Source organism: Thioalkalivibrio sp. ALE25, assembly GCF_000377285.1.
GTDB lineage: Bacteria > Pseudomonadota > Gammaproteobacteria > Ectothiorhodospirales > Ectothiorhodospiraceae > Thioalkalivibrio.
Map to the genome: position 1 here is coordinate 1 of NZ_KB897933.1, position 55,030 is coordinate 55,030.

At 68.8% G+C, this 55,030-nt stretch carries 56 protein-coding genes and 1 pseudogene (1 of these 57 cut by a window edge); 41 read left to right on the plus strand and 16 right to left on the minus strand.

Annotation, left to right across the window (positions count from 1 at the left end; all coding sequences use genetic code 11):
- Positions 1 to 332: 332 nt before the first annotated feature.
- Positions 333 to 1,178, minus strand: coding sequence for an SDR family oxidoreductase (locus C996_RS0108935; protein ID WP_018867112.1), 846 nt, complete (start codon positions 1,176 to 1,178; stop codon positions 333 to 335).
- Between the two features lie 131 nt (positions 1,179 to 1,309).
- Between C996_RS0108935 and C996_RS0108940 the strand changes: the two genes are divergently transcribed.
- Positions 1,310 to 1,717 (plus strand): YchJ family protein, encoded by a 408-nt coding sequence (locus C996_RS0108940; protein WP_369771501.1) that lies wholly within the window; start codon positions 1,310 to 1,312, stop codon positions 1,715 to 1,717.
- Positions 1,714 to 2,325 (plus strand): DNA-J related domain-containing protein, encoded by a 612-nt coding sequence (locus C996_RS0108945; protein ID WP_018867114.1) that lies wholly within the window; start codon positions 1,714 to 1,716, stop codon positions 2,323 to 2,325. Before C996_RS0108940 ends, C996_RS0108945 begins: the two co-directional genes overlap by 4 nt.
- Positions 2,326 to 2,343: 18 nt before the next feature.
- Here the strand turns inward: C996_RS0108945 and C996_RS0108950 are convergent, their stop codons facing one another.
- The 3 genes from C996_RS0108950 to queG all read right to left on the minus strand — a co-directional run bounded on the left by C996_RS0108950 (position 2,344) and on the right by queG (position 6,981).
- Entirely contained in the window at positions 2,344 to 3,135 is a 792-nt protein-coding gene (locus tag C996_RS0108950) for a ferredoxin--NADP reductase (protein ID WP_018867115.1), read from the minus strand.
- Between the two features lie 104 nt (positions 3,136 to 3,239).
- Entirely contained in the window at positions 3,240 to 5,672 is a 2,433-nt protein-coding gene (locus C996_RS0108955; protein WP_018867116.1) for an EAL domain-containing protein, read from the minus strand.
- A gap of 121 nt (positions 5,673 to 5,793) precedes the next feature.
- A complete protein-coding gene (queG, locus tag C996_RS0108960) occupies positions 5,794 to 6,981 on the minus strand; it encodes a tRNA epoxyqueuosine(34) reductase QueG (RefSeq protein WP_196799355.1) in 1,188 nt (395 codons plus the stop codon).
- On the opposite strand from queG, the gene C996_RS0108965 reads away from it, so the two are divergent.
- The 8 genes from C996_RS0108965 to C996_RS0109000 all read left to right on the plus strand — a co-directional run bounded on the left by C996_RS0108965 (position 6,981) and on the right by C996_RS0109000 (position 17,257).
- Complete coding sequence (locus C996_RS0108965; RefSeq protein ID WP_018867118.1) at positions 6,981 to 8,468, plus strand: bifunctional ADP-dependent NAD(P)H-hydrate dehydratase/NAD(P)H-hydrate epimerase; 1,488 nt, start codon at positions 6,981 to 6,983, stop codon at positions 8,466 to 8,468. The two genes, queG and C996_RS0108965, sit on opposite strands and share 1 nt — an antisense overlap.
- A complete protein-coding gene (gene tsaE / locus C996_RS0108970) occupies positions 8,465 to 8,947 on the plus strand; it encodes a tRNA (adenosine(37)-N6)-threonylcarbamoyltransferase complex ATPase subunit type 1 TsaE (protein ID WP_018867119.1) in 483 nt (160 codons plus the stop codon). Before C996_RS0108965 ends, tsaE begins: the two co-directional genes overlap by 4 nt.
- A 214-nt stretch (positions 8,948 to 9,161) precedes the next feature.
- Entirely contained in the window at positions 9,162 to 10,469 is a 1,308-nt protein-coding gene (locus C996_RS0108975) for an N-acetylmuramoyl-L-alanine amidase (RefSeq protein WP_051074658.1), read from the plus strand.
- A 399-nt stretch (positions 10,470 to 10,868) separates the two neighbouring features.
- Positions 10,869 to 12,761, plus strand: a complete 1,893-nt coding sequence (gene mutL / locus C996_RS0108980; RefSeq protein ID WP_018867121.1) for a DNA mismatch repair endonuclease MutL — start codon at positions 10,869 to 10,871, stop codon at positions 12,759 to 12,761.
- Positions 12,761 to 13,729, plus strand: a complete 969-nt coding sequence (gene miaA, locus C996_RS0108985) for a tRNA (adenosine(37)-N6)-dimethylallyltransferase MiaA (protein ID WP_018867122.1) — start codon at positions 12,761 to 12,763, stop codon at positions 13,727 to 13,729. Before mutL ends, miaA begins: the two co-directional genes overlap by 1 nt.
- Positions 13,730 to 13,856: 127 nt before the next feature.
- Complete coding sequence (gene hfq, locus C996_RS0108990) at positions 13,857 to 14,111, plus strand: RNA chaperone Hfq (protein ID WP_026279267.1); 255 nt, start codon at positions 13,857 to 13,859, stop codon at positions 14,109 to 14,111.
- 18 nt (positions 14,112 to 14,129) lie between these two features.
- On the plus strand, positions 14,130 to 15,461 hold the full coding sequence (hflX, locus tag C996_RS0108995) for a ribosome rescue GTPase HflX (RefSeq protein WP_018867124.1): 1,332 nt from the start codon (positions 14,130 to 14,132) through the stop codon (positions 15,459 to 15,461).
- A gap of 371 nt (positions 15,462 to 15,832) precedes the next feature.
- Positions 15,833 to 17,257, plus strand: a complete 1,425-nt coding sequence (locus C996_RS0109000) for a rhodanese-like domain-containing protein (RefSeq protein ID WP_018867125.1) — start codon at positions 15,833 to 15,835, stop codon at positions 17,255 to 17,257.
- Positions 17,258 to 17,349: 92 nt separating this feature from the next.
- Here the strand turns inward: C996_RS0109000 and C996_RS0109005 are convergent, their stop codons facing one another.
- Positions 17,350 to 18,930, minus strand: a complete 1,581-nt coding sequence (locus tag C996_RS0109005) for a LysM peptidoglycan-binding domain-containing protein (protein WP_026279268.1) — start codon at positions 18,928 to 18,930, stop codon at positions 17,350 to 17,352.
- Here C996_RS0109005 and C996_RS0109010 point away from each other — a divergent pair.
- The 3 genes from C996_RS0109010 to dnaQ are packed head-to-tail and all read left to right on the plus strand — an operon-like array spanning position 18,929 to position 20,866.
- Positions 18,929 to 19,690, plus strand: a complete 762-nt coding sequence (locus C996_RS0109010) for a hypothetical protein (RefSeq protein WP_028485091.1) — start codon at positions 18,929 to 18,931, stop codon at positions 19,688 to 19,690. The two genes, C996_RS0109005 and C996_RS0109010, sit on opposite strands and share 2 nt — an antisense overlap.
- Positions 19,683 to 20,144, plus strand: coding sequence for a ribonuclease HI (gene rnhA, locus C996_RS0109015; protein ID WP_018867128.1), 462 nt, complete (start codon positions 19,683 to 19,685; stop codon positions 20,142 to 20,144). The genes C996_RS0109010 and rnhA overlap by 8 nt, the downstream gene beginning before the upstream one ends.
- A gap of 11 nt (positions 20,145 to 20,155) precedes the next feature.
- On the plus strand, positions 20,156 to 20,866 hold the full coding sequence (gene dnaQ, locus C996_RS0109020; protein ID WP_018867129.1) for a DNA polymerase III subunit epsilon: 711 nt from the start codon (positions 20,156 to 20,158) through the stop codon (positions 20,864 to 20,866).
- Between the two features lie 267 nt (positions 20,867 to 21,133).
- On the opposite strand, the gene C996_RS14795 is transcribed toward dnaQ, so the two are convergent.
- A complete protein-coding gene (locus tag C996_RS14795; protein ID WP_081618711.1) occupies positions 21,134 to 21,319 on the minus strand; it encodes a hypothetical protein in 186 nt (61 codons plus the stop codon).
- 515 nt (positions 21,320 to 21,834) lie between these two features.
- Positions 21,835 to 22,314 (minus strand): SsrA-binding protein SmpB, encoded by a 480-nt coding sequence (gene smpB, locus C996_RS0109025; protein WP_018879902.1) that lies wholly within the window; start codon positions 22,312 to 22,314, stop codon positions 21,835 to 21,837.
- A 197-nt stretch (positions 22,315 to 22,511) separates the two neighbouring features.
- On the opposite strand from smpB, the gene C996_RS0109030 reads away from it, so the two are divergent.
- Genes C996_RS0109030 through C996_RS0109040 form a run of 3 tightly spaced genes read left to right on the plus strand, consistent with a single transcriptional unit; the run spans position 22,512 to position 24,692 of the window.
- The gene (locus C996_RS0109030; protein WP_017940349.1) at positions 22,512 to 23,870 is read left to right on the plus strand and encodes a sodium-dependent transporter; all 1,359 of its coding nucleotides are present in this window, start codon (positions 22,512 to 22,514) and stop codon (positions 23,868 to 23,870) included.
- The gene (locus tag C996_RS0109035; protein ID WP_017940350.1) at positions 23,870 to 24,310 is read left to right on the plus strand and encodes a type II toxin-antitoxin system RatA family toxin; all 441 of its coding nucleotides are present in this window, start codon (positions 23,870 to 23,872) and stop codon (positions 24,308 to 24,310) included. The genes C996_RS0109030 and C996_RS0109035 overlap by 1 nt, the downstream gene beginning before the upstream one ends.
- Positions 24,311 to 24,338: 28 nt before the next feature.
- Complete coding sequence (locus C996_RS0109040; RefSeq protein WP_051074742.1) at positions 24,339 to 24,692, plus strand: RnfH family protein; 354 nt, start codon at positions 24,339 to 24,341, stop codon at positions 24,690 to 24,692.
- Positions 24,693 to 24,737: 45 nt separating this feature from the next.
- On the opposite strand, the gene C996_RS0109045 is transcribed toward C996_RS0109040, so the two are convergent.
- Positions 24,738 to 25,100 carry an outer membrane protein assembly factor BamE gene (locus tag C996_RS0109045; RefSeq protein ID WP_018867132.1) on the minus strand — a complete coding sequence of 121 codons (363 nt, stop codon included), beginning with the start codon at positions 25,098 to 25,100 and terminating at the stop codon, positions 24,738 to 24,740.
- Between the two features lie 98 nt (positions 25,101 to 25,198).
- Between C996_RS0109045 and fur the strand changes: the two genes are divergently transcribed.
- Entirely contained in the window at positions 25,199 to 25,624 is a 426-nt protein-coding gene (gene fur / locus C996_RS0109050) for a ferric iron uptake transcriptional regulator (RefSeq protein WP_017940353.1), read from the plus strand.
- 538 nt (positions 25,625 to 26,162) lie between these two features.
- Positions 26,163 to 26,371, plus strand: a pseudogene (locus tag C996_RS14870) (hypothetical protein).
- 291 nt (positions 26,372 to 26,662) lie between these two features.
- Here the strand turns inward: C996_RS14870 and C996_RS0109055 are convergent.
- Positions 26,663 to 27,352, minus strand: coding sequence for a glutathione S-transferase family protein (locus tag C996_RS0109055; RefSeq protein ID WP_018867133.1), 690 nt, complete (start codon positions 27,350 to 27,352; stop codon positions 26,663 to 26,665).
- Positions 27,353 to 27,467: 115 nt separating this feature from the next.
- Between C996_RS0109055 and C996_RS0109060 the strand changes: the two genes are divergently transcribed.
- The 12 genes from C996_RS0109060 to C996_RS0109115 all read left to right on the plus strand — a co-directional run bounded on the left by C996_RS0109060 (position 27,468) and on the right by C996_RS0109115 (position 37,967).
- The gene (locus tag C996_RS0109060; protein ID WP_017940403.1) at positions 27,468 to 27,908 is read left to right on the plus strand and encodes an RNA-binding S4 domain-containing protein; all 441 of its coding nucleotides are present in this window, start codon (positions 27,468 to 27,470) and stop codon (positions 27,906 to 27,908) included.
- Positions 27,905 to 28,372 (plus strand): NUDIX hydrolase, encoded by a 468-nt coding sequence (locus tag C996_RS0109065; RefSeq protein ID WP_017940404.1) that lies wholly within the window; start codon positions 27,905 to 27,907, stop codon positions 28,370 to 28,372. Before C996_RS0109060 ends, C996_RS0109065 begins: the two co-directional genes overlap by 4 nt.
- A 52-nt stretch (positions 28,373 to 28,424) precedes the next feature.
- Entirely contained in the window at positions 28,425 to 29,852 is a 1,428-nt protein-coding gene (gene pcnB / locus C996_RS0109070; protein ID WP_018867134.1) for a polynucleotide adenylyltransferase PcnB, read from the plus strand.
- On the plus strand, positions 29,849 to 30,391 hold the full coding sequence (folK, locus tag C996_RS0109075; protein WP_018867135.1) for a 2-amino-4-hydroxy-6-hydroxymethyldihydropteridine diphosphokinase: 543 nt from the start codon (positions 29,849 to 29,851) through the stop codon (positions 30,389 to 30,391). Before pcnB ends, folK begins: the two co-directional genes overlap by 4 nt.
- On the plus strand, positions 30,388 to 31,038 hold the full coding sequence (locus C996_RS0109080) for a deoxynucleoside kinase (protein WP_018867136.1): 651 nt from the start codon (positions 30,388 to 30,390) through the stop codon (positions 31,036 to 31,038). Before folK ends, C996_RS0109080 begins: the two co-directional genes overlap by 4 nt.
- Before the next feature lie 35 nt (positions 31,039 to 31,073).
- Positions 31,074 to 31,868, plus strand: a complete 795-nt coding sequence (gene panB, locus C996_RS0109085; RefSeq protein WP_018881638.1) for a 3-methyl-2-oxobutanoate hydroxymethyltransferase — start codon at positions 31,074 to 31,076, stop codon at positions 31,866 to 31,868.
- A 15-nt stretch (positions 31,869 to 31,883) separates the two neighbouring features.
- Complete coding sequence (gene panC / locus C996_RS0109090) at positions 31,884 to 32,762, plus strand: pantoate--beta-alanine ligase (protein WP_018867138.1); 879 nt, start codon at positions 31,884 to 31,886, stop codon at positions 32,760 to 32,762.
- Between the two features lie 266 nt (positions 32,763 to 33,028).
- Positions 33,029 to 33,409, plus strand: coding sequence for an aspartate 1-decarboxylase (gene panD, locus C996_RS0109095; protein WP_026279269.1), 381 nt, complete (start codon positions 33,029 to 33,031; stop codon positions 33,407 to 33,409).
- A 70-nt stretch (positions 33,410 to 33,479) separates the two neighbouring features.
- Positions 33,480 to 34,640, plus strand: a complete 1,161-nt coding sequence (gene sucC, locus C996_RS0109100) for an ADP-forming succinate--CoA ligase subunit beta (protein WP_018867140.1) — start codon at positions 33,480 to 33,482, stop codon at positions 34,638 to 34,640.
- A complete protein-coding gene (sucD, locus tag C996_RS0109105; protein WP_018867141.1) occupies positions 34,637 to 35,506 on the plus strand; it encodes a succinate--CoA ligase subunit alpha in 870 nt (289 codons plus the stop codon). Before sucC ends, sucD begins: the two co-directional genes overlap by 4 nt.
- 7 nt (positions 35,507 to 35,513) lie before the next feature.
- A complete protein-coding gene (locus C996_RS0109110; RefSeq protein WP_018867142.1) occupies positions 35,514 to 37,208 on the plus strand; it encodes an NAD+ synthase in 1,695 nt (564 codons plus the stop codon).
- Between the two features lie 420 nt (positions 37,209 to 37,628).
- Positions 37,629 to 37,967, plus strand: a complete 339-nt coding sequence (locus tag C996_RS0109115) for a P-II family nitrogen regulator (RefSeq protein WP_017940393.1) — start codon at positions 37,629 to 37,631, stop codon at positions 37,965 to 37,967.
- Between the two features lie 251 nt (positions 37,968 to 38,218).
- On the opposite strand, the gene C996_RS0109120 is transcribed toward C996_RS0109115, so the two are convergent.
- Positions 38,219 to 39,061 (minus strand): outer membrane protein assembly factor BamD, encoded by an 843-nt coding sequence (locus tag C996_RS0109120; protein ID WP_018867143.1) that lies wholly within the window; start codon positions 39,059 to 39,061, stop codon positions 38,219 to 38,221.
- 79 nt (positions 39,062 to 39,140) lie between these two features.
- Between C996_RS0109120 and rluD the strand changes: the two genes are divergently transcribed.
- The 9 genes from rluD to C996_RS0109165 all read left to right on the plus strand — a co-directional run bounded on the left by rluD (position 39,141) and on the right by C996_RS0109165 (position 49,145).
- On the plus strand, positions 39,141 to 40,100 hold the full coding sequence (gene rluD, locus C996_RS0109125) for a 23S rRNA pseudouridine(1911/1915/1917) synthase RluD (protein WP_018867144.1): 960 nt from the start codon (positions 39,141 to 39,143) through the stop codon (positions 40,098 to 40,100).
- The gene (gene pgeF / locus C996_RS0109130; RefSeq protein WP_018867145.1) at positions 40,093 to 40,875 is read left to right on the plus strand and encodes a peptidoglycan editing factor PgeF; all 783 of its coding nucleotides are present in this window, start codon (positions 40,093 to 40,095) and stop codon (positions 40,873 to 40,875) included. Before rluD ends, pgeF begins: the two co-directional genes overlap by 8 nt.
- Before the next feature lie 189 nt (positions 40,876 to 41,064).
- Entirely contained in the window at positions 41,065 to 43,647 is a 2,583-nt protein-coding gene (gene clpB, locus C996_RS0109135; RefSeq protein WP_017940397.1) for an ATP-dependent chaperone ClpB, read from the plus strand.
- 121 nt (positions 43,648 to 43,768) lie between these two features.
- On the plus strand, positions 43,769 to 43,957 hold the full coding sequence (locus C996_RS0109140) for a 5-carboxymethyl-2-hydroxymuconate Delta-isomerase (RefSeq protein WP_018867146.1): 189 nt from the start codon (positions 43,769 to 43,771) through the stop codon (positions 43,955 to 43,957).
- The gene (locus C996_RS14595; RefSeq protein WP_018867147.1) at positions 43,958 to 44,134 is read left to right on the plus strand and encodes a hypothetical protein; all 177 of its coding nucleotides are present in this window, start codon (positions 43,958 to 43,960) and stop codon (positions 44,132 to 44,134) included.
- Between the two features lie 69 nt (positions 44,135 to 44,203).
- Positions 44,204 to 45,514, plus strand: a complete 1,311-nt coding sequence (locus tag C996_RS0109150; protein ID WP_018867148.1) for a triacylglycerol lipase — start codon at positions 44,204 to 44,206, stop codon at positions 45,512 to 45,514.
- A gap of 105 nt (positions 45,515 to 45,619) precedes the next feature.
- A complete protein-coding gene (locus C996_RS0109155) occupies positions 45,620 to 46,771 on the plus strand; it encodes a putative zinc-binding metallopeptidase (protein WP_018867149.1) in 1,152 nt (383 codons plus the stop codon).
- A 57-nt stretch (positions 46,772 to 46,828) separates the two neighbouring features.
- A complete protein-coding gene (locus C996_RS0109160; RefSeq protein ID WP_018867150.1) occupies positions 46,829 to 48,487 on the plus strand; it encodes a BCCT family transporter in 1,659 nt (552 codons plus the stop codon).
- 373 nt (positions 48,488 to 48,860) lie between these two features.
- The gene (locus tag C996_RS0109165; RefSeq protein WP_018867151.1) at positions 48,861 to 49,145 is read left to right on the plus strand and encodes a hypothetical protein; all 285 of its coding nucleotides are present in this window, start codon (positions 48,861 to 48,863) and stop codon (positions 49,143 to 49,145) included.
- Between the two features lie 23 nt (positions 49,146 to 49,168).
- Here the strand turns inward: C996_RS0109165 and C996_RS0109170 are convergent, their stop codons facing one another.
- The 6 genes from C996_RS0109170 to C996_RS0109195 all read right to left on the minus strand — a co-directional run bounded on the left by C996_RS0109170 (position 49,169) and on the right by C996_RS0109195 (position 52,621).
- A complete protein-coding gene (locus tag C996_RS0109170) occupies positions 49,169 to 49,747 on the minus strand; it encodes a hypothetical protein (RefSeq protein ID WP_018867152.1) in 579 nt (192 codons plus the stop codon).
- A 99-nt stretch (positions 49,748 to 49,846) separates the two neighbouring features.
- Complete coding sequence (locus C996_RS0109175; RefSeq protein WP_018867153.1) at positions 49,847 to 50,839, minus strand: NAD(P)H-dependent glycerol-3-phosphate dehydrogenase; 993 nt, start codon at positions 50,837 to 50,839, stop codon at positions 49,847 to 49,849.
- A gap of 68 nt (positions 50,840 to 50,907) precedes the next feature.
- A complete protein-coding gene (gene secB, locus C996_RS0109180) occupies positions 50,908 to 51,432 on the minus strand; it encodes a protein-export chaperone SecB (protein WP_018867154.1) in 525 nt (174 codons plus the stop codon).
- Between the two features lie 106 nt (positions 51,433 to 51,538).
- Entirely contained in the window at positions 51,539 to 51,829 is a 291-nt protein-coding gene (gene grxC / locus C996_RS0109185; RefSeq protein WP_018867155.1) for a glutaredoxin 3, read from the minus strand.
- Positions 51,829 to 52,257 (minus strand): rhodanese-like domain-containing protein, encoded by a 429-nt coding sequence (locus C996_RS0109190; protein WP_018867156.1) that lies wholly within the window; start codon positions 52,255 to 52,257, stop codon positions 51,829 to 51,831. The genes grxC and C996_RS0109190 overlap by 1 nt, the downstream gene beginning before the upstream one ends.
- 28 nt (positions 52,258 to 52,285) lie before the next feature.
- Entirely contained in the window at positions 52,286 to 52,621 is a 336-nt protein-coding gene (locus tag C996_RS0109195) for a helix-turn-helix transcriptional regulator (RefSeq protein ID WP_018867157.1), read from the minus strand.
- 73 nt (positions 52,622 to 52,694) lie between these two features.
- Between C996_RS0109195 and C996_RS0109200 the strand changes: the two genes are divergently transcribed.
- The gene (locus tag C996_RS0109200) at positions 52,695 to 53,876 is read left to right on the plus strand and encodes a murein hydrolase activator EnvC (protein WP_026279271.1); all 1,182 of its coding nucleotides are present in this window, start codon (positions 52,695 to 52,697) and stop codon (positions 53,874 to 53,876) included.
- Positions 53,877 to 53,996: 120 nt separating this feature from the next.
- Positions 53,997 to 55,030, plus strand: the 5' portion of a protein-coding gene (locus C996_RS0109205; RefSeq protein ID WP_018867159.1) for a S41 family peptidase. It continues 244 nt past the right edge of the window; 1,034 of the gene's 1,278 nt are visible here — the first part of the coding sequence; the start codon lies at positions 53,997 to 53,999; the stop codon falls past the right edge of the window.

The window sequence follows — 55,030 nt, forward strand, 5'->3', positions numbered from 1 at the left end:
GTTTTCGCGGGATCAGAGGCGCTGGATGTCTGAGCGAAGCGCAGCGTAGCGAGTTCAGCGCCGCCCGCGAAAAGCCTCGGAGCGAGGGAAACCCCGGCCCGCACAGCGGGCCGGGGTCGCGGCAGTCGGGCGTGTTTCTTGGGTACTTCTTTGCACGAGCAAAGAAGTACCTCGCGGCGCGCTGGCGAGTCAGCGCACGGCAGTACGTGGACCGAAGCCACCGTAAACACCAGAGGACGAACCAGGCCTAGCCACAACAGGGCAGGCGGCCAGACGAAGCACTAAACATCAAGGGACGACGGGGCTCAGCCTGCAAGGCGTGAGGGCTTGGCTCAGGTGGTGGCGATCTGGTCGAGCAGGGCGCGATAGCCGGTGCGGTAGTCGGGATAGCGCAGGCGATACCCGCTGGCATGCAGCCGTTCGTTGCGGCAGCGCTTGCCGCAGACCTCGCCGGCCGGCATCGGCGGCGTCCCCGGCGGATCGAGCTCCATCTCCTGCGCCAGCCAGCCGAGCAGCTCGTGGCGAAGGGCCGGTTCGTCATCGACGCCCAGATAAAGCGGCTCGGGGTTGTCCAGATGAAACAGGTGGGTCAGCAGGCCCACGCAGTCCTCACGGTGGATGCGGTTGGTCCAGACCGGTGCTTCGTGCTGGCCACGCACGCCCTCGCGAACCTTGCGCAGGTGGTACTCGCGCCCCGGACCATAGATGCCGCCAAAGCGCACGACCACGCCGGCCAACGGACTGTCGGCCAGCAACTGCTCGGCCTCCAGCAGGCAGCGCCCGGAGAAGCGGGTGGGCTCGGCCGGGGTGGTTTCGTCCACCCAGCGCCCGTCGTCGGCGCCAAAGACCGAGGTGCTGGAGACGAACACGACGCGGCGCGGTTGCTGGCGGGCCTGCTCCAGCGCGGTCAGGGTGTTGCGCAGGCCGTCGATATAGGCGCGGCGGTACGCGGCCTCGGTGAACTCGCCCGGGGTGGCGATGAAATAGACGGTGTCCAGCGCCGGGGGCAGCGGCGGCAGCGCGTCCGCGCGGGCGAAGTCGCCGGCCAGCGGCTGGATCGGTTCCGGGATGCGCTCCGGCTGGCGGCGCAGGCCCCAGACCGTGTGGCCGGCCGCGGCGAGCTGTTCTCCGACGCCGCAGCCGAGATCGCCGCAGCCCATGATCAGGATGTTGGCCATGAATCAGCGTTCCCTTGGGTGCTTTCGCAACCTAACGTTTCCACAGGTGAAAGACCAGCCCCAATGTGAGGGTTCGACCCCGGGCGATGGCTCGGGCATGCTGGCGGGGACTTCGATGAGGGGGGTATCGCTTGGGCAAGGCCAGCCGCAGGAAGGGGGGTACATGCGCCTGTGGGTCCGGGCGGGACCGGCCGGCCTGCTGCGGGGCGTTTCTGGACGGTGCGGCCGCGGCCCCAACGGCGGAGGCGCTGATGCGTTCGCGCTATGCCGCCTTCGTGGAGGGGCGCGAGGACTATCTTCTGGCCACCTGGGCCCCGGAGACGCGACCGGAATCCCTGATGCTGGAGCCGGACCAGCGCTGGCTGGGGCTGACGATCCGCGCGACCGGGGCCGGGGGGCCGGAGGACCGGGAGGGCTGGGTCGAGTTCGTTGCCCGCTCGCGGGTGCGTGGCCAGGGGGTGCGCCTGCACGAACGCAGCCGCTTTCGCCGCGAGGATGGGCGCTGGGTGTATGTCGACGGCGAGTTTCCGGGCGCATGATCGAGGCGGATGAGACGACCGGGGCGCCGGTGGCGGCGGCGCTGCTGGAACCGGTACTGGAGTGCCTGCGGGCGCGGCCGTCCGGGCTGACCGAGCATGCCCTGATCGCGCAGTTGCGCGACGCGGGGGTGGCACCTTTTGCCGCCGCGCGGCTGCGCGAACCGTTGAGCCTGTTCCAGACCCACTTCCTGCTGTTTCACTGCCTGTACCGGCTGCGCGACGGGCTGCTGCCGCAAGGCGAGTGGGTGCGCATCCACTGTCTGGATATCGGGATCGAACCGGCGAGGGGCGGGTCGCGACCGAGGGCGGAGGGCCTGCCGGTGCTCCGCGATCCGCTGCGGGCCTACTATCTGGACCTGACCCAGCTGGAGCGGATGGATGCGGCCGCGGTGGAGGCGCTGCTGGGCGAGTTCTGGGCCCGCATGGGGCGGGATGAGCGGCGCGACCAGGCGCTGGCGGTGCTGGAGCTGGCCGACCCCGTGGACGCCGACACGGTCCGCCATCAGTACCGCCGCATGGCGCAGCGCCACCACCCGGATCGCGGGGGCGACACGGCAACCCTGCAGCGGATAAACGAGGCGCGCTGGATCCTGCTGGCGGGGGCCTGAGCGCCGCCCGTCGCGGACTCAGTCGTCCGAGTCGGACATGGTGGTCACGAAGGCCTGCTCGACGGTGAAGGTCCCGACGCCCTTGTAGTTCGTCTGGGTCCAGCCGTGCTCGGTGAGCCATTCGCTCATCTCGCGGTTCATGGCCGGGTTGCCGCACAGCATCACGCGGTCCTGCTCCGGATCGGCCGGGGGCAGGTCGAGGATACGGCTCAGTTCGCCGGAGCGGAACATGTCGGCCCCGCGCTGGTTGTTGTCGTACGGCTGCTGCGCGATCGGGCAGGCGAAGTCGTGGTTTTCGCGGGTCACGGTGGGCACGTAGCGCAGGCGGTCGCTGATGCGCGACTCGATCTCCTGGCGGTAGGCCAGTTCTTCCACCGTGCGCACACTGTGCACCAGCACCGCGTTCTCGAAGTGTTCGAACAGATCCGGGCTGCGGATCAGCGAGATGAACGGGGCCAGACCGGTGCCGGTGGCCAGCATGTACAGGGTGCGGCCTGGCTGCACGTAGTCGAAGGTGAGCGAGCCGGTGACCTTGGTGTTGATCCAGATCGAGTCGCCCGGGCCGGCCTCGGCCAGGCGACTGGTCAGCGCGCCATCCGGCACATGGATGCTCAGGAACTCCAGTTCCTCGGCCTCGGGCTCGGAGACGATCGAGTAGGCACGCGGGATCAACTTGCCCTCGGGGCGCAGGCCCAGGGTCACGAACTGCCCGTTCTTGAACTCCAGCCCCTCCGGTCGCGTGGTGGTGAAGCTGAAGGTCTTGTCCGACCAGCGGTGCGTGGAGGTAATGCGTTCTTCCGAGTACGGCATGGGTGCGTGGCTTTCCGTTTCTGGTTTGTCGATACGCTAGCAAGTCGCGGCCGCGGCCGCGAAAGCGCCGGCAAAAACCAAGGAAAACACTCAGAAATAAGGGGTCAGTGGCTGGCGTTGTCCGCGGGTTCCAGGTGCTGCTCCAGGGGCGTGGGTTGCGACAGGTAGAAGCCCTGCACGAAGTCCAGACCGATCTCGCGCAGGCGTTCCATGGTGGCCTCGGACTCCACGCATTCGGCGATGGTGCGCAGGCCGAGGACGTGGCCGACACGGTGGATGGCCGTGACCATGGCCGAGTCCACCGCGTTGTGGGCGATGTCGCGCACGAAGCTGCCGTCGATCTTGATGAAGTCCACCGGCAGGTTTTTCAGGTAGCCGAAGGACGACAGCCCGCTGCCGAAGTCGTCCAGGGAGAAGCGGCAGCCCATGTAGCGCAGGGTGCGGATCAGGCTCTGGGCCCGTTCGTGGTGGCTGATCGCCGCGGTCTCGGTGATCTCGAAGATGATGCACTGTGGCGGGATCGCGTAGTGCTGCAGGCGCTCCGTGACGAACTCGAGCATGCTCTCCTGGGCCAGCGACTGGCCCGAGAGGTTGATCGCGACGGTCGGGTCGCAGCGGGGGCCGTCAGCGTGCGCCGCGCGATGCCTCGACAGCATCGCGAAGGCGCTGTCGATTACGTGGCGGTCGATGTCCGGCATCAGGTGATAGCGCTCGGCGGCGGGGATGAAGGTGCCCGGCGGGATCAACCGGTCCTCCTCGTCGCGCAGGCGCATCAGCACCTCGACATGGGCCAGGTCCGGATCGGTGGGCCCCAGCGGATGCACCGCCTGGCCGAACAACTCGAAGCGCCCTTCGTCCAGCGCCGCGCGGATGCGGCCAACCCATTCCATCTCCCCGCGCCGCCGGCGCAGGGCCTGGTCGGTGGGCTGCCAGACGTAGATCCGGTTGCGGCCATTCTCCTTGGCGGCATAGCAGGCGGAATCCGCCTGGCTGAGGACCTCGGGCAGGGTCTGTTCCGGGCCGCCGACCGGGACCAGGCCGATGCTGACCCCGACATCGAAGCGCCGGCCCTCCCACTGGAAGCGCAGGGCCTGGACGGTCTCCAGTATTCGCTGGGCGATCGCCTCCGCGCGCTCCAGCGGACAGTGACACAGCAGCAGGCCAAACTCGTCGCCGCCGAGGCGGGCCAGGGTGTCGTTCTCGCGGATCAGGTGCAGCAGGCGTTCGGACAGCTCGCGCAGGAGCTCGTCGCCGGCCTGGTGCCCGCAGGTGTCGTTGATGATCTTGAACTGGTCGAGGTCCATGTAGAACACCACGTGCGGGGTCTGGTCCCCCTGCAGGGTGCGCAGGGCCTCCTCCAGAAGTCGCTCGAATTCGCGCCGGTTGCACAGGCCGGTCAGGTCGTCGTGGCTCGCCTGGTGATTGAGCTGCTGGGTCATCTGCCACAGTTCGGTGTGGTCGTGGAGCACGATCACGACGCCCTGGGAGGCCCGGTCCGGTCGCTGCAAGGGAGACGCCAGCATGCGCACCACGCGGATCGCGCCGTCGGCCCGGTGCAGGATGCGCTCGGGCGACTCCGTACTCGCGCCGAGCTTCAGGCACTGTTCCACCGGGTGGTGCACGCTCGCCCCGGTGCGGGTGTCCTCGAGATCCAGGAGTTCGTCCACGCGCTGGCCCTGGGCGGCGGTCGCGTCGACCCCCAGAAGGACCTGGGCCGCGGGATTGAGGTAGGTCAGGCGTCCGGCGGTATCGGTGGTGATGACGCCGTCGCTGATTGACTGCAGGGTGGTCAGCAGGCGGTCGCGCTCGGCCCCGGTAGCCGCCTCGGCGGCGCGCAGCGAGGTGATGTCCCAGGCGACGCCGAGTACGCCGTCGCTGTCTTTCAGCGGGATCCAGGAAACGCTCAGGTGGGTCCCGTTGACCGAGTCCTCGAACTGGAAGGCCTCGCCCGCCAGGGCCCGCTCGGCGGCCGCGAGGGTGTCGGGGTGATCGGCATAGACCTCGCGGAAGTCGCGACCGACGACCTCGCCGGGGCTCAGGCCCAGGGCGTGCAGGCCGGCCCCCTCCGAGAGGGTGAATCGGCCGTCGGCGTCCAGCGCGAACAGGATCAGCGGGGCATGCCGCACGGTGGCCCCGAGCTGGGTCTCGAGGCGCCGGAGGTTCTGTTCCGACTGACGTTCACGGGTGATGTCGCGGAAGGTCGTGAAGACCTCGATCTCGCCGTCGGTGCGGATCGCATTGATGTGGACCTCGGCCGGGAATTCGCTGCCGTCGCGCCGCCGGTAGCGGCTCTCGAAGTGGGCGGGAAGGCGGTTGTCCGGGTCCGAATGGGCGGCGTCCACATCGTCCTGGGTGGCCTGCAGGTCCAGGTCGGTGATGTGCACGCCGCCGGTCAGTTCGGCCCGGGTGTAGCCCAGCAGCTCGCAGGCGGCCTGGTTGCCCGCGACGATCCCGCCGCGCCGGTCCAGGACCAGATGGGCCTCGGGCGCCTGTTCGAAGATCCGCTGGTAGCGCGTGGTGTCCGGGTGGTCGGGCATGGCGTGGAACGGAGCCTTTCGTGGTGGGCGGGGCCCGGGGGGACGCTGCGTTTGGCCCCCGAGTGTCGCCGGTCGCGCCGATGCTGGCAACCTGCGCCGAGCGGACTACCGGAGTACTCGGCTACCGGGGTGCGCGGGTCAGCCGGGACAGGGTCTCCGGCGACGGGGGCACCGCGCCGCGGCGCGCGCGCAGCTGTTCCCGGGCCCAGGCCACGTGTTCGCGCACGAGTTCCGACGGGTGGTCCGCACGGGCGGCGAGGGCGGCTTCTGCCTCCGGGGTGGCCGGGCCGTTGCCCAGGGCCACCGCGATGTTGCGCAGCCACTGCGGGTGGCCGATGCGGCGGATCGCCATGCCCTCGGTGCGGGCGAGAAAGGTCGCCTCGTCCCAGGCGAACAGTTCGACCAGGCTGGCGCTGTCGAGGCCGTGGCGGGCGATGAAGTCGGGTTCCGCCGTGACCTCGGCAAAGCGGTTCCACGGGCACACCAGCTGGCAGTCGTCGCAGCCGTAGATGCGGTTGCCGATCAGCGGGCGCAGGTCCTCGGGGATGGACCCCTTCAGCTCGATGGTCAGGTAGGAGATGCAGCGTCGGGCGTCCAGGTCATACGGGCCGCGGAAGGCCTGCGTGGGACAGACCTCCAGGCAGGCAGTGCACTGGCCGCAGTGCTCGCCCGCCGGCTCGTCCACCGGCAGCGGCAGGTCGGTGAACAGCTCCCCGAGAAAGAACCAGGAGCCGCTCTCGCGCGCCAGCAGGTTGGTGTTCTTCCCGATCCAGCCGAGCCCGGCCCGGGCGGCCAGGGCCTTTTCCAGGATGGGAGCGCTGTCGGTGAAGGCGCGGTAGCCAAACGGGCCCACCTCGGCCTCGATCCGGCGCGCGAGGACGGTCAGGCGCTTGCGCAACAGCTTGTGATAGTCGCGTCCCAGGGCGTAGCGGGAGATATAGGCGCGGTCCTGCTCGGCCAGCTGGATGGCCGGACGCCGGGTGGCCGGCGGGAAGTAGTCCATGCGGACACTGATGATGCGCTGTACGCCCGGGACCAGAGCCTCGGGGGCATGGCGCAGGGCCGCGCGCTCGGCCATCCAGCCCATCTCGCCGTGCGAACCCTGCGCGAGCCATTCGTCCAGGTGTCGGCGGTCCTCCGCGGGGACCTCGGCGGGTGCGATGCGCACGGCCTGAAAGCCCAGCTCGCCGCCCCACGCCCGGATGCGTTCGGCCAGTTCGGTGCATTGGCGTGGATCGAGGCACTGAGGCACGATTTGGCTTCCGCGACGGAGGTAATGGCGTGAATCATGAACCCGACCCACAAGCATTGACCAGCGCACTGTTCGACAACGCGGGCATGCGCGCCCTGGATGCCGCCGGGCTGGCCCAGTCGGGGATGGCGCCGGGCGAACTGATGGAACGGGCCGGCCAGGCCCTGCTGGACACCCTGCGCCGTCACTGGCCGCAGGCCCGTCGTATCGGCATTGTCTGCGGGCCCGGCAACAACGGGGGCGATGGCTACGTCCTGGCCCGGCTGGCGGCCGAGGCGGGGCTGCAGGTCCGGGTCCATGGCGGGCCGTCGCGGGCCCGCCCCGATTCCGATGGCCGCCGTGCCCACGCCCGCTGGCGTGATGGTGGGGGCGAAGTCCACACGCTGGAATCGTTCGACCCGGCGGCCGCGGAGGTCTGGGTGGACTGCCTGTTCGGGATCGGCCTGGAGCGCCCGCTGACGGATGCCTACGGCGAACTGATCGAGCGGCTGAACACGAACGGCGCCCCGATCCTGGCGGCCGATGCGCCCTCGGGCGTGGACATCGACAGCGGCCGGGTGCTGGGACGCGCGGTGCGGGCCGAGCGCACCCTCACCATGATCGCGGACAAGCTGGGGCTGCATACGGGCCCCGCGGTGGACGTGGTCGGCGCCGTGGAGGTCGCGCCGCTGGACCTGCCCCCTGCGATCTTCGACGGCGTGGCCCCGGTGGCGCGCCGTGTCGGCCCCTCGGACTGGTCCCGGGGGCTGCCACCCCGACGCCCGGGGGCGCACAAGGGGGATTGTGGGCATGTGCTGGTCGTGGGCGGCGCGCCGGGGTATTCCGGCGCGGCCCGGCTGACCGCGACCGCGGCATTGCGCGCCGGCGCCGGGCGAGTGACCCTGGCCACTCACCCGGAACACGCGGCCTGGGCCAATCTGGAGCGCCCCGAACTGATGGTGCAGGGCGTCCGCGATGCGGGCGAACTGCAGGCGCTGATGCGCCGGGTCGATGTGGTCGCCGTGGGTCCGGGGCTGGGGCTGGACGCCTGGGGCCGGGGCCTGTGGCTGGCCGTGGCCGATGCCGAGATGCCCCGGGTGGTGGATGCCGATGCCCTGAACCTCCTGGCCGAGGCGCCGCGTCGGGCCGCGGACTGGGTGCTGACGCCGCACCCGGGCGAGGCGGCCCGCCTGCAGGGGGCGGACCGCGCGGCGATCGAGGCCGATCGGCCGGGGCAGGTCCGGGCCCTGGCCGAACGCCTGGGCGGCGTGGTGCTGCTGAAAGGGGCCGGCACGCTGGTTGCGGCCGCGTCGGATGCCGGGCCGCTGGCCTGCGTGACCGGGGGGCATCCGGGCATGGCCACCGCCGGCAGCGGCGATGTCCTGACCGGTATCATCGCGGCGCTGCGGGCGCAGGGCGCGGATGCGCGCGGCGCGGCCGAGACCGGGGCGGCCTGGCACTGTGCCGCCGCCCGGGTGGCGCGCGATCGTCTGGGCGGGGCCCGCGGCATGCTGGCCAGGGACCTGGCCGATGCCCTGCCGGCCGCCGCCGGGGGTGGGCAATGAGCGCGGCATCCGACCCGCTGGTACTGCCGCACCTGGAGGCCACCGAGGCGGCCGGGGCGGCCCTGGCGGCGCTGGATCAACCGAACATCGTGTTTCTCGAGGGGGATCTTGGCGTGGGCAAGACCACCTGGGTGCGCGGACTGCTGCACCGGCTGGGGCATGCGGGTGCCGTGCGCAGCCCCACCTACACCCTGGTGGAGCCGTACCGGCTGGCGGATCGCGAGGTCCTGCACTTCGATCTTTACCGCCTGGGCGACCCCGAGGAACTGGAATACCTGGGCGTGCGCGAGGCCTTCGGGGGCGAGGGCCTGTGGCTGGTCGAGTGGCCGGAACGCGGTGCCGGCTGGCTGCCGGCGCCGGATCTGGTCGTGCGTCTGGCGCACCGCACGGCCGGGGAGGAAGGGCGCGAACTCCGCCTGGAGGGCCCGCTCGCCGAGGCCTATCGCCAGGCCCTGCGCGACCAGGGCGTTGCCTCGTAAACCGCCTGTTGAGAGATCGCACCCAGGGGGAGCGGGCTCCAGAGTTGGCCCTCCACGCGCAAAACGAGCGATATCTCGCTCATAAAGAACGAAAATCGCTATTGCTTTTCCAGAAAAAGCGTCCACAATGTAGTCAGAACCCCTGATTACAAAGGGAATCGCCGTGGGCCAACCAACATTGCCGGATCTGCGCCGCCGCCAGCTGCTGCGCGCCATGACTGCCCTGGGGCTGGTCGGGATGCCGTTGCCTGCCCTGGCCCGTACCGGCGTGCAGCGGGTCCGCATGTCGGTGGATGGCGACACCACGCGCCTGGTGTTCGACATGGATGGCGAGGCCGAGTACTCCATGTTCCGCCTGCAGTCCCCCGACCGCCTGGTGGTGGACCTCGAAAACGCGCGGGCGGTGGAGGATCTGGCGGTCAGCGACAACCCGCGCTCGGCGATCAAGGCGGTACGCCATGCCGCGCGCAACGGCTCCGACCTGCGCGTGGTCTTCGACCTGCGCAAGCCGGTGGAGCCGCGCAGCTTCGTGCTGATGCCGGCGCAGGGGGCCCCGCACCGCCTGGTGCTGGACCTGACGGCCGGGGATGCCCCCGCGGCCCCGCGTGCGGCCGAGAACAACGGGTCCTCCCGCCGCGGGCGCTCACAGGAGAACCTGCGCGATGTCGTGGTGGCGATCGACGCCGGCCATGGCGGGCACGACCCGGGCGCGATCGGCCCGGCCGGCACCCGTGAGAAGGATGTGGTGCTGCAGATCTCCAAGCGCCTTGCCGAGCGCGTGGACAACGAGCGCGGCATGCAGGCGGTGATGATCCGCAGCGGCGACTACTTCCTGCCCCTGCGCGAACGCATCGAGCGGGCGCGCAAGGCAGACGCGGACGTCTTCGTCTCCATCCACGCCGATGCCATCGCCAATCGCAGCGTGCAGGGTTCCTCGGTGTACATGCTGTCCGAGCGCGGGGCCTCCAGCGAGGCGGCGCGCTTCCTCGCCCAGCGCGAGAACCAGGCGGACCTGAGCCTGGGCGGCGTGCCGATCAACGGCAAGGACGATTCCCTGGCCAATGTCCTGCTGGACCTGGCCCAGAGCGGCAGCCTGGAGGCCAGCAACACCCTGGCCGAGCGGATGATTGCGGAGCTGCACCGCGTGGGCAAGGTGCGCAAGCCGGAAGTGGAACGCGCCAACTTTGCCGTGCTGCGCTCGCCGGATGTGCCGTCGATCCTGGTCGAGGCGGCATTCATCTCCAACCCCTCCGAGGAGCGCAAGCTGCGCAGCGCCAGCTTCCAGAACTCGCTGGCGGATGCCCTGCTGACCGGCCTGCGTTCGTACTTCTCCACGCATGCCCGCCCGGGCACCCTGATCGCCGACGGCCAGCCGGACCAGCACATTATCCGCCCGGGCGAGACGCTCTCGGGGATCGCGGATCGCTACAGCCTGTCGCTGGCGGATCTGCGATCGGCCAACAACGTGCGCGACGACCGCATCTACGCCGGGCAGATCCTGCAGATCCCGCGCGACTCGTAAGCCCCTCCCCGGGCAACCTGTCACGTCTTGCGGGTATCGGCCAGTCGCCGGCTAGGGAGACGCTGATTGAATCGCACGTCCGCGCTCGAGTCGCTTTTGCGTGCGAACAAGGCGCGGTGACTGCCGTGCAGTCATTCTGCACAAGGGAGCCGCAACGCCGTGCGCATGCAAAAGCGGCCGAGCCCCTGCTTTCAATGGCTTGTGGGGTTGGTGCCCCCTGTTCCCCGATCCTGCGTTGCGCCGCTTGCGGGTAGAACCACTACCCGCTGCACGACGCGCCTTGTCTCGGAAAACAGGGGGCACCAACGCGGACGTGCGATTCAATCAGCGTCTCCCTAGGCACTCCGGCGCCGCCCCGGTTAGGCTAGGCACCCGGTTTTCTGTCCCCAGGTGTCGCCCGTGGCGATCGCAAAGCTTTCCGAACAACTGATCAACCAGATCGCGGCCGGCGAGGTGATCGAGCGCCCGGCCTCGGTGGTCAAGGAACTGCTCGAGAATGCCCTGGACGCCGGCGCGACGCGGGTGGACGTGCGTCTGGAGCAGGGCGGTGTCCGGCTGATCCAGATCAGCGACAACGGCAGCGGGGTCTATCGCGACGAGATGCCGCTGGCCCTTTCGCGCCACGCCACCAGCAAGATTGCCTGCATGGACGACCTCGAGGCCCTGCATACCCTGGGCTTTCGCGGCGAGGCCCTGCCGTCCATTGCCTCCGTGTCCAGGCTCTCGCTGACCTCCATGGTCGACGGCGAGCGCAATGGCTGGCGCCTGACCGGGGACGGCTCCGACGTCTTTCGCGAGGCCGCACCGGCGGCGCACCCAGTGGGCACGACGGTGGAGGTCCGCGACCTGTTCTTCAACGTCCCGGCGCGGCGCAAATTCGTGCGCACCGAACGCACCGAATACAACCACTGCGAGAACGTGATCCGCACCCAGGCCGTCGCCTGCCCCGAGGTGGCCTTCACCCTGCGTCACAATGATCGTGTGACCCTGGACCTGCCGGCCACCGAAGACCCGGCGGAACGGGTACGGGCCCTGCTGGGCGATGCCTTTCTCGAGCATGCGACGCCGGTGGACGAGCAGCGCGCCGGCCTGGCGCTGTCCGGCTGGCTGGGGTCGCCGACCCAGTCGCGGGCCCAGCCCGACCAGCAGTTCTTCTTCGTCAACGGCCGTGCGATCCGCGATCGCGTGCTGGCTGCGGCCGTGCGCAAGGCCTATCAGGACGTGCTCTACCATGGGCGCCATCCGATGTTCGTACTGGACCTGGAGCTGGATCCGACCCAGGTGGACGTGAACGCGCACCCGACCAAGCAGGAGGTGCGCTTTCGCGAATCGCGCATGGTCCACGACTTCATCTTCCACAGCCTGCACAAGGCGCTGGCGGCCCTGCGCCCGGGGGACGCCGGGCATGCTGCCGCGGTGCCCGAGTCGCGTGGTGCGCCGGCCTTCGCAGGCCAGGAGGCGTCCCGCCCGGTACCGACGGACCGCCCGTTGTCCGGGCTCGGCGTGCCGGGCGCCGGTGGCGGGTATGGCGGGTACGCGCCGCCCCGCGAACCGCGACCGGAGCCATCCGGGCGCGATCCGGGCTTCGGTGCGGCCTGGGCCGAGTTCCGCGGGGCGTCGGCGGTGGCCGAGGCCCGACCAGCCGCCTACGAACAGCCGTCGGCCGCCGCGCCGACGGCATCCGCGACGGACCCGGATGCCGACTCCATGCCGCCGCTCGGGTTCGCACTGGGCCAGGTGGCCGAGACCTTCATCCTGGCCGAGAACGCCCGTGGCCTGATCGTGGTGGACATGCACGCGGCCCACGAGCGCATCACCTACGAGCGCCTCAAGCGCGAGTGGGAGGGGGCGCGAGTGACCTCGCAGCCGCTGCTGGTACCGGAGACCCTGGAGGTCACCCCGGCCGAGGCGGAACTGGCCGAGGAACGCGCCGACCTCCTGGCCGGGCTTGGCTTCGAGCTGGACCGGGCCGGTCCGGAGGCCCTGACCCTGCGTGCGACGCCGGCCCTGCTGCGCGGACAGGACACCGCCCAGCTGGTGCGCGACGTGCTGGCCGACCTGGCCGCGGTGGGCTACAGCCATCGGGCCGAGGGCGCGATGAACGCGGTGCTGGGCACCATTGCCTGCCACGGTTCCGTGCGCTCGGGGCGGCGCCTGACCCTGCCCGAGATGAACCAGCTGCTGCGCGACATGGAGGCCACCGAGCGTTCCGGCCAGTGCAATCACGGTCGCCCGACCTGGGTGGAGCTGGACCACTCGGCGCTGGATCGCCTGTTCCTGCGAGGGCGCTGATGGCCGGACTGGAAGCGGGCCGGCCGCCAGTCGTGCTGCTGGCCGGCCCCACCGCGAGCGGCAAGACCGCGCTGTCGCTGGCGCTGGCCGAGGCCCTGGACGCGGAGATCGTCAGCGTGGATTCCGCGCTGGTCTACCGCGGCATGGATATCGGCACGGCGAAGCCCGATGCGGCCGAGCAGGCCCGGGTCCCGCACCACTTGCTGGATATCCGCGACCCGGAGGACACCTACAACGCCTCCGATTTCGCCCGCGATGCCCGCGCCGCGATCGATGCGATCCATGCGCGCGGCCGGGTCGCGCTGCTGGCGGGCGGGACGCTGCTGTACCTGCGTGCCCTGCTGGATGGCTTCGATGCGATCCCGCCGGTGCCGGAGATGGTGCGCACCTCGGTGCGAGCGCGTCTGGAACACGAGGGTGCCGCGGCCCTGCACGCCGAGCTGAAGGTCGTGGACCCGGCCGCCGCCGCGCGCATCCACCCGAACGATCCGCAACGCATCCTGCGCGCGCTGGAGGTCTACGCGGCGACCGGGCGTGCGCTGTCGAGCTTCCAGCAGGGGGCGGCCGCGCAGGTCCCGGCCGGCTGGGTTTCGCTGGCGCTGTGGCCGGAGGACCGGGAGCGCCTGCGGGCGCGGATCGCCCAGCGCTTCGACGCGATGCTCGAGGCGGGATTCGTCGACGAGCTGATGGCCCTGACCCGGCGGCCCGGGCTGACCGCAGAGCACCCGTCGCAGCGGGCCGTGGGCTATCGCCAGGGCTGGCAGTGGCTGGCGGGGGAGTACGACTTTGCGACCTTTCGCGAACGCGCCATCGCCGCGACCCGACAGCTGGCCAAGCGCCAGCTCACCGGCTTGCGGCGCTTTCCGCTGCATGCGCGGCTGAACGCGGAGCACGCGGATCTGTCGCAGGCCCTGGAGGCGATCGACGCGGCTCGTACTGCGCCGGCGACGGCGGTGACGTCCGGATAACGCCGGACCGGGCGTTGAACGGCGACCCGCAGCCGGTATGCTACGCTTCAGGTAAGCCGACCGGCGGGCCGGCAAAGAGTCGTTCGCACGGCTCGCGAACCAATAATAACGATCAAGGAACGCACCGATGGCCAAAGGGCAAATGTTGCAGGAACCCTTCCTGAATGCGCTGCGCCGGGACCGGATCCCGGTCTCCATCTACCTGGTGAACGGGATCAAGCTGCAGGGGCAGATCGAATCCTTCGACCAGTTCGTGGTGTTGCTGCGCAGTACGGTCTCGCAGATGGTGTACAAGCACGCCATCTCCACGATCGTCCCGGCCCGGCAGGTGAACATGAATCTCGAGGGCGAGGCGGGCGCCTCCGCGGAGGCCGAGTCCTGATGACGACGGGTCCCCGGCTTGTTTGAGCGTCCGGAGAGCGGCGGCGAGGCCGCCGTTGGCAACGCGGCCGTCCTGGTCGCGCTGAACATCGGGGACAACCCCGACATCGAGGCCCAGGTCCAGGAGTTCGACGAGCTCGTGCGTTCCGCCGGGGCCGAGATCCAGGCGGTGGTGCGGGGTTCCCGCGACCGGCCGCATCCGAAACTGTTTGTCGGGGCCGGCAAGGCCGACGAGATCCGCGAGGCGGTGGAGGCCACCGGTGCCGACGTGGTGATCTTCAACCACGCCCTGTCGCCCAGCCAGGAACGCAACCTCGAGGCCCACCTGAAGTGCCGGGTGCTGGACCGCTCCGGGCTGATTCTCGACATCTTCGCCCAGCGCGCCCGCTCCCACGAGGGCAAGCTCCAGGTGGAGCTGGCGCAGCTGCGCCACATGTCCACGCGCCTGGTGCGCGGCTGGACCCACCTGGAGCGGCAAAAGGGCGGGATCGGCCTGCGTGGCCCGGGGGAGACCCAGCTGGAGACTGACCGGCGTCTGCTGGCCGGGCGCATCAAGCATATCGAGCGGCGCCTGGAGAAAGTGGAGCGCACCCGTGAACAGGGCCGTCAGGCGCGCCTGCGCAACGAGATCCCCACGGTCTCGCTGGTGGGCTACACCAACGCCGGCAAGTCCACCCTGTTTAATCGCCTGACGCATTCCGACGTCTATCAGGCGGACCAGCTGTTCGCGACCCTGGACCCGACCCTGCGACGCCTGGACCTGGCGCCGCACCAGTCACTGATCCTGGCCGACACCGTGGGCTTCGTGCGCGACCTGCCGCACGAGCTGGTCGCTGCCTTCAAGGCGACCCTGACCGAGACCCGCGAGGCGGCCCTGTTGCTGCACGTGATCGACGCCGCCGACCCGGAGCGCGCTGCGCGCATCTGTCAGGTCGAGGAGGTCCTCGCGGAGATCGGTGCCGAGGACGTGCCCTGCTGGCGGGTCTACAACAAGATCGACCAGCTGGAGAACCCGGCCGAGGATCCGGACGAGCGCTTCGGCCGGGCGGATGACGCCTTCTGGCTGTCGGCCCGTACCGGCGAGGGCGTGGCGCGCCTGGAACAGCGCCTGGCCGAGACCTTCACCGAGTCCATGACCCAGGGCTGGTTCGAGTTGCCGGCCGCGGCCGGTCGGCTGCGTGCCCAGCTCTACGAGGAAAAGGCCGTGGAGGCCGAACAGACCACGCCGGACGGATCGATCCAGCTCCGCCTGCACCTGCCGCAACGCCGCTTCGAACAGCTCTTCCGCGCCGCGGGCCTGGACCCGGAGGCGACCCGCCTGGAACCTCGGGAATCCGATACCCCCGCGTAACCCAGTCGCGGCCCTCCGCGCCGATCGTCTCCTGCCGTCCGACAAGAGTCACCACCAAGACACGAAAAAACCAAGGGCAAAAGCAATCGACAGGAAGGGTGGAAGGTTAGAAGGCTGTTGATGGGATTGGCTGGACCCTCCCTGGCTACGGTCCGCCCTCAGTGTTTTTTGGGCTGCATTGATTCCTTCGGACCTTCCTGTCTTCCTGTGAAGCGCCTTTGACCTTGCCCTATTTCGTGGCTTCGTGGTGGATTCGGCCGGCGGGTGGACGAGGCACCCGTTGCGCAGACTCGCGTGGCCAGGAACTTTTGCGCTAATACCTGACCAAAATAGTCGGACATTCATGCAAAAGCCAACGCGAGGAGTTCCGCATGATATTTGAACGCTTTGTCGATCCCGGCCTGTCCCAGCATTCCTTCGTGGTCGGCTGTCAGGGCAGCGGCGAGATCGCCGTGATCGATCCGCAGCGCGACGTCGACGTATACCTGGAGTACGCCGAGCGCAACGGCTATCGCATCACCCGCGTGATGGATACCCACATCCACGCCGATTTCGCCTCCGGCGCCCGCGAACTCGCGGACAAGACCGGCGCCCGTCTGCTGCTGTCCGGGCACGATGCGGGCGAGCATTTTCAGGTGCAGTTCCCGCACGAGGACCTGGTCGAGGGGGATGCGGTCCAGCTCGGCAATGTACGCATAGAGACCCGCCATGTACCGGGGCACACCCCGGAACACCTGATGTTCGTGGTCTATGACGGGGCCCGCTCCGGCGAGGATCCGATCGCGATCATCACCGGTGACTTCCTGTTCGTGGGCTCCCTGGGTCGGCCGGACCTGCTCGGCGAGGAGGCCAAGCAGGCGCTGGCGCGGCAGATGTTCCACAGCGTGCGCGAGAAGCTGGCGGATCTGCCTGACGGGGTCGAGGTGCATCCGGGCCACGGTGCCGGCTCGGCCTGTGGCGCCGGGATGGCCGGTCGGCCGGTCTCCACGCTCGGCTACGAGCGTCGGACCAACCCGTACCTGGACCCGTCGCTGGACGAGGACGCCTTTGTGCACCAGCTGTTGAACGGGCTGCCGCCGATCCCCGATTTCTATCCGCGCAACAAGCGGATCAACTCCGAGGGGCCGAAGGCGGTGATCCCGCTGCCTGGCATGACGGCCCTGGACCCGGACGCGGTTTCGAGCCGTGCCGCCGCCGGCGAGGTGACGGTGATCGACCTGCGCGATCCGCTGGCCTTTGGCGGCGGTCATATCCCCGGGGCCCTGGGCATCGGCATCGACGGTGGTTTCGCCAACTGGGCCGGCTGGGTCACGCCGGACGATACCCCGATCGTGCTGGTGGACCGGAACGGGGATCCCGCGGTGATCGAGCAGGCCGTGCGCCAGCTGGTACGCACCGGCCGTGACTATATCGAGGGCTTTGTCCGCGGCGGCATGGCGGCATACGCCAGTGCCGGCCTGCCCCTGGCCACGCTTGCCCAGCTGGATGCCCCGGCGGCGCGGACCGCGATCGCCGACGGGCGCCTGCGCCTGGTCGATGTTCGGGCCGTCTCCGAGTTCGAGGCCGGCCATGCGGAGGCCGCGGTCAATCAGCCGGTGGCCGATACCCGCACCGGCATCCCCGGGATCGACAAGGCCGAGCCGGTGGCGGTGGTCTGCGGCAGTGGCTACCGCTCCACCGTGGCGGGATCCATCCTCCAGCGCCTGGGTTACCACCAGGTGTACAACGTGGTGGGCGGTATGCAGGCCTGGGACCGGGCGGCCGCCACGGGCGAGGACGATCGCCGGGCCGCCTGATCCCGAGTGTCGCGCGGGCGGCAGGCGCCGCCCGCTTCCCCACGAAAAAAGCCCCGGGTCCTGCCCGGGGCTTTTTCGTGGGGCGCCTTGTTTCAGGCGTCGCCCTGGGCCAGGGTCTCCCGGTCGGCGCTGGCCAGGTACAGGGTCAGGGTCTCGCCGGCGCGGATGCCGTCGCCGTTCAGCCCGTTCCAGCGGCGCAGATCCCCGATGCTGACCTGGTGGCGACGGGCGATGGTCGACAGGGAATCGCCGGGGCGGACCTCGTATTCGACGCGCCGGCCATCGGGGCCACGCTCGGGATCGGCGCGCACGACCTTCAGGGTGTCGCCCGGGCGCAGGATCGCGTCCGGCTCCAGCCCGTTGGCGGCGCGCAGGGCCCCGATGGACATGCCGGTGCGCTGGCTGATGTGCCACAGGCTGTCACCCGGCTGGACCTCGTAATCCTCGGCGGGCTGGCCGTTGTCGCCGGCGACTTGTACCGGGGTGTCCTCGCCGGAGGCGCTGGCTGGCAGGCGCAGCGTCTGCCCGGCGCGGATCAGGTCGCCGTTCAGGTTGTTCATGTCGCGCAGCACCGCCACCCGGGTGCCGGTGCGTTCGGCAATCCGGCCCAGGTTGTCGCCGGCCCGCACGGTGTACTCCCGGAAGCGGATCAGGGGTTCGTCATCGCGTGTCTCCAGCGCCGTCTCGAGGACCGGAAGGGCCTCGCGCGGGACGAACAGGTGCTGCGCGCCGCCGGGGTGGGTGGCGTGCCGGTGATAGCCCGGGTTGAGCTGCTTCAGGGTCTCGGTGTCCAGGTCGGCGAGTTCCGCGATCAGCGAGAAGTCCGCCTGGCGACCGGGTTCGATCATCTCCAGGGCCGGCTCGTTGGCAATGGGCGTGATGGCGATGTCGTGGCTGTCCGGGTCCAGGAACAGGTGGCGCAGGGCCAGCAGCCGCGGGATGTAGGCGGTGGGCTCGGCGGGCAGGTCCAGGCTCCAGTAGTCGGTGGGCTCGCCGCGTGCGGCGTTGCGGTCGATCGCGCGCTGGATGTTGCCCTGGCCGTAGTTGTAGGCGGCCAGCGCCAGGTACCAGTCGTCGAACCGGCGGTGCAGGGCCTGGAGGTAGTCCAGCGCGGCCAGCGTGGACTTGTAGACATCGCGGCGCCCGTCGTACCAGTGGTCGCGCGCGAGGTCGAAGTAGTCGCCGGTGGCCGGCATGAACTGCCAGATCCCGGCCGCGCGGCTGCGCGAGGTCGCCTGAGCGACGAAGCCGCTCTCGACGATCGGTAACAGCAGGAGCTCGGCAGGCATGTCGCGCGCCTCGATCTCCGACAGGATGAAGTAGGCGAAGGGCTCCGCCCGCCGAGTGCTGTGTTCGATGATCCGCGGGTGGTCGCGGTAGTGCTGGATGTAGCGCTCCACGCGTTCGTGGTCCAGCGCATCGTTGAAGCCGAAGCCCAGGCGCGCGCGCTCCCACAGGTCATCCGTCTCGGCGGCGCGCTGTGCGGCGTCGCGGCTCTGGCGTTCCATCGCGGCCTGCACATCCTCGGTGGTGCGCGGTTCCACGATGGGCTGATCCGCCGCCGAGGTATCCAGCGTGCGCTCGGAGTCGTGTAGGCTACAGGCAGAGGCGAAGAGTGCCGTCAGGCCCAGGGTCATGGCGGTGGTCAGCCGCGAGTGGAGGCGTAGTTTCATGGCGCTGGAGGATAAACCAGAGATGGGGGATCACCAAGACCCGTTCCTGAACTGGTTGGCGCACTGGTACGCCCAGCCCCAGGGGCGCAGGGTCCGCGAGCGCTTTCTGGAACGCATTCGTCGCTACGGTGACCCGGGCCCCGGCGACCTGGCCGTGGAGCTGGCCCCGGTGCCGATCCTGGAGGACAGCGACGCCCTGCAGGCGCCGCTGGTCCGCATTGCCTCGACGCATCCGGTGTTGCGCATGGATCCGGAGGCCTGGCCGCTGGAGTCCGACTGCGCCCGGCGCATCGTGCTGGCCCATCCCTGCGCGCAGAGCGACCATCCGGAGGCGGTTGTGGCCGAGGCGGCCCGCGTGCTGGAACCCGAGGGGCGCGTGTTTCTGCTGGAGGGCAACCGCCTGCAGCACGTTGGGCGCAACGGCGTGCGCGCCTCACCGGTGCCCGAGGGACTGCGCCGGCGCCAGTATCGCGAGCTACTGGAGGCGGCGGATCTGGAGGTCCTCGATCAGTGGAGCCTGAGCCTGCTCCCGCCGGGGCTGCCCGCCGCCTGGCAAAAGCGCCTGGCGACCATGGACGCCTGGACCCTGCGCGGCCTGCCACCGCTGGCCAGCATGATCCTGACCGTCGCCCACAAACGTGTGGACATGCCCCTGCGCCCGGCACAGCGGTTCCGCTTTGCGATGCCCAACCCCGCGATGCGGCCGGGGCTGGTATCCTCGCGCACCGATCATTCCGGAGCCCGCCGAACGCATGGCTGACGAACGTGTGTACATCTATACCGACGGGGCCTGCCGCGGCAATCCCGGTCCCGGCGGCTGGGGCGCGATCCTGCGCTTCGGCGGGCGCGAGCGCGAGCTCTACGGCGCCGAGGCGGAGACCACCAACAACCGCATGGAACTGACCGCCGCCATCCGCGCGCTGGAGGCCCTGAAACGCTCCTGCAAGGTGGAACTGGTCACGGATTCCAAGTATGTGAAGCAGGGCGTGACCGAGTGGCTGCCCGGGTGGAAACGGCGCAACTGGAAGTCCGCCAGCGGATCCCCGGTCAAGAACCGCGACCTGTGGGAGGCGCTGGACGCGCAGGCCCAGCGTCACGATATCGAGTGGTACTGGGTGCGCGGCCACAGCGGCCATCCGGAGAACGAACGTGCCGATGAACTGGCCAATGCGGGCATCGACGCCCTGCTGGCCGGTGAACCGATCGAGAACTGAGGGGTAACGCGATGCGCCAGATCGTGCTGGATACCGAGACCACGGGCCTGGAGCCCGGCGACGGCCACCGCATCATCGAGATCGGCTGTCTGGAGCTGGACAACCGCCGTCCCACCGGGCGCAAGCTCCACGAGTACCTGCAGCCGGACCGCGAGATCGACGCCGGTGCCATCGAGGTGCACGGGATCACCAACGAATTCCTCGCCGACAAGCCACGCTTTGCTGACGTGGCCGGTGAGTTCGTCGATTTCATCCGTGGTGCGGAGCTGATCATCCACAACGCGCCGTTCGATGTCGGCTTCATCAACCATGAACTGCGTCTGCTGGGTGATGCGGCGCCGGCGGCCGAGGTGGCCGAGGTCTGCACCGTGCTGGATTCGCTGGTGATGGCGCGGCGCATGCACCCCGGGGCGCGCAACTCCCTGGATGCGTTGTGCAAGCGCTACGAGGTGGACGGTTCCGGGCGTACCCTGCACGGGGCGCTGCTCGATGCCGAGCTGCTGGCGGATGTCTATCTGGCGATGACCGGGGGGCAGGTGGCGCTGACGCTGGATGCCGGGGGTGACGGCGACGCCGCGGCCGGGCCCGTCCAGGCGCGGCGTTCGGGCAAGCCGCTTCCGGTGATCGAGCCGACGCCGGAGGAGCAGGCGGCGCACGAGGCGCTCCTGCAGACCCTCGATGAGGCAGCCGGCGGCACCTGCCGCTGGCGCGCCAACGCCTGATTCCGTCGTCCGGCGGCGGAGCTTTTCCGGCCTTCTGGTGCCTTCGCTCGGCCGCCTGCCCTGTTGTGGCTAGGCCTGGTTCAGCATCGGGTGTTTACGGTGGCTTCTGTCCGCATACTGCCCGGCGCTGACTCGCCAGCGCGCCCCGAGGCACTTTCTTGCTTGCCCAAGAAAGTACCCAAAGAAGGGCACCCGGATTCCGCCCGGGAACCTCGCTCCGGACGCGCTGGGCCGGCGGCGCTGAACTCGCTGCGCCTTCGGCTTCGCTCAGACATCCAGCGCCTTCTCCCGGCCCATCACGCCCTCCACGAGGGGCTCCATACGGGAGGGGAAGGTCAAGACAGAAGGTATTCCAGCCCCACGACACCACAACAGCCCTGCCGCCTGAAAGCCCCCCAGGCGCCCGCTCGCGGGCGCGGCACGCAACGGCCAACGGCCGAGCGTGCCCAGGATGTCCGAAGACCCAGCCTTCTTCCATTACCACGAACCTGTGGATGGCCGTTGTCTTGACCTTGATCCCCCCGTTGTCGTCGCGCCGAGTGGAGAGGGTTTTCGCGGGATCAGAGGCGCTGGATGTCTGAGCGAAGCCGAAGGCGTAGCGAGTTCAGCGCCGCCCGCGAAAAGCCTCGGAGCGAGGGAAACCCCGGCCCGCACAGCGGGCCGGGGTCGCGGCAGTCGGGCGTGTTTCTTGGGGACTTCTTTGCACGAGCAAAGAAGTCACTCGGGGCGCGCTGGCGAGTCAGCGCCGGGCAGTATGCGGACAGAAGCCACCGTAAACACCGAGCGGCGAACCAGGACCAGCCACCACATGGCAGGCGACGGACCGAAGGCACGTAAACACCGGAGGACGAACCAGGACCAGCCACCACGAGGCAGGCGGCCGGACGAAGGGACCGTAAACGGCGAGGGATGGGGCCGGGGCGACCGGCGCGAGCCGGAACGGGGACGGCGGGCGGGGTGCAGCGGCGTTAGTTGTGCTTCAAAATCCGCGCCCGCTCGCGTTCCCAGTCCTTGTCCTTCTTGGCGGCGCGCTTGTCGAATTCCTTCTTGCCCTTGGCCAGCCCGATCTCGAGCTTGGCGCGGCCACGCTTCCAGTACAGGGCCATCGGTACCAGGGTGTAGCCCTTGCGTTCCACCGCGCCGACCAGGCGGTTGATCTCGGAGCGGTGGAGCAGCAGCTTGCGCGTGCGGCTGGGGTCCGGGTTGATATGGGTGGAGGCAGTGGGCAGCGGGGTGACGTGGGCCCCGAACAGGAAGGCCTCGCCGTTGCGCAGCAGCACGTAGGCCTCGCTGAGCTGCGCGCGCCCGGCGCGCATGGACTTGACCTCCCAGCCCTCCAGCTCCAGCCCCGCCTCCAGGCGGTCCTCGATAAAGAAATCGTGGCGCGCCTTGCGGTTGAGCGCGATGGTGCTGGAGTTGTCGCCGCCTTGTTTCTTCTTCTTTCCCATAACCCGCGCAGTGTACTGCAGGCGGCGCGGCGAAGCAGTCGGCATGGGCCTGCATCCGTGGTGAAAGTTGAGCCTGAGGACCCGCTGCCCCACAATTCCGGCGGACTCGGCGACGCGCTGTGCGCCCGGGCCCGGGCGCTGCCCGGGCGCGATGGCCGCGCACACGCCTTCCGTCTCCGCTCACAAAGGAGCCACTGATGCCTGCCACGACCTCGATCCACGGGCAATGGACGACCCGCCTGGCCTTCATCCTGGCGGCCACCGGTTCGGCCGTCGGCCTCGGCAATATCTGGCGCTTCCCCTATATCGCCGGCGAGAACGGCGGCGGGGCCTTCGTGCTGGTGTATCTGGGCTGCATCCTGCTGATCGGCCTGCCGGTGATGATGGCGGAGATCCTGCTGGGGCGGCGCGGGCGCCAGAGCCCGATCAACACGATGTCCGCCCTGGCGCGCGAGGAGGGGCTCACGCGCGCCTGGGGGATGATCGGCTGGATCGGGGTGCTCGCCGGGTTCCTGATCCTGTCCTTCTACAGCGTGGTGGCCGGCTGGTCGCTGTCGTACGTCTTCAAATCGGGCACGGGCGGCTTCCTCGGGCTGGACGCGGACGGTTCCGAATCGATGTTCGGCAACATGCTGGCGGACCCGGAGGCGCTGCTGGCCTGGCACACCATCTTCATGGTGATGACGGCGATGGTGGTCGCGCGCGGGGTGCAGTCGGGCCTGGAGAAGGCGGTGACGATCCTGATGCCACTGCTGTTCGTGATGCTGGTGGTGATGGTCGGCTATGCAATGGTCGAGGGGCAGTTCTTCGCCGGCCTGCAGTTCCTGCTGTATCCCGATTTCTCCGCGCTGTCGGCGAACGCGGTGCTGCTGGCGATGGGCCAGGCCTTCTTCACGCTCAGTCTCGGGATGGGCGCGATCATGATCTACGGCAGCTACCTGCAGAGCGAGGCGTCCATTGCGCGCACCTCGGCGGCGGTGGTCGGGGCGGATACCCTGGTGGCGATCATGGCCGGGCTGGCGATCTTCCCCATCGTGCTCGGGGCCGGGCTGTCGGCCGAGCAGGGGCCGGGGCTGATCTTCGTGACCCTGCCGCTGGCGTTCGCCGATATGCCGGGCGGACTGTACTTCGGCACCATGTTCTTCGTGCTGCTGGTGTTCGCGGCCTGGACCTCGGCGATCTCCATCATCGAGCCGGCGGTCGCCTTCCTGGTCGAGAACATGGGTCTGACCCGGGTGATGGCGACCGCGATGATCGCCATCGGGGCCTGGTTCCTGGGGATTGGCGCGCTGCTGTCGCTGAACGTCTGGTCCGACTACACCCTGTTCGACATGGGCATCCTGGACCTGCTGGACTACGTGACGGCCAACATCCTGCTGCCGCTGGGCGGCTTCCTGATCGCGATCTTCGTGGGCTGGCGGATGACCGAGCGCTCGGTGCAGTCCGAGCTGCGCATGAAGCACCCGGCTCTGTATCAGGTCTGGTACTTCCTGGTGCGCTTCGTTGCTCCGGTCGCGATCCTGTTTGTCTTCCTGCGTGCGGTGGAGTTGATTTGATGGCCTCGAAGATTCGCCGCTACGCGGATGTGCCCTACACCCAGGAGCAGATGTTCAATCTCGTGAACGACGTCGATGCCTATCCGGAATTCCTGCCGGGTTGTCGCAGTGCGTCGGCGCGCCCGCGCGGCGAGCACGAGGTGGAAGGCACGATCGAACTGGCCAAGGGCGCGTTGCACAAGTCGTTTACTACCCGCAATACCCTGAAACGCCCGGAGAGCATCGACATGCGCCTGGTCTCCGGGCCGTTCCGGCGACTGCACGGGACCTGGACCTTCAGCCAGGTGGAGGGCGGCAAGACCCGTATCGCCCTGGAGCTGGAATTCGAGTTCGCCAACCGCATCATGGCCTTCGCGATCGGGCCGGTATTCAACCAGATTGCCAATTCGCTGGTCGATGCCTTTGTCCAGCGCGCGCGCGAGGTCCACGGTGCCGGATAGTCCCGTGGCCCCGGCCGCCGCGGACGGCATGATCCGCGTGGAGGTGGCCTATGCGCGGCCCGACCGCCAGGTGATCCTGCCACTGGTGGTGCCCGAGGGCACCACGGTGGATACCGCGCTGCGCCAGTCCGAGATCGAGCTGCAGTTTCCGGAGATTGATCTGGAGAATGCGAAGGTCGGGATCTTCGGCAAGATTACCCGGCGCGACACCGTGCTGCGGCCGCGTGACCGCATCGAGATCTACCGTCCGCTGATCGCGGACCCGAAGGAGGTGCGCCGCCAGCGCGCCGGAAAGGGGCGCAAGAAGAAGCCGGGCAAGGGCGATGCGGAAGCCGGGGGCGAATCGAAGAAGGACGCAGGGCCGGAGAACGCGGAGGAATAGCGAGAGCCCTGTGAGCCCGCGGCACTTCGGGGATGCAGGCGAGCGTCAGTCGTTGTCCATGTCCACCGGGTGCTCGTCCAGCGCGACCGGCTGCGGGATGTCGGCATCCACGTGGCTGACCACGCCGTTTTCGAAGTGCACCGTGACCCGCTGGCGCTCGGTCGCCCCGAAGCCCGGGCGGCGGTAGTAGACGTAGTCCCAGCGCTCATCGGCGCGGAAGGCGGGCTCCAGCTGGGGCGACCCCATCAGGAAACGGACCTGCTGCGGCGTCATGCCGGGCTGGATCTGCGCCACCTGGACGGGGTCAATCACATTGCCCTGTTGTACATCCAGACGGAACTGGTTGAGGCCGCCGCAGGCGCTCAGCAGGCTTGCGGCCACGGCGATAGAAATGAGAATCTTGATCATCTGAGCGGGCGGTCCTCGGCGTCTGGTGGGCCGTGAACGCGCATGGTACACCAAAGCGTCCCGCCGCTCTCAAGCGGATCGGACCGGGAAAACAGGCAATGGAAACCAGTAATCTCAAGAAGGCGGGACTCAAGGTCACGCTGCCGCGGATGAAGATCCTCGAGATCCTCGAGACTTCGGAGACCCGGCATCTGACGGCCGAGGCGATCTATCGCGAGCTGCTCGAATCCGGCGAGGAGATCGGCCTGGCCACGGTGTATCGCGTGCTGACCCAGTTCGAGGCGGCCGGGCTGGTCTGTCGTCTGCACCTGGAGGGCAATCAGGCGGTGTTCGAGCTGGAGCGTGGTGGCCACCATGACCATATCGTGTGCAACCAGTGCGGGCGGGTCGAGGAGTTTTTCGACGAGACGATCGAGCGGCGCCAGCGCGAGGTGGCCCAGCACCACGGTTTTTCCATCAAGGATCATGCCCTGGTCCTGTACGGCGACTGTAACGACCACGCCTGTCCCCACCGCCCGGCCTGACCGCTATCGGGGTTTTACTCACCGCGGACCGGCTGGCACCGGTTCGGCCTCGGGTGTTCAGTCGCTTCCGATTCGGCTGTTTTGCTTGTTGTGGCTGGCCCTGGTTCGGCCTCCGGAGTTTAAGGTGCCTTCGTCCGGCCGCCTGCCCTTTGGTGGCTGGTCCTGGTTCTGCATCCGGTGTTTACGTGCCTTCGGCTCACCGCCTGCCCTGTTGTGGCTAGGCCTGGTTCGTCCTCCGGTGTTTACGTGCCTTCGGTCCACATACTGCCGTGCGCTGACTCGCCAGCGCGCCCCGAGTGACTTCTTTGCTCGTGCAAAGAAGTAACCAAGAAACACGCCCGACTGCCGCGACCCCGGCCCGCTGCGCGGGCCGGGGTTTCCCTCGCTCCGAGGGTTTTCGCGGGCGGCGCTGAACTCGCTGCGCCTGCGGCTCCGCTCAGACATCCAGCGCCTTGTCTCCCGCGAAAACCCTCTCCACTCGGCGCGACGACAACGGGGGGTCAAGGTCAAGACAACGGCGGTCCACAGGTTCGTGGTAATGGATCAAGGCTGGGTCTTCCGGCATCTGGGCACGCTCGGCCTTGGGCCGTTGCGTGCCGCGCCCGCAGCGCGGGCGCTGGGGGCTTTCAGGCGGCAGGGCTGTTGTGGTGTCGTGGGGCTGGAATACCTTCTGTCTTGACTTTCCTCTCCCGTATGGAGCCCCTCGTGGAGGGCGTGATGGGCCGGGAGAAGGCGCTGGATGTCTGAGCGGAGCCGAAGGCGCAGCGAGTTCAGCGCCGCCGGCCCAGCACGTCCGGAGCGAGGTTCCCGGGCGAAATCCGGGTGCCCTTCTTTGGGTACTTTCTTGGGCAAGCAAGAAAGTACCTCGGGGCGCGCTGGCGAGTCAGCGCCTGGCAGGCGGCGGACCGGAGGCACCGTAAACACTGAGGACGAACCAGGACCAGCCTCAACGAGGCAGGTGGTAGACCGTAGGCAGCCAGCATGTCCGATGCCGAACCGGGCGCGACCCCAGGGGTGGGTGGTCGGGAAAAGCCCGGGTCAGGCGGAGGCGTCGAGCTGCGCCGCGAAATGCGCCGGCGCGTAGCCTTCCTGCTTGCGCAGATAGTCGGCCAGCTGGGCCGCAAAGTCGGCCGGGACCGAGTCCCGCACGGCCGGCATCTCGCGCAGCCGCTCCCAGCGCTGCGCCAGCCGTGGAAACGCCTCCGCCTCCCAGGGGCTGTCCGGGTCCGCAAGCAGCGCATAGCGCATCAGGATCGGTGCCAGGGTCGCGTCGATCAGCGAGAAATCCGGGGTGGCCAGGCGATCATCCCGCGTCATCTGTTGTTCCAGGCGCTCCAGCCCGCGCGCGGCCGTATGGCGCGCGAGCTCGAAGGCGTCCTCGGTGGCGGCCGTCATCCAGTGATACTGGGCGAAGGTCTGTTCCGAGAGGTACTCGATCCACGCCCGGGTGCGGGCCTGTTCCAGGGGGTCCACCGGCATCAGGGCGGGCGGGGTGATGGCATCGATATACTCGTTGATCACCGCCGACTCGAACAGCACGGTGTCGTCGTCGACGATCAGCACCGGCACCTTGCCGAGCGGCGAGCGCGCGCGGAACCACTCCGGCGGGTCGGCCAGATCGATCAGGCTCAGTTCGAACGGGGCCTGCTTGTATTTCAGCGTGATCACGCTACGCTGGACAAACGGACAGATGGCGAAACTGATCAGGTGCAGATGCGGCAGATTCATGAGGGTCCTTGGCGTCCTGGGTCGGGGCAGGTCACGGTCCGGATGACCGCGGAACGTCGGTGCCTGGCCTGGAAAGGTTGCGCATTGTCCCCCCTCGCGCAGGCCCGGGGAAGCCTTGGCCAGGGGTAGCGGCCACCACGAGGCGCCCAGCGCCGGGCTGCGGATCGACAAGTGGCTGTGGGCCGCGCGTTTCTACAAGACGCGCGGGCTGGCCAGCGAAGCGGTTGGCGGCGGCAAGGTCCACGTGAACGGCGAGCGCTGCAAGCCGGCGCGGCGCGTGCATCCCGGTGACCGCCTGACGATCCATCGGGGCCCGCAGGTCTGGGAGCTGGACGTGGTGGGGCTGAACGAGCAGCGCCGGCCGGCCCGCGAGGCACAGGCTCTGTACGAGGAGACCCCGGAGAGCCAGGCCCGGCGCGAGGCGGAAAGCGAGCGCCGCCGGGCCGAGCGCGCGGTGGCGGACAGTGCGCCCAGCCGCCGGCCGGACAAGCGCGAGCGGCGCAAGATTCGCCGTTTTATTCGCCAGGATGACAGCGACAGGAGCGAATCCGAGTGACATCCCTCGAAGGCAGTGGCCCTCCGGTGACCCCGCGTGTGGCGGTTGATCTGGTGATCCGTCATCCGGCCCAGCCCGGTCGGGTGCTGGTGATCGAGCGGCGCAACCCCCCGCATGGCTGGGCGCTCCCCGGGGGCTTCGTCGACGTTGGCGAGTCCGCCGAGCATGCCGCGGTGCGCGAGGCGCGCGAGGAGACCGGGCTGGAGGTCGAGCTGGAGGTGTTGCTGGGCGTATATTCCGACCCGGAGCGCGATCCGCGCGGGCATACCGTCAGCGCGGTCTATATCGCCCGTGGCCGGGGCGAGGCGAAGGCCGCCGACGATGCCACCGACTGCGCCTGGCTGGACCCGGAGGATCCGGATCCGGTCCTGGTGTTCGATCACCGGCGCATCCTCGATGACTACCGCCGCTGGCGTCTGACCGGTGAAACCGCCGCGCCGCGCCCGGTGCGAAAAGCGGGATGAAGCCGGCCAAGCTGTTACCATACGGCGCTTTCGACCACCGCTACGGTATCGCGTGACAAAGGCTGACCCCGCAACCCCGACTCGACCCGATAGCGAGCTGCCGGAACCGCGTGTCTACGAGCGCGCGGATCACGGGATCTCGCGCGCGGCGATCGACGACAACGCCCTGAAGGTGCTCTATCGCCTGCGCGACGCGGGTTACCGTGCCTGTCTGGTGGGCGGCGGCGTGCGTGACCTGCTGCTGGGCCGCGAACCGAAGGATTTCGACGTCGCCACCGACGCGACGCCCGAGCAGGTGCGCGGGCTGTTCCGCAACTGTCGCCTGATCGGGCGCCGCTTCCGCCTGGCGCATGTGCTGTTCGGGCGCGAGATGATCGAGGTGGCGACCTTTCGCGCCCCGCATGACGACGAGTCCGGGGACGAAGGCCAGGTGGCCCTGAGCGAGGAAGGCCGCATCCTGCGGGACAACCGCTACGGCACCATCGAGCAGGACGCGATCCGCCGCGACTTCAGCGTCAACGCCCTGTACTACGACATCGAGGACTTCTCGGTGCTGGATTACACCGGCGGGGTCGAGGATCTGCGCGCGGGCGTGCTGCGCCTGATCGGCGACGACGTCGAGACCCGGCTGCGCGAAGACCCGGTGCGCATGCTGCGGGCGGTGCGTTTCTCCGCCAAGCTGGGGCTAACCATCGCACCGGAGGTCGAGGCCGGCATCCATGAGCTGGCCTCGCTGATGCAGACCGTGGCGCCCGCGCGGCTGTTCGACGAGGTGATCAAGCTGTTCCACAGCGGTGCGGCGGTGACCTGCCTGGACGAACTCGAGCGCTTTGGCCTGTTCGAGGCGATGTTCCCCGAGGCGGCGGACTGCTTTGCCGATCCGGATGTCGGTCCCGAGCGGCGCCAGTTCCTGGTCGAGTCGTTGCTGAACACCGACAAGCGCATCAACGAGGGGCTGGGCGTGAACCCGGCCTTCCTCTATGCCGCGATCCTGTGGGCGCCGGTGCAGGTGGCCGCGGCGCAACGGATCGACGACGGCGAGCAGGAGATCCCGGCCTGGCAACAGGCGATGGCCGAGGTGCTCGATCGGCAGGTGAAGACGGTCTCCATCCCCAAGCGCTTCAGCCTGATTGTGCGCGAGATCTGGGAACTGCAGGCGCGCCTGGAGCGCCATCGGGGCGGTCGCGCGCTGCGCCTGCTGACCCATCCGCGTTTTCGCGCCGGCTACGACTTCCTCTGTCTGCGCGCCCGTGCCGGCGATGCCGACCCCGAGCTGTGCCGCTGGTGGACCGAGATCCAGGAGCAGGACGAGGCCGGCCAGAAGGCCATGGCCGGAGCCCCGAAGGGGCCCAAAGGTGACGGCAAGTCGGGTACCAAGGGCAAGTCGCGCCGCGGTGGCCGCCGTCGGCGCCGGGGTCGCAAGGGGGGTGGCGATAACACTGGACTGGCCCCGAAGCCGGATGCCGGGGGTGGCGAGTGAGCACGGCCGATCACGGCGTGCAGGCCTTCATCGGGATCGGGGCCAACCTGGGCGAGCCCGAGGCACAGGTGCGTGAGGCGTTTGAGCGTCTGGCGCAGGAACTGCCGCAGACGCGCCTGACCGGGCGTTCCCGATTGTTCCGTAACCCGCCGATGGGTCCGCAGGACCAGCCCGACTACGTGAACGCAGTGGCCCGGCTGCACACCCGTCTGGAGCCGCTGGACCTGCTGGCGGGTCTGCAGGCCATCGAGTGCGCCTGCGGCCGCAAGCGCGACGGCAGCCGCTGGGGGCCGCGGCTGCTGGATCTGGACCTGTTGCTGTTCGGTGAACAGTCGCTGGATCTGCCGGGCCTGCAGGTGCCGCATGCCGGCATCGCCGAGCGTGATTTCGTGGTCCTGCCGTTGCTGGAGCTGGCGCCTGGTCTGCAGATCCCGGGTGCGGGCCCGCTGGAGGGGCTGGCGCGGCGATTCGACGGCGCGGGCCTGATCCCGATCGCGGAGCCGGAGGCGAACGTCGCGGCGGCGGAGGGGCGCCGATGAGTCTGGGCGATTTCGATTTCATCGCGGTCGAGGGACCGATCGGGGTTGGCAAGTCCAGCCTGGCGAAACGCCTGGCCGAGCACCTTCAGGCCGAGGGCATCTTCGAGGCGCCGGACGAGAATCCGTTCCTCGACCGCTTCTACCAGGAGCCGGACAAGCACGCCCTGGCGACCCAGCTGCACTTCCTGGTGCAGCGCGTGCGCCAGCTGACGCCAGTGGCGCAGAAGGGGCTGTTCGAGCAGCGGCACGTGTCCGACTATCTGATGGACAAGGACCCGCTGTTCGCCGAGCTGAACCTGCACCCCGACGAGCTGGAGATCTATCGCGAGATGTTCCGGCACCTGCGCGGTGGCCTGCCGCGGCCGGATCTGGTGATCTACCTGCAGGCCCCGGTGGACGTGCTGCAGGAGCGCATCCGCCGCCGGGCACGACCGTACGAACGTCACATCGAGGCCGGTTACCTGGAACGGCTGAACGCCGCCTACGCGGAATTCTTCTATCATTTCGAAGGACCGGCGCTCGTGATTGTGAACGCCACCGAGATCGACTGGGTGAACAACCCGGCCGATTTCGACCAGCTGGTGCAGTTTCTGGAGCCGATCCAGGGCGGGCGGCACTACTTCAACCCGTTGCCCATCTCGCTCTAGAGGGTGGCAAGCCGGACTGCCCGGGAGGCATGAACATGCGGCCGATTACCGTGAACACCCTGGCCCGGCGCAAGCAGGCCGGCGAGCCGATCGCCTGCCTCACTGCCTACGACGCGGCCTTCGCCGGGCTGCTGGACCGCTGCGGGGTCGACGTGATCCTGGTCGGTGATTCGCTCGGCATGGTGGTGCAGGGCCACACGACCACCCTGCCGGTGACGCTGGACGACATGGTCTATCACGTCGCCAACGTGGCGCGCGGCAGCGAGAACGCCCTGATCATGGCGGATATCCCGTTTCTGGGCGATGTCGATGTCGCCACCGCCCTGGCCCAGTCCGGGGCACTGCTGCGGGCCGGGGCGCACATGGTCAAGGTCGAGTGCGGGGCGGTGGAGGTGCCGATCGTGGAACGCCTGGTGTCCGCCGGGATCCCGGTCTGCGCCCACCTTGGGCTGACGCCGCAAGCCGTTCATCGCTTCGGTGGCCACCGCGTGCAGGGGCGCGACCCGAAGGCGGCGGCCGAGATGGAATCCCTGGCCGCGCGCCTGGAGAGTGCGGGGGCGCAGGCCCTGCTGCTGGAGGGCATCCCGGAGAGTCTGGCCGATGCCATCGTGCGCAGCGCCGGGGTGCCGGTGATCGGCATCGGCGCCAGTCCGCGCTGTGACGGCCAGGTGCTGGTGCTGTCCGATGTGCTTGGCCTGACCCCCGAGCCGCCGCGCTTCGCGCGGGATTTCCTCGCCGAGGGGGGCTCCCTGGAAGGCGCGGTACGCGCCTACTGCGACGCCGTGCGGACCCGGGCGTTCCCGCAATCCGGCGTCCATACCTTTACCTGACACGGAAGCCCGAGCATGAGAATCCTGCGTGATCGGCCACAGCTGGTGGCCATGCATCGAGAGTGGTCGCGCAAGGGGCGCGGCACCGTGGCGCTGGTGCCCACCATGGGCAACCTGCACGAGGGGCACCTGACCCTGATCCGGCATGCGCGGGCGCGCGCCCAGCGGGTGGTGGTTTCGATCTTCGTGAATCCGTTGCAGTTTGATCGCGCCGAGGACCTGGAGCGTTATCCGCGCACCCTGGAGGAGGATGCCCGTCTGGCGACCGATGCCGGCGTGGATGCGCTGTTCTGCCCCAGCAACGAGGACATGTATCCCGATGACGGCATGCCCCCGGTGCGCGTGGTCGTGCCGGGGCTGTCGGAGATCCTCGAGGGGGACTACCGACCGGGGCACTTCGACGGGGTGGCCACCGTGGTGACCAAGCTGTTCAACCTGGTGCGCCCGGACCTGGCCCTGTTCGGCGAGAAGGACTTCCAGCAGTTCAAGCTGATCGAGCGCATGGTGCAGGGGCTGGACATCCCGACCCGGGTGGAGGCCATCCCCACGGTGCGCGAGGCGGACGGTCTGGCCTTCAGCTCGCGCAACCATCAGCTGTCGGAGGCCGCCCGTGCGGTAGCCCCCGAGCTCAAGCGGGTGCTGGACGAGGTCGCGATGGTCTGCCGTACCGCCACTGTGTTCGACGCCGACCGCATCCCCGAGGTCGAGGGACGGGCCTGCGAACGACTGCGCGAGGCCGGTTTCGATCCGGAGTACCTTTCCATCCGCCGCGCCGAGGACCTGCTGGAGCCGGCCTCGGGCGTACCGCTGGCGGAGCAGGACCTCGTGGTCCTGTCCGCCGCCTGGCTGGACGACGTGCGCCTGATCGACAACGTCCGCACCCGCCCGGCCTGATCCTTTTTGGCAACCACGAAGCAAAGAACGTTCACAGGAAGACGGGAAGATTTGAAGAGGGCCGGATGGCCCTTGATCGTCTACGCACCGCCAATCAAGAATCCCTTCCTGTCTTCCAGCCTTCCTGTGAATGGCCCTTGAATTTCTTCGTGCCTTCGTGGGCTTCGTGGTGAAAAAACATTGACCCGAACGGGCGGGTTTGCCGTGGTCGCCGGGATCGCGGATAATTTTCCGCCCTTCCGAGGTACAAGCCGGGAATTCGCCGTATGGTTGTCACTATGCTGAAAGGCAAGCTGCATCAGGGCCGGGTCACGCATTGCGAGCTGGAGTACGAAGGCTCCTGCGCGATCGATACCCGCCTGCTGGAGGCGGCCGGCATCCTGCCGTTCGAGCAGATCCAGATCTACAACATCGACAATGGCGAGCGCTTCACGACCTACGCGATCGAGGGCGAGGCCGGTTCCGGCATCATCTCGGTCAATGGCGCGGCCGCGCACAAGGCGGCGGTGGGCCATCGCGTGATCATCTGCGCCTATGCTCAGATGGAGGCCGCCGAGGCCCGCGAATTCACCCCCGACCTGGTCTATCTCGACGCCAGCAACCGGATCATTCGCACCGGTCACGGCATCCCGGTCCAGGCCGCCTGATTTCCCTCTCCTCCGCGCACGGCCCGCCCGCAGTTGTCGGGCCGGGGGCGCGCCGCTATCCTCGACGCCCATGAATCTCCACGAATTTCAGGCCAAGGCGCGCTTTCGCGACGCCGGCATCCCCGTTCCCGACGGTCAGGTGATCACCGCGATCGATGCACTACCCGGCGCCTGGCAGGCGCTGGGTGCCGAGCGCGTGCTGGTCAAGGCCCAGGTCCACTCCGGCGGTCGTGGGAAGGCCGGCGGCGTGGTGATGGCGGATTCCCTTGAGGCGGCGCGCGTGGCCGCGGAGAACCTGCTGGGTTCGCGCCTGGTCACCGGCCAGAGCGGCCCCGAGGGGCTGCCGGTGGACCAGCTGCTGCTGGAGCCGGCGGTGGATATTGCCCGCGAATTCTACTTCGCCATGCTGGTGGACCGCGCGCGCGAGCGCCTGGCGCTGGTGGTCTCCGCCGAGGGCGGCATGGATATCGAGACGCTGGCGGCCGAGCGCCCCGAGGCGGTCGTGACCCTGCCGATCCATCCGGCCACCGGGGTAATGCCGTTTCATGGCCGCCGGGTGGCCTCGACCCTGGGCCTGGCCGGCGCCGCCGCCAAGGCGATGGCGCAGCTGGTGACCAACGCGCATGCCCTGTTCCAGCAGCTCGATGCCCAGTTGCTCGAGATCAACCCGCTGGTGCTGACCGGCGATGACCGGCTGCTGGCGATCGACGCCAAGCTGACCATCGATGACTCCGCGGCCTACCGCCAGAAGGCGCTGTTCGAAGAGCGCGACGCGCGCCAGCGCGACCCGGCCGAGGAACAGGCGCACGAGCACGACCTCAATTACATCCGCCTGGATGGCTCCATCGGCTGCATGGTCAACGGTGCCGGCCTGGCGATGGCGACCATGGACCTGATCCAGCACCACGGCGGCGAACCCGCCAACTTCCTGGATGTCGGTGGCGGCACGACGGTGGAGCGGGTGACCGCGGCCTTCAAGCTGATCCTGTCCGATGCCTCGGTGAAGGCGGTGCTGGTGAATATCTTCGGCGGCATCGTGCGCTGCGACCTGATCGCCGAGGGCATCATCGCCGCGATCCGCGAGGTGCAGGTCCAGGTGCCGGTGGTGGTGCGCCTGGAGGGCACCAACGCCGAGCAGGGCCGCAGTGCGCTGGCGCACTCGGGCCTGGACGTGATCCCGGCCGCTGATCTGGACGCGGCAGCGCGGGCCGTAGTGGAGGCCGTGGCATGAGCATTCTCGTCGACCGCGACACCAAGGTGATCTGTCAGGGCTTCACCGGCAAGCAGGGCAGTTTCCACTCGGAACAGGCCATCGCCTACGGGACCCGCCTGGTCGGGGGCGTAACCCCCGGCAAGGGCGGGAAGACCCATCTGGATCGGCCGGTGTTCGATACCGTGGCCGACGCGGTGGCGACCACCGGCGCGACCGTCAGCATGATCTACGTGCCGGCCCCGTTCGCCGCGGACGCGATCTGCGAGGCGGCGGACGCCGGGATCGAGCTGGCGGTCTGCATCACCGAGGGCATCCCGGTACAGGACATGGTCCGGGTCAAGCAGGTGCTGGCCGGCAGCCCGACGCGCCTGATTGGCCCCAACTGCCCGGGCATCATCACCCCGGATGCCTGCAAGGTCGGGATCATGCCCGGCTACATCCATCGCCGCGGGCGCATCGGCATCATCTCGCGCTCGGGTACGCTGACCTACGAGGCGGTCAAGCAGACCTCGGACCTTGGACTGGGCCAGAGCACCTGCGTGGGCATCGGTGGTGACCCGATCCAGGGCCTGGACTTTGTCGACTGCCTGCGCCTGTTCCGCGAGGATCCGGAGACCGACGGCGTGCTGATGGTGGGCGAGATCGGTGGCGACGCCGAGGAACGCGCCGCGCGCTTTATCGCGGACGAATTCGACAAGCCGGTTGCCGCCTATATTGCCGGCGCCACCGCACCGCCGGGCCGGCGCATGGGCCATGCCGGGGCGATCATCGCCGGTGGTCAGGGCACCGCGGCGCAGAAGATGACCGCCCTGCGCGAGGCCGGTGCGACCGTGGCCGAGAGCCCGGCGGAACTGGGCGCCGCGATGCAGTCCGCACTGGTCTGATCCGCGGATGAGCGCCGATTCGCCCCTGCGTCTGGCCCTGGCCCAGATCAACCCGGTGGTGGGCGGTCTGGAGGACAACCGCCACCGCATCCTCGAGGCGATCGAACAGGCCCGCGCCGGCGGCGCCCGCGCAGTGGTGTTCCCCGAACTGGCGGTCACCGGCTACCCGCCGGAGGACCTGCTGCTGCGTCCGGCGTTTCTGCTGGGCGTGGAGCGCGTGGTGACCGCGATCACCGAGGCGGCGCGGGGTATCGATGTGATCCTGGGCGCCCCGGTGCACGGGGAGGCGGGCCTGATCAACGCGGCGCTCTGGCTGCGCGACGGGGCCTGCATCGCGCGCTATGCCAAGCAGGTCCTGCCCAATTACTCGGTGTTCGACGAAGAGCGCTACTTCGTCGCCGGCACCGAGGCCTGCGTGGTCGAACTGGACGGCTGGCGGGTCGGACTGACGGTCTGCGAGGACATCTGGCAGCCGGGTCCGGCGACCGCGGCGCGGGCCGCCGGGGCCGAGCTCCTGCTGAATCTCAACGCGTCGCCCTACCACCGCGGCAAGGCCGAGGAACGCCTGCGCGTGGTGGGCCAGCGCGTCGCCGAGACCGGTTGCCCGGTCGTCTACGTGAACCAGGTAGGCGGCCAGGACGAGCTGGTCTTCGACGGTCGTTCTTTCGTGCAGGATCCGGTCAACGGCGCGCGGGCCGTGCTGCCGGCCTGGGCGACCGGCCAGGGGCAGGTGGAGGCGCGCCGCGGGGTGCAGGGTCCGATTCTGCACCCCCGCGACGAGCACCTGCACCTGTCCGCCTGCGGCATCCGGCCGACCCTGACCGACCCCGGTCCGGAACCGGACGAGGCCGATGCCCGCGACCTCTACCAGGCGCTGATGATCGGCATCCGCGACTACGTGACCAAGAACGGCTTTCCCGGGGTGCTGCTGGGCCTGTCCGGCGGGATCGACTCCGGGCTGACCGCGGCGCTGGCCACCGACGCCCTGGGCCCGGCGGCGGTCACGGCCGTGATGATGCCCTATCGCTATACCGCCTCGATCAGCATCGAGGACGCCGAGGCACAGGCCCGGCTGCTGGGGCTGGAGTATCACGAGATCGCGATCGAACCGATGGTCGAGAGCTTTATGGCGGGGCTGGGGGATGCCCTGTCCGCGTATCCTGCCGGGGCGGGGGACGTGACCGAGCAGAACCTGCAGGCGCGCGCCCGGGGGGTGCTCCTGATGGCGCTGTCCAACCGCAGTGGCAAGCTGTTGCTGGCCACGGGCAACAAGTCCGAGATGGCGGTGGGCTACTCCACGCTGTACGGCGATATGAATGGCGGTTTCGCGCCGCTGAAGGATGTCTCCAAGCAGTGGGTGTATCGCCTGGCGCGCTGGCGCAACACGCGCGGGCCGGCGATCCCGGAACGGGTGATCGAACGTCCGCCCAGCGCGGAGCTGGCGCCGGATCAGCAGGATGCCGACTCGCTGCCGCCGTACGAGGTGCTGGACGCGATCCTCGAGGCCTTTGTCGAACAGGAACGGTCCGTCGCCGAGATCGTCGCGCAGGGTTTTGACCGCCCCACGGTGGAGCGCATCGCCCGCATGGTGTTCATCGCCGAGTACAAGCGCCGCCAGGCCGCGCCCGGAATACGGGTTAGCCCGCGCGCCTTCGGCCGCGACCGGCGCTACCCGATCACCTCCGGCTACCGCCCGGACTGATCCGCGCCGACGCGCGCAGAGTTCACCACGAAGCACACGAAGGCACGAAGAAGGTCAAGGACGGTTCACAGGAAGACAGGAAGTACCGAAGGTTCTGAATGGGGTGTCCCGGGCTGCGGTCTTAGGGCCCCGACAATACTGACTCGGTGCCTCGCTCCGTCCGACGTATCCGAAACGGCGGCATATTGCGGACCGGAAAGGACTTCCCCGATCAACCACAGGCCCTCTTCCAGCCTTCCCGTCTTCCTGTTAAACGCCCTTGACCTGGCCCTTCTTCGTGCCTTCGTGTGCTTCGTGGTCGATTCCTAGCAGCGTCGAACGTCGCGAGAAGGCGAGGACCACAGCGCAGCCCCGGGGGTTTGATACACTTTCAGGGGTGAGACAAGCGCCTGCGCAGCGGGCACAACCAAAGGGATTCGCATGAAGAAGATCGAGGCGATCATCAAGCCGTTCAAGCTGGAAGATGTCCGCGAGGCCCTGACCGAGATGGGTATCGCCGGGATGACCGCGACCGAGGTCCAGGGCTTCGGGCGCCAGAAGGGCCACACCGAGCTCTACCGGGGCGCGGAATACGTGGTCGATTTCCTGCCCAAGGTGAAGCTGGAACTGGTGGTGGACGACGACCGGGTCGACCCCTGCATCGATGCGATCGTGAAGGCCTCGCGCACCGGCAAGATCGGGGACGGCAAGATCTTCGTGTCGGATATGTCGCGCGTGGTCCGCATCCGCACCGGCGAAGAGGGCAGCGAGGCCCTCTGAACGACGGATCCTCCGGCGCTTGATGGATCTACCACGAAGCGCACGAAGGCACGAAGAAGGTCAAGGGCGGGTAACAGGAAGGCTGGAAGAGGGGAAGCGTGATTGGGGTGTGGGGTTGGCTGGTGTCTGTCGCAGCCCCGAACGTACGCAATATCCGTGGCGGCCAAACCCGTTCAACCTTCCAGTCTTCCCACCTTCCTGTAGACGCTTTTCCCTCTGTGCCGTAGCGGACTGAACGAGTGCCCGGGGGCTCAGTTGGTGAGGAAGGGGATGCGGTCCATCACGCGCCACAGGCCGCGGCGTTCCTCGCCTTCCAGTTCCACCGGCTCGCCCGCGCGCACGGCCACGGCCGCGTCCGGGTAGTTCAGCTCCAGCACGGTCATGGTGTTCTCGGCGTGATCGTCCAGGCCGAGCTCGGTGTAGGCGCGATGCAGCACGGCCAGGGCCTTGGGCATCACCTCGGCGCCGGGGTAGGTGGAGATGACGTTGCGGGCGCGCTGCGCGGCGGCGACCCAGGCGGTGCGTTCCATGTAGAACTCGGCCACCCGCAGTTCGTAGGCGGCCAGCGCATTGCGGATGTAGATCATGCGCTGGTAGGCGTCCGGGGCATAGCGGCTGTCGGGAAACTCGCGGATCAGGCGGTCGAAGTCCTGGAAGGCCTGGTCGAAGGGCTCCGGGTCCATCTCGGCGGGGTCGCGCGGGAACAGGTTGGCGAGGAAGCCCTGCTGGCGGTTGAAGTTGATCAGCCCGCGCAGGTAGTACGCATAATCGAGGTTCGGGTGGCGCGGGTTCAGCTGCACGAAGCGGTCCACCGCGGCCAGGGCGGGTTCCGGCTCGCCGGCCTTGTAGTAGGCGTAGGGGATCTCGATCTGCGCCTGCTGGGCATAGCGCCCGAAGGGATAGCGCGCCTCGAGTTTTTCGTAGTATTCGACGGCCTGGTCGTAGTTGCCCTCGTTCAGGGCGTTCTTGGCCTCGCCGTAGAGCTGGCTGGCGGACCAGCCGAGCGTGGGGTCTTCGCGCCCGGCACAGCCGGCGACCACGAGCGCCACGATCAGAACGACGAGCAGGCGCGACAGGTGCGGGACAGAAATCACGGCGAGGCCTCACAGATGAACCGAAGTGCAGGGATTCTACAACATCAAGCCCCGGTGGCGACGAGCGGGAGGCCGCGCAATGAGTGAACCGCGGGAGGCCTGTCTGCCGGAAGAAGCGGCGGGACAGCGCCTGGATGCCGCGCTGGCGCGGCTGTTCCCGGAGTACTCGCGCAGCCAGCTGACCCAGTGGCTGAAGGAGGGCGCGCTGCGGGTGGATGGTGGCTCGCCCCGCCCGCGCACGCCGGTGCGCGGGGGCGAGCGGGTCGAGCTGACGGCGCCCGAGGCGCCGGTGCTGGAGGCCCGGCCCGAGGCCATTGCGCTGGACATCGTGTACGAGGACGCCGCGGTGCTGGTGGTCAACAAGCCCGCCGGGCTGGTGGCCCACCCGGCGGCCGGGCATCGCGACGGCACGCTGGTCAATGCCCTGCTGCACCACGCCCCGGAGCTGGCGCAGCTGCCGCGCGCCGGGGTGGTCCACCGCCTGGACAAGGACACCACCGGCCTGATGGTGGTCGCGCGTACGCCCGAGGCCCAGACCGCCCTGGTGCGCCAATTGCAGGCGCGCAGCGTGCACCGCGAGTACCGCGCCCTGGTCCAGGGCCGAGTGATCAGCGGGGCCACCATCGACGAGCCGATCGGGCGTCATCCGGTTGATCGCAAGCGCCAGGCCGTGACCGCGGCCGGCAAGCCCGCAGTCACGCATTACCGTGTGGCGGAGCGCTTTCCCGCGCACACCCTGCTGAACGTACGTCTGAAGACCGGGCGCACGCACCAGATCCGTGTGCATATGGCACATATCCGCCACCCGATCGTGGGGGATCTGACCTACGGCGGCCGTCCGCGCCCGGTGAAGGGCATGGGCGACGCGGCGAAGGCGACGGTCGCGGCCTTCAAGCGCCAGGCCCTGCATGCGGCCCGCCTGGAGTTCGAGCATCCGGAGACGGGCGAGCCCTGCGCCTTCGAGGCCCCGCTGCCGGAGGATTTCGAGGCCCTGCTCGCGGCCCTGCGCGCCGATGCCCGGGAGGCCGGGGATGTCTGAGGCCCTGCCGCTGTTGAAACCCGGGCCCGGGGAACTCCCGGCCGGGGTGCAAGCGCTGCAGACGACCCGGACGGGTGGCGTCAGTACCGGGCCCTGGGCCGCGCTGAATCTGGCCCTGCATACTGGCGATACCCCGGATCACGTGGCGGAAAACCGGCGCCGACTGGAACAGTCCCTGGGGTGCGCCGCGCCCATCGCCTGGCCGCGCCAGGTCCATGGGACGACCGTGATCACCGCCGATGCCCTGCAGGCGGCGTTGAAGGCGGGCGATACGCCCGAGGCCGATGCGGTGGTCAGCGACCGGCCGGGGGCGATCTGCGCCGTGCAGACCGCCGATTGTCTGCCCGTGGTGCTGGCGACAGTGGACGGCGCGGCGGTCGGGGTGGCCCACGCCGGCTGGCGTGGGCTGGCCGATGGGGTGCTGGAGGCAACGATCTTGGCGCTGAACGGCCTGCGGCCAGGTGTGCCAATCCAGGCCTGGATGGGGGCTGCCATCGGACCCGTCGCCTTCGAGGTCGGGCCCGAGGTGCGCGAGGCCTTCCGGGCGCAGGATCCGGAGGCCGATGCCGCGTTTCGGCCCGGTGCCGGGGGGCGCCTGCTGGCGGATCTCTACCGACTGGCGCGCCAGCGGCTGCAGCGGGCCGGTGTGGCGCAGGTCGCCGGCGGGGGCCGCTGCACCTTCACCGAGGCGGAGACCTTCTATTCCTATCGTCGCGAAGGAGCGACCGGCCGCATGGGCACGCTCGTGTGGTTCGCCCCCGACCCCGCGCGATAGCCACCTGTCACTGCGAGGCCCTGCCAGGGGCCGTGGCAGTCGCTGGATACACCCCGACGCTGGTTTCGCGGCGAGCCTCGGCTCTGGCCCCGCGAGCGGTTTCCGCGCGTCTATCCTTGAAGCCGGGGGGATTGTCCCCAACGTTGGTGTCAGTTCAACAAGATTCGACCGAGGGGTTTCCCAATGCGAATGGATCGCCTGACCACCAAATTCCAGTCCGCCATCGCGGACGCACAGTCGCTCGCGGTTGGCCGCGACCATCAGTTCATCGAGCCGTCCCACCTGCTGCTGGCCCTGCTGGACCAGGAGGGGGGCACGATCCGTCACGTGCTCGACCGCGCCGGCGCCAACGTGCGCCAGTTGCGCTCCGCTTTGGGCGAGGCGCTGGATCGCCTGCCGAAGGTGGAAGGCGCCGCGGGCGAGGTGCATGTCTCCAACGACCTGGGGCGCATGCTGAACGTCTGCGACAAGCTCGCCCAAGAGCGCAAGGACCAGTACATCCCCAGCGAGCTGTTCCTGCTCGCGGCGATCGACGAGAAGGCCGGTGTCGGCGAGATGCTGCGCAACGCTGGCGCCAACAAGGACTCCCTGGAGAAGGCTGTGGAGGACATGCGCGGCGGGGCCCAGGTGGACGACCCGAACGCCGAGGAGAACCGCCAGGCCCTGGACAAGTACACCATCGACCTCACCGAGCGCGCCGAGCAGGGCAAGCTGGATCCGGTGATCGGGCGTGACGAGGAGATCCGCCGCTCGATCCAGGTGCTGCAGCGGCGCACCAAGAACAACCCGGTGCTGATCGGCGAGCCGGGCGTCGGCAAGACCGCGATCGTCGAGGGCCTGGCGCAGCGCATCATCAACGGCGAGGTGCCGGAGGGGCTCAAGGACAAGCGCGTGCTCGCGCTGGACCTGGGGGCGTTGCTGGCCGGGGCCAAGTACCGTGGCGATTTCGAGGAGCGGCTGAAGTCCGTGCTCAAGGAGCTGTCGCAGGAAGAGGGTCGCGTGATCCTGTTCATCGACGAGATCCACACCCTGGTGGGCGCCGGCAAGGCCGAGGGCGCGATGGACGCCGGCAACATGCTCAAGCCGGCCCTGGCGCGCGGCGAGCTGCACTGCATCGGCGCGACCACGCTGGACGAATACCGCCAGAACATCGAGAAGGATGCCGCGCTGGAGCGCCGCTTCCAGAAGGTGCTGGTCGACGAGCCCACGCAGGAAGACACCATCGCCATCCTGCGCGGGCTGAAGGAGCGCTACGAGGTCCATCACGGGATCGAGATCACCGACCCGGCGATCGTCGCCGCCGCACAGCTGTCGCAGCGCTACATCACCGACCGGCAGCTGCCGGACAAGGCGATTGACCTGATCGACGAGGCCAGCTCGCGCATCCGCATGGAGATCGACTCCAAGCCCGAGTCCATGGACCGGCTGGAGCGGCGCCTGATCCAACTGAAGATCGAGCGCGAGGCCCTGAAGAAGGAGTCCGACGACGCCTCGAAGAAGCGCCTGGGCACGCTGGAGGAGGAGATCGAACGCCTGGAGCGCGAGTACTCCGACCTGGAAGAGGTGTGGAAGTCCGAGAAGGCCTCGGTCTCCGGGGCGGCCCAGTTGAAGGAAGAGCTCGAGCGCGCCCGCACCGAGCTGGAGACGGCCCGCCGCGCCGGGGATCTGTCGCGCATGTCGGAACTGCAGTACGGCCGTATCCCGGACCTGGAGAAGTCCCTCGCCATGGCTCACGAGATGGAGAGCCAGGAGACCCAGCTGCTGCGCAACAAGGTCACCGACGAGGAGATCGCCGAGGTCGTCTCGCGCTGGACCGGCATCCCGGTCTCCAAGATGCTGGAGGGCGAGAAGGACAAGCTGCTGCGCATGGAAGAGGCCATTGGTGACCGCGTGGTTGGTCAGTCCGAGGCGGTGCGCGCGGTGGCCAACGCCATCCGCCGCTCGCGGGCGGGCCTGTCCGACCCGAACCGCCCGAACGGCTCGTTCCTGTTCCTTGGCCCGACCGGTGTGGGCAAGACCGAGCTGACCAAGGCGCTGGCCGGGTTCCTGTTCGACACCGAAGAGGCGATGGTGCGCATCGACATGTCCGAGTTCATGGAGAAGCACTCCGTGGCGCGGCTGATCGGGGCGCCCCCGGGCTACGTCGGCTACGAGGAGGGCGGCTACCTGACCGAGGCCGTGCGCCGCAAGCCGTACTCCGTGATCCTGCTCGACGAGGTCGAGAAGGCGCACCCGGATGTCTTCAACGTGCTGCTGCAGGTGCTGGATGACGGCCGCCTGACCGACGGGCATGGCCGCACCGTGGACTTCCGCAATACGGTGATCGTGATGACCTCCAACCTGGGCTCGCAGCAGATCCAGGAGATGGCCGGCGAGGAGAACTACGCGGCGATGAAGGGCGCGGTGATGGAGATCGTCGGGCAGCACTTCCGTCCCGAGTTCATCAACCGGGTGGACGACGTGGTGGTGTTCCATCCGCTGGAGCGCGAACAGATCCGCGCGATCGCCGATATCCAGCTGCAGTACCTGCGCAAGCGGCTGGAAGAGCGCGACCTGGGCCTGACCATCACCGACGCCGCGCTGGATCACCTGGGGGCCGCGGGCTTCGACCCGGTCTACGGGGCGCGCCCGCTCAAGCGGGCGATCCAGACCCAGCTGGAGAACCCGCTGGCGCAGTCGCTTCTGGCCGGCGAGTTCGGCCCCGGCGATACCATCGAGGTGGACATGGCCGGCGAGCAGCTGGCCTTCACCCGGGCGGCGGCCGCGGCCTGATCCGTCCGGTATCCTGCGACATCGACAAGGCCCGCCCGGTGCGGGCCTTTTTCATGCCGGGTCCGCGCTGCGACACAATCGCGGGCCTGGCGCAACGGGACGTGCGCCGAGGGGGTTGGGTATGCCGCATCTGATCGTCGAATATTCGCAGGGCCTGGCCGCGGGGCCGGAGGTGGCCGCTTGGCTGGACGCCCTGCACGCGGCGGCCTGCGCTTCGGGGCTGTTCCCGGCGTCGCATATCAAGGTCCGCGCCCACCCGGTGTCGCAGTATCGGCTCGGGGGCGAGGTGCGGCCTTTCGTGCATGTCTAGGTGCGTCTCAAGTCCGGCCGTTCGCTGGCGCAGCGCCAGGCGCTGAGCGAGGCCGTCCTGCGGGCCCTGCAGGACCGGATCGGGGAGGCGGTAATCACCGTCGAGGTGACCGAGATGGAGGCGGCGAGCTACGCGCGGCACGATCCGCAGGACGGAGACCGGGACCGCCCGGATTGAAATGCCGGTGTGCGTGGCGAGCCGGGCGTTCCGGACCGCTACACTCGGGGGGAGGAAAGACGGAACGGGATGTTCGTGATGGCGGTGGTACGGGTGGTTGCGGTCCTGGCGCTAGGGTTCGTGCTGGCGGGGTGTTCGCTGCTGGACGCGCGCGAACAGCTCGCGCGCATGGGCGGGGCCTGCGTGATCAGCGGCACGGTGGGACCGGACGCGACGGCGTCCGAGGCGGGTCGGACGGGGCCCTATATCGTGGCGGTATTCCGCGAGTCGGTCGGTGGCGCCGGGGTGCCCGAGCCGGTGGACCATGTGGTCAGCGCCCAGGGCGGGAGCTGGTTCTTCGGGCTGGAGCCGGGTCGCTACCGCGTGCTGGCCTTCCGCGACGAGGAGGGTGATCGGGCCCATCCCGCCGGTGCCCCGGTGCAGTATGTGGCCGGCGGCGAGGCGCTGGACTGTGGCCCCGGCGGGCGGCTGACCGGGATCGAGATCCGCGTGAACGGGGACCATCGCCTGGCCCACCCGGTTGCCCTGCCGGCCACGCGCGGCCTGGAGGGCGCCGAGGGCGCCCGCGACCTTCCGCTGAGCCTGGGTCGAGTGACCGCTTTCGGCACGATAACTCACCTGGACGACCCGCGTTTTGCCTCCGATGTGGCCCGCGGCAGCCAGTGGCGACCCCTGGACTTCGTGATGGACGGTTACGCGGGGGTGTACTTCCTCGAGCCCCATGATCCGACGCGGACGCCGGTGCTGTTCGTGCACGGGATGAACGGCTCGCCACGGGACTTTGCCGGGCTGCTGGAGGTTCTGGACCGCGAGCGTTATCAGCCGTGGTTCTACTACTACGCCTCCGGGTTGCCACTGCAGTCGGCGGCTGCGCACCTGGCACAGGTGGTGGAGGAGCTGGAAGTGCGTCACGGGGTCGAGTCGCTACCGGTGGTGGCGCACAGCATGGGCGGGCTGGTGGCGCGGGGGTTCCTGAACGAGCGAGCTCGGCGCGAGGCGGCGGCACCGGTGCCGGTTATGATCACCCTGTCCACGCCCTGGGCCGGGCACGAGCGGGCGCAGCAGGGGGTGGATCGCTCGCCGGTCGTGATCCCGGTCTGGCGCGACATGGCCCCGGGCAGCGACTACCTGGAAGGCCTGTTCCCGCATCCGGGCGCGGGGGCAGGCGAGTTGCATCTGGTGTTCGGCTACCAGCGCGGCGAAGGGGGTGCGCGCGCGACCGCGGACGGGGTGGTCACGCTGGCCAGCATGCTGCACCCGCCGGCCCAGCGCGAGGCGGCCTCGGTCTTCGGCGTGGCGACCACGCATGCCGGCATCCTGTCGCATCCGCTGGCGCTGGAGCGGGTCGAGGAACTCCTGTCCCGGGTGGAGGACCGGTAATGGCTGCGCCCGGCGGCTTCTGCACCGCGACGGGGCAGCGGGATCGGCGTAGTCTGGGGCCACCCGGCCGCACTTCGAGCGGGCGGCGGTTCAACGGGGAATGCGATGCAGTTGTTCGAGTGCGAGTGCTGTGGGCAGGGGGTGTATTTCGACAACACCTACTGCACACGCTGTGGCCATCGGCTGGGGTTTCTCCCGGATCGTCTGGAGGTGTCTGCCCTGGCGCCGGCCGGAGAGGCCACGGATGCCCGCGGACGCCCGGTGCCTGGCGGATTGTGGCGGGTGGCGGACGAGCCGGACGGGGCACTGTACCGCCAGTGTCGCCACTATGCGGTGGACGCGGTCTGCAACTGGATGGTGCCGCACGGCGACGCCGACCCGTTCTGCGGGGCCTGCCGCCTGAACCGGACCATCCCCGACCTGAGTGTCCCCGGCAATGCACGTCTGTGGGAGCGCCTGGAGACGGAGAAGCGGCGCCTGGTCTACGGGTTGTTGCGTCTGGGCCTGCCGGTGGTGCCGCGACGTGATGATCCCAAGGGGATCGCATTCGACTTCCTGGCCGATACGGCCCCCGAGTTCCGCGAGGGCGGTGGCGTGGTCACCGGCCATGCGAACGGGCTCATTACCCTGAATATCGCCGAGGCCGACCCGGCGGTCCGCGAGCGCATGCGCGAGGCGATGGCCGAACCCTATCGCACGATCCTCGGCCATTTCCGCCACGAGTCCGCCCACTACTACTGGGACCGCCTGATCCGCGATACTCCCTGGCATGCCGCCTTCCGCGAGCGCTTCGGCGACGAGCGCGCGGACTATGACGAAGCCCTGCGCCGGCATTATGCCGAGGGGCCGCCCTCCGAATGGCAGGCCTCGTTCGTCTCCGCCTACGCCAGTTCGCATCCCTGGGAGGATTGGGCCGAGACCTGGGCCCACTACCTGCACATCGTGGATACCCTGGATACCGCGTCCGCCTACAACATGGATATCGTGCCCGGTGCCGGCCCGTCAGCACGGCTGGGTGCGCAGGCCGATGCACCGGCCTTCGACGCCTATGCCGCGGCCGATTTCGATGGACTGATGGAGCACTGGCTGCCACTGGTCAGCGCCCTCAACAGCCTCAACCGCAGCATGGGGCATCCGCATGTCTATCCCTTCGTGTTGACGGCCACGGCCATCGCCAAGCTGGCGTTCGTGCATCAGGTCATTCAGGATTTCCGCACGGATTGTCGTGCCGCGCTGGCGGGTGCCACCGGTACCTGAGCGCACGCCGGGGGCGCGCGGTCCGGCGCGCCCGCCACTCATGCGAAAGGACGCCCGATGTACAACGTTGCCACCCGTGGCCCATTCAAGGGGCTGAATCCGCGCGTCGCGCCGCTGGCGCTGATCCTGGTAGTGATCATCGCCCTGCTGGGGGTGTATCGCACCGAGCAGCTGGGTGCGGTGGTGGGCGATGCGCGTACCTTCGTGACGCCGCTTCTGGAGTGGTACTACGTGGTCGTCATGGCCTTCTTCCTGGTGATCGTGGTCTGGCTCGGGGTCGGGCGCTACAAGAACGTGCGCCTGGGGCATGACGACGAGGTTCCCGAGTTCACCACCCTGTCATGGCTGTCGATGCTGTTCGCTGCAGGCATGGGCGTGGGGCTTCTGTTCTGGGCGGTGGCCGAGCCGCTGTCGCACTACGGCGGGAACCCGTTCCTGATCGATAATGGCGACCGGGCCGCGGCCGCGGACATGTCCATGGTCCTGACCTATTTCCACTGGGGTCTGAATGCCTGGGGCGTGTTCGCCCTGCTGGCCCTGATCCTGGCCTACTTCGGGTTCCGAAAGGGCCAGCCGCTGGCCCTGCGCTCGGCCCTGCACCCGCTGATCGGCAAGTACAGTCACACCTGGCCGGGGGACCTGGTCGACCTGTTGGCGATCATCGCCACCGTCTTCGGGATCGCGACGACGCTGGGCCTGGGGATCCAGCAACTGGAGTCCGGACTCGCGCACACCGTTGGGATCTCCCTGGAGGGGGACCGCGGACTACTGATGCTGACCGCGCTGCTGACCGTGATTGCGATCGTGTCCGTGGTGACCGGGATGCAGGCCGGGGTGCAGCGGGTCAGCCAGGCCAACCTCTGGCTCAGTGTCGCGCTCCTGGGGCTGCTGCTGGTGGCGGGGCCGACCCAGTACCTGCTGGCCCTGGTCGTGCAGTCCAGCGGCAGCTACCTGCAGAACCTGCTGGGGCTCTCGCTGTACACCCACGCCCACCATATGGACGAGTGGCATGCCGACTGGACGGTCTTCTACTGGGGCTGGTGGCTGGCCTGGGCGCCGTTCGTCGGGCTGTTCATCGCGCGCATCTCGCGCGGCCGCACGCTGCGCGAGTTCGTGATGGGCGTACTGCTGGTGCCGACCCTGATCACCTTCTTCTGGCTCGCGCTGCTGGGCGGCACCGCTTTGCATGCCGAGGTCGAGGGCATCGCCAATATCGCCGAGCGCGTGTCCGAGGACCTGACTATGGCGACCTTCGCCACCATGGAGACCCTGGAGCCCTGGCTGATTGCGAAGACGGGGGCGATTCTGATCACGATCCTGATTGCGACCTACCTGCTGACCTCCGCCAATGCCGGGATCGTGGTCATCAATACCCTGCTGGCCCATGGATCCACCGAGCATCGGGCGATCCACCTGATCCTGTGGGGGGCGATGATCGGGCTGGTGACCGGGGTCCTGCTGCTGGCCGGCGGGCTGGAGGTCCTGCAGAACGCGGTCATCCTGGCGGCGCTGCCGTTCTCGCTGGTGATGCTGATGATGGTGGTCGGGCTGATGCGCGGTCTGGAGGACGAGCGCTACGCGCCGCGTCCGGGCGAGCACACGGTCGCGCCCAGCGAGCCGTGGACCATCCCGCCGGACCGCGTCCACGAGGACTTCGACGTAGACGACGACGCCCCCGAGGCCGACGCCGAAGACGACGCGCCCCGGCGCTCTTGACCTGTGCCCCCAATTTTCACCACGAAGCCCACGAAGGCACGAAGAAGGGCAAGACCTCTACACCACAGAGGGCACAGAGAAAACACGCGGTACGAGGGCCGCGCATGACGAGGGACTACGTCGATCGCCGTCGGCCGATCGAGACGCCATTCCGTCCAGCCCTGACCTTCTCCGTGTCCTCTGTGCCCTCTGTGGTTCAAATCGCTCTTGAAGTTGCCTTTCTTCGTGCCTTCGTGCCTTCGTGCGCTTCGTGGTAAACAAAATGGGCGGTGGGTAGAGGAGAAAGGCCCGCGCATCCTGCGCCCACTTTCGGGTGGGCGGGGCTTGCCGTAGCCTGTGCGCCCATCGTCAACCGAACCGCGAGAGAAGCCCCATGAGCGATACCCTGCAGTTGTCCGGCGAGCTGATCCAGAAGGTCCAGGAGGTTCTGACCGAGGTGGATCCGAAGGCGCAACAGCCCATCGTGGCCGTCCAGTACCTGAGCGCCATTACCGGGTTCATGGTCGCGCAGATGCCGGAGTCGGTGAACGAGCGCAAGGAATACCTGAAGCAGCTGTCGCAGTTCACCGAGTCGGTGTTCGTGGACGTGGAGAGTCGCAAGCAGGCCGCGCCGCCGCCGCAGGAAGCCAGCGGCGTGTGGCGCCCCGGCGACAACTGATCCGGGCTGGCGGCGCGCCGGCGTCAGCCGTTGTCGCCGCCTTCGCCCCGGTCCTTGCGCATCTGGCGCAGCATGGCTTCCTGCTCGTTGAAGCTGGGCATGCGCCGCTTGCCGCCCACGTCGCGGTCACGGTCGCTGGCGCCGGCCTGGCCGGACTGGCCCGGCTTTTCGGCGTCCTTGATGCGCTGATACTCCTGCAGTTCGCGGCGGGCATCCTCGTCGCTGGTGTAGCGGCCGCGGTAGTCCTGCGGCGGCTTGTGTCCCTTGCGCAGGAAGACCTGCTTGCGCAGTTCCTTGTTGTAGTCGGTGACCCGGCGGTCGATCCACCACAGGTCCACCAGCGCCCACAGCACACCGGCGCCCAAGGGTAGCAGCCACCAGAGGGCGGGTACGAAAAAGGCCAGGGCCAGGGTGATCGCGGTGAGCGCCAGGAAGCCGGCGCCGCCCAGCGGTTCGCGCAGGTAGAAGCGGTGCAGGCCCAGCGGGAACAGGACCCACGCGGCGTAGGCCGCGGGCCGGGTGCGCATCTCGCTGGCGAGCTTGGCATTGATGGACTGCAGGCCGCCGCCCTCCAGGTCCAGTTCCTTCCAGGCCTTGCTCATCCCTGCCTCCGTTGCGTTCACGTGTAGCGCCACGGTAGCCGCAACCCGGGGCGCGGGGCGATTGTGCGGGTGCCGCGCGAGGGTTTTACCGGCGCTGCGTCAGCCCTCTTCGCGCGTGGGGTCGCGTTCCAGCAGGCGGCGCACGGTGTCGCGCACCGGGCGGCCCTGGTAGAGCACGGCGTGTACCTCGGCGCAGATCGGCATCTCCACCTCCAGTGCTTCGGCCCGCACCACGGCGACCCGGGCCGTCTCCACGCCCTCCACCGACTGGCCGACCCGCGCGCGGGCGGTCTCGAGGTCCACCCCCTCGCCCAGCATCCGCCCCAGGCGGCGGTTGCGCGACTGGTTGTCGGTGCAGGTGAGGATCATGTCGCCCAGCCCGGAGAGGCCGGTAAGGGTGGCAGGGCGGGCGCCCACCGCGGCGCCGAAGCGCTGGATCTCGGCCAGTCCCCGGGTCATCAGGGCCGCGCGGGCATTGGCGCCGAACCCGGCGCCATCGGCGATGCCCGTAGCCACCGCCAGCACGTTCTTCAGGGCCCCGCCAAGCTCCACGCCGATGACGTCGGTGTTGCGGTACAGACGCAGGGAACGCCCGTGCAGCGCCTCCACCAGGCGATCCATATGGTCTTCGTCGGTGGAGGCCACGGACAGCGCGGTCGGTTGCTCCTGCGCGACCTCGGCGGCGAAGGAGGGGCCCGAGATCAGGGCGGGCGGGTGCTCTGGACCCAGTTCCTGCTCGGCGATCTCGTGCAGCCAGGCGCCGGTGGCGGTCTCCAGGCCCTTGGTGGCCCAGGCCACCACCTGTCCGCGCGCCAGCCGCGGGGCCAGCCAGCGCAGGGTCGCGCGGAAGGCGCCGGAGGGGACGGCGATCAGGACCAGATCGCGGCCGTCGACGATCGCGGGGTCGGCGCTGACGCGGAGGTTGTCCGGGAAGCGGTGGCCGGGGAGGTAGCGGGCATTCTCGCGCTCGGCCTGCAGGCGCGCGGCGGTGTCATCGCCGCGTACCCACAGGGCCACGTCGGCATGCAGCCGCGCCGCATGCAGGGCCAGCGCCGTTCCCCAGCAGCCGCCGCCGAGGACCGCGATGCGCATCCTAGGAAACCCCATGCTTCATGTACGCGCGCTCGCGTCGGTACGCCAGGTCCTTCGGGGGCCTGGCGTCAGGCCTGCTGGCTGGGCGCGGTCTGCTCGCCGCCGGCCTGCTGCTTCTGCTCCTGGAGGTGCTGGGCGTACAGCGACTCGAAATTCACCGGCTGCAGCAGCAGCTGCGGGAAGCCGCCCTTCAGGACCAGGTCGGCGACGGTTTCGCGGGCGAACGGGAACAGCACGTTGGGGCAGTAGGCGCCCAGCAGGTGATTGCGCTGGTCCTCGGGGAAGTTGCGCACGATGAAGACGCCCGCCTGCTTGATCTCCACCAGGTAGGCGGTCTTGCCGTCGGACTCGGTGGTCACGGTCAGGCCCAGTTCCACTTCGAAGGCCCCGGCGGCCTCGTCGATCGGGCGCGCGTTGGTGTTCAGCTGGATGTTGGTCTCGCCCTTCCACTCGCGCATGAACACCTCGGGGGAGTCCGGCGCCTCGAACGAGAGGTCCTTGATGAAGACCTTCTGAATGGAGAAATCGGGGCGGTCGTTCTGTTCGCCCTGGGCCGCGCCGTTGCCGCTGTTGGGGGAGTTCTCTTCAGCCATGGTGTTCTATCTCGCAGTCGTCTTGAATCGGGGCATTGTAAGGGGGTGCGCGCGCCTTGCGGGTGCGGTGGCCGGAAGCGCTGCCCGGTGGTGCGGGCGCTGCCGGTTATCCGGCACTGCCGGCGGCCGTCGGCTCGACCCCTGCCGCGGCGGCCAGGCGCGCCAGCTCGCCACTGCTGTCCATCGCCTGCAGTTCGTCGAAGCCGCCGATGTGGGTCTCGCCGAGGAAGATCTGCGGGACCGAGGTGCGGCCGTCGGCGCGTTGCTCCATCTCGGCACGCAGGCCCGGTTCGCGGTCGACGGTGTACTCCGCGAACGGGTAGCCACGCTGGTTGAGCAGGCGCCGGGCCAGCAGGCAGAACGGGCAGCGCCCGCTAGAGTAAACCTCGAACTGCATTACTTCTTCTTGATGGGCATGTTGGCCGATTGCCAGGCCTGGATGCCGCCCTGCAGGTTGACCACGTCCTCGAACCCGGCCGCGGTTAGCTGCTGCGCGGCGCTGGCGGAACGGTTGCCGCTGCGGCAGTAGACCACCACGGGCTTGTCCTTGTACTTCTCGATGTCGCCCATGCGCTTTTTCAGGCTGCCCAGCGGGATGTGCTTGGCGCCTCCGATGCGGCCGGCCGCGACCTCGCTGTCCTCGCGTACGTCCAGCACCAGGGCGTCGTCCTGATTGATCACGCGCACCGCCTCGGCCGGCGACAGGGAGCGGTACTTGCGGTTCAGGCGCCGGAGTTCGACGAACAGGATCATCCCGATCACCGCCAGCAGGGCGCCGGTCAGGATCGGGTGATTGGCGAGAAATTCGGGCAGGCGTTCAAGCATTCGGGAGACCGGATCGGAGGGGTGATTGTCAGGAACTGCAGAAAACGTCCTGCATCATACCGATCAGGCGCAGGGTCCGGGAGTCCCCCACGCGGTAGTAGACCCGGTTGGCATCCTTGCGCGTGGCGAGGATGCCCTTGTCGCGCAGGATGCCCAGGTGCTGCGAGATGTTGCTCTGCGAGGTCCCGACCTGGTCGACGATTTCCTGTACGCTGATTTCGCGATCGCCGAGAATGCAGAGGATCTTCAGGCGCAGCGGGTGGGACATGGCCTTGAGCGAGCGCGAGGCCCGTTCGATATCCTCGTCCTGGGACATCAGGCCGTCTTCGACGGACAGATCGTCTTCAACCGTTTCGTGGCTCACGGCATACCTCTCTTGCGAGCGAGGGAAATCCTCGCAACCGGGTCAGAATATAAGAACCTAAACGTACCCCGATATGCGAATCTGCGCAATCCTGAGTCATCCATATGGCCTCCGCGCCCCGTTCTGGTGCGGAGTGCTGGCCGGTCTGCTGCTGGTCCCGGGGGCCCTGGCGCTGGAACCCGAGGCCGAACTGCGCGAGACCCGCGAGGCGATCCAGGACCTCGAACGCACTCAGGAGGAGCGCTACGCGGCCTTGCAGGAACTGGAGGCCCTGCTGGCGGACGCCGCGCGCGGGACCGAGGACTCGCGCCGCGAGTTGCGCGAGCTGGCGCAGGCGCGTTCGCGCCAGGAGGCGGTCGTCGCCGACCAGGAGGCGCGGGTGGACGAGGCCCGGGAGCACCTGGAGACGGAACGCCGCGCGGCGGCCCGGCTGGTGCGCGACCAGTGGCAGCGCGAACGCCACGTCGGGCGCCTGGACGGCCAGGGCGGGAACGATCGTCATCAGGTGGCGTTCGCCGTGCGTATCCGCGAGGCCCGGGAGCAGGCGCTGGAGTCGTTGCGTGACCGGATCGAGGGGCTGGAGGCGGAGCGCGAGGCCCTGGCGCGGGAACGCGCGGTCCTGGCGGAACAGGAGGAACAGGCGCGCGCCGCGGTCGCGGATCTGGAACGCGAGGAGGCACGCCAGCGCCAGGCCATGGCGGAACTGGAGGCGGCCATCGAGGACGAGGCGCTGGAGCTGGAACGCCTGCAGCGCAACGCGGAGACCCTGGAGGCGGTGATCGAGGAGGTCGAGGCGCGCAGCGCGGCGCGCGCCGAGGCCCCCGGGGACTCCGCCCCCGCGCAACCCGACGTGGCCTTCGCCGAGCTGCAGGGCGAACTCCCGCGGCCGGCCGACGGCCGGGTGATCCGCAGCTTCAATGATTCCCGTGGCAGCCGCCTGCGCTCGCGCTGGCGCGGCACGGTGCTGGAGGTCGAGAACGGCGCGGCGGTGCGTGCGGTGCACTACGGGCAGGTGGTCTACGCCGACTGGATGCAGGGCTACGGCTTCCTGGTGATCGTGGATCACGGCGAGCGCTACCTGACGCTGTACTCCAATGTGGAGGAGATCCTGGTGGCAGAAGGCGCAACGGTGGGCGCTGGCGAGCAGCTGGCCGTGGCCGGCGCGGGCAGCGAGGCGATCGCGCCCGGACTCTACTTCGAGATCCGGCATAACGGCGGACCATTGAACCCCGAGGGCTGGTGGCCCTCTCAGTAGACAGAGAGAAGTGAGACCGGGGTCCGGCAAAAGGCGGATGGAGCGCCTGCATTCAGGCGCCCATCACATTGCCGGTGCTACCATCCTCACACTGATCACCTCACGTAACGAGGAAAGGTAATGAGCAAGTCTTGTCGCACCGGATACGCCCTGATCGTCGGACTGGTCGTCGGGGTCATGCTGAGTGTCTCGGTGGCCGTCTACGCCGACCGCGACAATGGCGCGCAATCCGCCCTGCCGGTGGAGGATCTGCAGCGCTTCACCGACGTGTACATGCGCATCAAGCGCAATTACGTCACCGAGGTCGACGACAAGGACCTGCTGGACAACGCGATCCAGGGGATGCTGTCCGGTCTGGACCAGCACTCGGCCTACCTGGACGAACAGGACTTCGAGGACATGCAGGTCGGCACCTCCGGCGAGTTCGGTGGCCTGGGGATCGAGGTGGGCATGGAAGACGGGTTCGTCAAGGTCATCGCGCCGATCGACGACACCCCCGCCAGCCGTGCCGGAATCGAGGCCGGTGATCTGATCATCCGCCTGGACGGCGAGTCGGTGAAGGGTATGTCGCTGTCCGACGCGGTCGCCAAGATGCGCGGCGAGAAGGGCTCGGACATCACCCTGACCGTGCTGCGCGATGGCGAGGACCGGCCGATGGAGATCACCATCACCCGGGATGTGATCCAGGTGCAGAGCGTGCGCTCCGAGATCCTGGAGGACGGCTTTGGCTATGTGCGGATCAGCAACTTCCAGCAGCGCACCGCGCGCGATCTCGTGCGGGCGGTCGAGGACCTGCAGGAGCAGGGCGAGCTGAAGGGTCTGGTGCTGGACCTGCGCAACAACCCGGGCGGCATCCTGAACGGGGCCGTGGGAGTCTCGGACGCGTTCCTCGAGGACGGCCTCATCGTCTACACCGAGGGCCGTCTGGAGGACTCGCAGTTCCGTTACCAGGCCTCGCCGGGCGACGTGCTGAAGGGCGCGCCGATGGTGGTGCTGGTCAATCGCGGTTCGGCCTCGGCTTCGGAGATCGTGGCGGGCGCGCTTCAGGACCACAAGCGGGCCGTCGTCATGGGCCAGAACACCTTCGGTAAGGGCTCGGTACAGACCATCCTGCCGCTGACCCAGAATACCGGGATCAAGCTGACCACCGCGCG

What these genes read in the sequence shown, in the direction of transcription:
- C996_RS0108935 (WP_018867112.1), bottom strand. Translation starts at nt 1,178, where the DNA reads ATGGCCAACATCCTGATCATGGGCTGCGGCGATCTCGGCTGCGGCGTC.
- C996_RS0108945 (WP_018867114.1), top strand. Translation starts at nt 1,714, where the DNA reads ATGATCGAGGCGGATGAGACGACCGGGGCGCCGGTGGCGGCGGCGCTG.
- C996_RS0108950 (WP_018867115.1), bottom strand. Translation starts at nt 3,135, where the DNA reads ATGCCGTACTCGGAAGAACGCATTACCTCCACGCACCGCTGGTCGGAC.
- C996_RS0108955 (WP_018867116.1), bottom strand. Translation starts at nt 5,672, where the DNA reads ATGCCCGACCACCCGGACACCACGCGCTACCAGCGGATCTTCGAACAG.
- queG (WP_196799355.1), bottom strand. Translation starts at nt 6,981, where the DNA reads ATGCTTGTGGGTCGGGTTCATGATTCACGCCATTACCTCCGTCGCGGA.
- tsaE (WP_018867119.1), top strand. Translation starts at nt 8,465, where the DNA reads ATGAGCGCGGCATCCGACCCGCTGGTACTGCCGCACCTGGAGGCCACC.
- C996_RS0108975 (WP_051074658.1), top strand. Translation starts at nt 9,162, where the DNA reads ATGACTGCCCTGGGGCTGGTCGGGATGCCGTTGCCTGCCCTGGCCCGT.
- miaA (WP_018867122.1), top strand. Translation starts at nt 12,761, where the DNA reads ATGGCCGGACTGGAAGCGGGCCGGCCGCCAGTCGTGCTGCTGGCCGGC.
- hfq (WP_026279267.1), top strand. Translation starts at nt 13,857, where the DNA reads ATGGCCAAAGGGCAAATGTTGCAGGAACCCTTCCTGAATGCGCTGCGC.
- C996_RS0109000 (WP_018867125.1), top strand. Translation starts at nt 15,833, where the DNA reads ATGATATTTGAACGCTTTGTCGATCCCGGCCTGTCCCAGCATTCCTTC.
- C996_RS0109010 (WP_028485091.1), top strand. Translation starts at nt 18,929, where the DNA reads ATGGCGCTGGAGGATAAACCAGAGATGGGGGATCACCAAGACCCGTTC.
- C996_RS0109005 (WP_026279268.1), bottom strand. Translation starts at nt 18,930, where the DNA reads ATGAAACTACGCCTCCACTCGCGGCTGACCACCGCCATGACCCTGGGC.
- rnhA (WP_018867128.1), top strand. Translation starts at nt 19,683, where the DNA reads ATGGCTGACGAACGTGTGTACATCTATACCGACGGGGCCTGCCGCGGC.
- dnaQ (WP_018867129.1), top strand. Translation starts at nt 20,156, where the DNA reads ATGCGCCAGATCGTGCTGGATACCGAGACCACGGGCCTGGAGCCCGGC.
- smpB (WP_018879902.1), bottom strand. Translation starts at nt 22,314, where the DNA reads ATGGGAAAGAAGAAGAAACAAGGCGGCGACAACTCCAGCACCATCGCG.
- C996_RS0109030 (WP_017940349.1), top strand. Translation starts at nt 22,512, where the DNA reads ATGCCTGCCACGACCTCGATCCACGGGCAATGGACGACCCGCCTGGCC.
- C996_RS0109035 (WP_017940350.1), top strand. Translation starts at nt 23,870, where the DNA reads ATGGCCTCGAAGATTCGCCGCTACGCGGATGTGCCCTACACCCAGGAG.
- C996_RS0109040 (WP_051074742.1), top strand. Translation starts at nt 24,339, where the DNA reads ATGATCCGCGTGGAGGTGGCCTATGCGCGGCCCGACCGCCAGGTGATC.
- C996_RS0109045 (WP_018867132.1), bottom strand. Translation starts at nt 25,100, where the DNA reads ATGATCAAGATTCTCATTTCTATCGCCGTGGCCGCAAGCCTGCTGAGC.
- fur (WP_017940353.1), top strand. Translation starts at nt 25,199, where the DNA reads ATGGAAACCAGTAATCTCAAGAAGGCGGGACTCAAGGTCACGCTGCCG.
- C996_RS0109055 (WP_018867133.1), bottom strand. Translation starts at nt 27,352, where the DNA reads ATGAATCTGCCGCATCTGCACCTGATCAGTTTCGCCATCTGTCCGTTT.
- C996_RS0109080 (WP_018867136.1), top strand. Translation starts at nt 30,388, where the DNA reads ATGAGTCTGGGCGATTTCGATTTCATCGCGGTCGAGGGACCGATCGGG.
- panB (WP_018881638.1), top strand. Translation starts at nt 31,074, where the DNA reads ATGCGGCCGATTACCGTGAACACCCTGGCCCGGCGCAAGCAGGCCGGC.
- panC (WP_018867138.1), top strand. Translation starts at nt 31,884, where the DNA reads ATGAGAATCCTGCGTGATCGGCCACAGCTGGTGGCCATGCATCGAGAG.
- panD (WP_026279269.1), top strand. Translation starts at nt 33,029, where the DNA reads ATGGTTGTCACTATGCTGAAAGGCAAGCTGCATCAGGGCCGGGTCACG.
- sucC (WP_018867140.1), top strand. Translation starts at nt 33,480, where the DNA reads ATGAATCTCCACGAATTTCAGGCCAAGGCGCGCTTTCGCGACGCCGGC.
- sucD (WP_018867141.1), top strand. Translation starts at nt 34,637, where the DNA reads ATGAGCATTCTCGTCGACCGCGACACCAAGGTGATCTGTCAGGGCTTC.
- C996_RS0109110 (WP_018867142.1), top strand. Translation starts at nt 35,514, where the DNA reads ATGAGCGCCGATTCGCCCCTGCGTCTGGCCCTGGCCCAGATCAACCCG.
- C996_RS0109115 (WP_017940393.1), top strand. Translation starts at nt 37,629, where the DNA reads ATGAAGAAGATCGAGGCGATCATCAAGCCGTTCAAGCTGGAAGATGTC.
- rluD (WP_018867144.1), top strand. Translation starts at nt 39,141, where the DNA reads ATGAGTGAACCGCGGGAGGCCTGTCTGCCGGAAGAAGCGGCGGGACAG.
- pgeF (WP_018867145.1), top strand. Translation starts at nt 40,093, where the DNA reads ATGTCTGAGGCCCTGCCGCTGTTGAAACCCGGGCCCGGGGAACTCCCG.
- clpB (WP_017940397.1), top strand. Translation starts at nt 41,065, where the DNA reads ATGGATCGCCTGACCACCAAATTCCAGTCCGCCATCGCGGACGCACAG.
- C996_RS0109140 (WP_018867146.1), top strand. Translation starts at nt 43,769, where the DNA reads ATGCCGCATCTGATCGTCGAATATTCGCAGGGCCTGGCCGCGGGGCCG.
- C996_RS0109150 (WP_018867148.1), top strand. Translation starts at nt 44,204, where the DNA reads ATGTTCGTGATGGCGGTGGTACGGGTGGTTGCGGTCCTGGCGCTAGGG.
- C996_RS0109155 (WP_018867149.1), top strand. Translation starts at nt 45,620, where the DNA reads ATGCAGTTGTTCGAGTGCGAGTGCTGTGGGCAGGGGGTGTATTTCGAC.
- C996_RS0109160 (WP_018867150.1), top strand. Translation starts at nt 46,829, where the DNA reads ATGTACAACGTTGCCACCCGTGGCCCATTCAAGGGGCTGAATCCGCGC.
- C996_RS0109165 (WP_018867151.1), top strand. Translation starts at nt 48,861, where the DNA reads ATGAGCGATACCCTGCAGTTGTCCGGCGAGCTGATCCAGAAGGTCCAG.
- C996_RS0109170 (WP_018867152.1), bottom strand. Translation starts at nt 49,747, where the DNA reads ATGAGCAAGGCCTGGAAGGAACTGGACCTGGAGGGCGGCGGCCTGCAG.
- C996_RS0109175 (WP_018867153.1), bottom strand. Translation starts at nt 50,839, where the DNA reads ATGCGCATCGCGGTCCTCGGCGGCGGCTGCTGGGGAACGGCGCTGGCC.
- secB (WP_018867154.1), bottom strand. Translation starts at nt 51,432, where the DNA reads ATGGCTGAAGAGAACTCCCCCAACAGCGGCAACGGCGCGGCCCAGGGC.
- grxC (WP_018867155.1), bottom strand. Translation starts at nt 51,829, where the DNA reads ATGCAGTTCGAGGTTTACTCTAGCGGGCGCTGCCCGTTCTGCCTGCTG.
- C996_RS0109190 (WP_018867156.1), bottom strand. Translation starts at nt 52,257, where the DNA reads ATGCTTGAACGCCTGCCCGAATTTCTCGCCAATCACCCGATCCTGACC.
- C996_RS0109200 (WP_026279271.1), top strand. Translation starts at nt 52,695, where the DNA reads ATGCGAATCTGCGCAATCCTGAGTCATCCATATGGCCTCCGCGCCCCG.